The 57,671-nt window shown below is 50.4% G+C and carries 58 protein-coding genes and 1 pseudogene (1 of these 59 cut by a window edge); 43 read left to right on the top strand and 16 right to left on the bottom strand.

Annotation, left to right across the window (positions count from 1 at the left end; all coding sequences use genetic code 11):
- The first annotated feature begins 32 nt into the window (after positions 1-32).
- The 26 genes from rplB to H6859_07115 all read left to right on the top strand — a co-directional run bounded on the left by rplB (position 33) and on the right by H6859_07115 (position 14,735).
- Positions 33-857 carry a 50S ribosomal protein L2 gene (gene rplB, locus H6859_07240; GenBank protein ID USO04948.1) on the top strand — a complete coding sequence of 275 codons (825 nt, stop codon included), beginning with the start codon at positions 33-35 and terminating at the stop codon, positions 855-857.
- 13 nt (positions 858-870) lie between these two features.
- Positions 871-1,149 carry a 30S ribosomal protein S19 gene (gene rpsS, locus H6859_07235; GenBank protein ID USO04947.1) on the top strand — a complete coding sequence of 93 codons (279 nt, stop codon included), beginning with the start codon at positions 871-873 and terminating at the stop codon, positions 1,147-1,149.
- Positions 1,150-1,154: 5 nt separating this feature from the next.
- Positions 1,155-1,532 carry a 50S ribosomal protein L22 gene (rplV, locus tag H6859_07230; protein ID USO04946.1) on the top strand — a complete coding sequence of 126 codons (378 nt, stop codon included), beginning with the start codon at positions 1,155-1,157 and terminating at the stop codon, positions 1,530-1,532.
- A 38-nt stretch (positions 1,533-1,570) separates the two neighbouring features.
- Positions 1,571-1,867: a hypothetical protein gene (locus H6859_07225; GenBank protein ID USO04945.1), complete on the top strand. Its 297-nt coding sequence runs from the start codon at positions 1,571-1,573 to the stop codon at positions 1,865-1,867.
- A 19-nt stretch (positions 1,868-1,886) separates the two neighbouring features.
- Positions 1,887-2,570 (top strand): 30S ribosomal protein S3, encoded by a 684-nt coding sequence (rpsC, locus tag H6859_07220; GenBank protein ID USO04944.1) that lies wholly within the window; start codon positions 1,887-1,889, stop codon positions 2,568-2,570.
- Positions 2,571-2,757: 187 nt separating this feature from the next.
- The gene (rplP, locus tag H6859_07215) at positions 2,758-3,186 is read left to right on the top strand and encodes a 50S ribosomal protein L16 (GenBank protein ID USO04943.1); all 429 of its coding nucleotides are present in this window, start codon (positions 2,758-2,760) and stop codon (positions 3,184-3,186) included.
- 1 nt (position 3,187) lies between these two features.
- Complete coding sequence (gene rpmC, locus H6859_07210) at positions 3,188-3,442, top strand: 50S ribosomal protein L29 (protein USO04942.1); 255 nt, start codon at positions 3,188-3,190, stop codon at positions 3,440-3,442.
- Between the two features lie 14 nt (positions 3,443-3,456).
- Positions 3,457-3,849 (top strand): 30S ribosomal protein S17, encoded by a 393-nt coding sequence (gene rpsQ, locus H6859_07205; GenBank protein ID USO04941.1) that lies wholly within the window; start codon positions 3,457-3,459, stop codon positions 3,847-3,849.
- 2 nt (positions 3,850-3,851) lie between these two features.
- Complete coding sequence (gene rplN, locus H6859_07200) at positions 3,852-4,220, top strand: 50S ribosomal protein L14 (GenBank protein USO04940.1); 369 nt, start codon at positions 3,852-3,854, stop codon at positions 4,218-4,220.
- Position 4,221: 1 nt separating this feature from the next.
- Positions 4,222-4,545, top strand: coding sequence for a 50S ribosomal protein L24 (rplX, locus tag H6859_07195; GenBank protein USO04939.1), 324 nt, complete (start codon positions 4,222-4,224; stop codon positions 4,543-4,545).
- Between the two features lie 5 nt (positions 4,546-4,550).
- Entirely contained in the window at positions 4,551-5,108 is a 558-nt protein-coding gene (gene rplE, locus H6859_07190; GenBank protein ID USO04938.1) for a 50S ribosomal protein L5, read from the top strand.
- Positions 5,109-5,126: 18 nt separating this feature from the next.
- Positions 5,127-5,432 carry a 30S ribosomal protein S14 gene (rpsN, locus tag H6859_07185; GenBank protein USO04937.1) on the top strand — a complete coding sequence of 102 codons (306 nt, stop codon included), beginning with the start codon at positions 5,127-5,129 and terminating at the stop codon, positions 5,430-5,432.
- A gap of 15 nt (positions 5,433-5,447) precedes the next feature.
- Positions 5,448-5,846: a 30S ribosomal protein S8 gene (gene rpsH / locus H6859_07180; protein ID USO04936.1), complete on the top strand. Its 399-nt coding sequence runs from the start codon at positions 5,448-5,450 to the stop codon at positions 5,844-5,846.
- Between the two features lie 18 nt (positions 5,847-5,864).
- Positions 5,865-6,443: a 50S ribosomal protein L6 gene (gene rplF, locus H6859_07175; GenBank protein ID USO04935.1), complete on the top strand. Its 579-nt coding sequence runs from the start codon at positions 5,865-5,867 to the stop codon at positions 6,441-6,443.
- Positions 6,444-6,467: 24 nt separating this feature from the next.
- Entirely contained in the window at positions 6,468-6,854 is a 387-nt protein-coding gene (rplR, locus tag H6859_07170; GenBank protein ID USO04934.1) for a 50S ribosomal protein L18, read from the top strand.
- A 30-nt stretch (positions 6,855-6,884) separates the two neighbouring features.
- The gene (gene rpsE, locus H6859_07165; protein USO04933.1) at positions 6,885-7,436 is read left to right on the top strand and encodes a 30S ribosomal protein S5; all 552 of its coding nucleotides are present in this window, start codon (positions 6,885-6,887) and stop codon (positions 7,434-7,436) included.
- Positions 7,437-7,475: 39 nt separating this feature from the next.
- Entirely contained in the window at positions 7,476-7,883 is a 408-nt protein-coding gene (gene rpmD / locus H6859_07160; protein USO04932.1) for a 50S ribosomal protein L30, read from the top strand.
- 22 nt (positions 7,884-7,905) lie between these two features.
- Complete coding sequence (locus H6859_07155) at positions 7,906-8,403, top strand: 50S ribosomal protein L15 (protein ID USO04931.1); 498 nt, start codon at positions 7,906-7,908, stop codon at positions 8,401-8,403.
- A gap of 134 nt (positions 8,404-8,537) precedes the next feature.
- On the top strand, positions 8,538-9,278 hold the full coding sequence (locus tag H6859_07150; GenBank protein USO04930.1) for a hypothetical protein: 741 nt from the start codon (positions 8,538-8,540) through the stop codon (positions 9,276-9,278).
- Between the two features lie 128 nt (positions 9,279-9,406).
- Positions 9,407-10,768 carry a preprotein translocase subunit SecY gene (gene secY, locus H6859_07145; GenBank protein ID USO04929.1) on the top strand — a complete coding sequence of 454 codons (1,362 nt, stop codon included), beginning with the start codon at positions 9,407-9,409 and terminating at the stop codon, positions 10,766-10,768.
- A 21-nt stretch (positions 10,769-10,789) separates the two neighbouring features.
- Positions 10,790-11,356 carry an adenylate kinase gene (locus tag H6859_07140; GenBank protein USO04928.1) on the top strand — a complete coding sequence of 189 codons (567 nt, stop codon included), beginning with the start codon at positions 10,790-10,792 and terminating at the stop codon, positions 11,354-11,356.
- Between the two features lie 178 nt (positions 11,357-11,534).
- Positions 11,535-11,906 (top strand): 30S ribosomal protein S13, encoded by a 372-nt coding sequence (gene rpsM, locus H6859_07135; GenBank protein USO04927.1) that lies wholly within the window; start codon positions 11,535-11,537, stop codon positions 11,904-11,906.
- 14 nt (positions 11,907-11,920) lie between these two features.
- Positions 11,921-12,310, top strand: a complete 390-nt coding sequence (gene rpsK, locus H6859_07130; protein USO04926.1) for a 30S ribosomal protein S11 — start codon at positions 11,921-11,923, stop codon at positions 12,308-12,310.
- Positions 12,311-12,427: 117 nt separating this feature from the next.
- Complete coding sequence (locus tag H6859_07125; GenBank protein ID USO04925.1) at positions 12,428-13,444, top strand: DNA-directed RNA polymerase subunit alpha; 1,017 nt, start codon at positions 12,428-12,430, stop codon at positions 13,442-13,444.
- Between the two features lie 189 nt (positions 13,445-13,633).
- A complete protein-coding gene (gene rplQ, locus H6859_07120; protein USO04924.1) occupies positions 13,634-14,266 on the top strand; it encodes a 50S ribosomal protein L17 in 633 nt (210 codons plus the stop codon).
- A gap of 241 nt (positions 14,267-14,507) precedes the next feature.
- Positions 14,508-14,735 (top strand): hypothetical protein, encoded by a 228-nt coding sequence (locus tag H6859_07115; GenBank protein ID USO04923.1) that lies wholly within the window; start codon positions 14,508-14,510, stop codon positions 14,733-14,735.
- 54 nt (positions 14,736-14,789) lie between these two features.
- On the opposite strand, the gene H6859_07110 is transcribed toward H6859_07115, so the two are convergent.
- Positions 14,790-16,211 carry a Do family serine endopeptidase gene (locus tag H6859_07110; GenBank protein ID USO04922.1) on the bottom strand — a complete coding sequence of 474 codons (1,422 nt, stop codon included), beginning with the start codon at positions 16,209-16,211 and terminating at the stop codon, positions 14,790-14,792.
- Positions 16,212-16,255: 44 nt separating this feature from the next.
- On the opposite strand from H6859_07110, the gene panB reads away from it, so the two are divergent.
- The gene (gene panB / locus H6859_07105; protein USO04921.1) at positions 16,256-17,083 is read left to right on the top strand and encodes a 3-methyl-2-oxobutanoate hydroxymethyltransferase; all 828 of its coding nucleotides are present in this window, start codon (positions 16,256-16,258) and stop codon (positions 17,081-17,083) included.
- Positions 17,080-17,874: a pantoate--beta-alanine ligase gene (locus H6859_07100; GenBank protein USO04920.1), complete on the top strand. Its 795-nt coding sequence runs from the start codon at positions 17,080-17,082 to the stop codon at positions 17,872-17,874. The genes panB and H6859_07100 overlap by 4 nt, the downstream gene beginning before the upstream one ends.
- A 141-nt stretch (positions 17,875-18,015) precedes the next feature.
- Here the strand turns inward: H6859_07100 and H6859_07095 are convergent, their stop codons facing one another.
- Positions 18,016-18,321, bottom strand: a complete 306-nt coding sequence (locus tag H6859_07095) for a hypothetical protein (protein USO04919.1) — start codon at positions 18,319-18,321, stop codon at positions 18,016-18,018.
- A 418-nt stretch (positions 18,322-18,739) separates the two neighbouring features.
- On the opposite strand from H6859_07095, the gene H6859_07090 reads away from it, so the two are divergent.
- The gene (locus H6859_07090) at positions 18,740-20,230 is read left to right on the top strand and encodes a glycine--tRNA ligase (GenBank protein ID USO06729.1); all 1,491 of its coding nucleotides are present in this window, start codon (positions 18,740-18,742) and stop codon (positions 20,228-20,230) included.
- 35 nt (positions 20,231-20,265) lie between these two features.
- Positions 20,266-20,727 (top strand): hypothetical protein, encoded by a 462-nt coding sequence (locus tag H6859_07085; protein USO04918.1) that lies wholly within the window; start codon positions 20,266-20,268, stop codon positions 20,725-20,727.
- A 61-nt stretch (positions 20,728-20,788) separates the two neighbouring features.
- On the opposite strand, the gene H6859_07080 is transcribed toward H6859_07085, so the two are convergent.
- The 3 genes from H6859_07080 to H6859_07070 all read right to left on the bottom strand — a co-directional run bounded on the left by H6859_07080 (position 20,789) and on the right by H6859_07070 (position 23,440).
- Positions 20,789-21,658: a S49 family peptidase gene (locus H6859_07080; protein USO04917.1), complete on the bottom strand. Its 870-nt coding sequence runs from the start codon at positions 21,656-21,658 to the stop codon at positions 20,789-20,791.
- 28 nt (positions 21,659-21,686) lie between these two features.
- A complete protein-coding gene (locus H6859_07075; protein USO04916.1) occupies positions 21,687-22,409 on the bottom strand; it encodes a methyltransferase in 723 nt (240 codons plus the stop codon).
- 104 nt (positions 22,410-22,513) lie between these two features.
- Positions 22,514-23,440 carry a transglycosylase SLT domain-containing protein gene (locus tag H6859_07070; GenBank protein ID USO04915.1) on the bottom strand — a complete coding sequence of 309 codons (927 nt, stop codon included), beginning with the start codon at positions 23,438-23,440 and terminating at the stop codon, positions 22,514-22,516.
- Between the two features lie 100 nt (positions 23,441-23,540).
- On the opposite strand from H6859_07070, the gene H6859_07065 reads away from it, so the two are divergent.
- Entirely contained in the window at positions 23,541-25,175 is a 1,635-nt protein-coding gene (locus tag H6859_07065) for an acyl-CoA dehydrogenase (protein ID USO04914.1), read from the top strand.
- A gap of 3 nt (positions 25,176-25,178) precedes the next feature.
- Here the strand turns inward: H6859_07065 and H6859_07060 are convergent, their stop codons facing one another.
- The 3 genes from H6859_07060 to H6859_07050 all read right to left on the bottom strand — a co-directional run bounded on the left by H6859_07060 (position 25,179) and on the right by H6859_07050 (position 27,235).
- Positions 25,179-25,694, bottom strand: a complete 516-nt coding sequence (locus H6859_07060; protein USO04913.1) for a hypothetical protein — start codon at positions 25,692-25,694, stop codon at positions 25,179-25,181.
- Positions 25,695-25,785: 91 nt separating this feature from the next.
- Positions 25,786-26,355, bottom strand: coding sequence for an entry exclusion 1 domain-containing protein (locus H6859_07055; GenBank protein USO04912.1), 570 nt, complete (start codon positions 26,353-26,355; stop codon positions 25,786-25,788).
- Between the two features lie 151 nt (positions 26,356-26,506).
- Complete coding sequence (locus H6859_07050) at positions 26,507-27,235, bottom strand: SapC family protein (protein USO06728.1); 729 nt, start codon at positions 27,233-27,235, stop codon at positions 26,507-26,509.
- A 364-nt stretch (positions 27,236-27,599) separates the two neighbouring features.
- Between H6859_07050 and H6859_07045 the strand changes: the two genes are divergently transcribed.
- The 5 genes from H6859_07045 to H6859_07025 all read left to right on the top strand — a co-directional run bounded on the left by H6859_07045 (position 27,600) and on the right by H6859_07025 (position 36,095).
- Entirely contained in the window at positions 27,600-28,961 is a 1,362-nt protein-coding gene (locus tag H6859_07045) for a UDP-glucose/GDP-mannose dehydrogenase family protein (GenBank protein ID USO04911.1), read from the top strand.
- A 225-nt stretch (positions 28,962-29,186) separates the two neighbouring features.
- Positions 29,187-30,044, top strand: coding sequence for a 3'(2'),5'-bisphosphate nucleotidase CysQ (cysQ, locus tag H6859_07040; GenBank protein ID USO06727.1), 858 nt, complete (start codon positions 29,187-29,189; stop codon positions 30,042-30,044).
- Positions 30,045-30,413: 369 nt separating this feature from the next.
- Positions 30,414-31,508 carry an efflux RND transporter periplasmic adaptor subunit gene (locus H6859_07035; GenBank protein ID USO06726.1) on the top strand — a complete coding sequence of 365 codons (1,095 nt, stop codon included), beginning with the start codon at positions 30,414-30,416 and terminating at the stop codon, positions 31,506-31,508.
- Between the two features lie 4 nt (positions 31,509-31,512).
- Entirely contained in the window at positions 31,513-34,731 is a 3,219-nt protein-coding gene (locus H6859_07030; protein USO04910.1) for an efflux RND transporter permease subunit, read from the top strand.
- A complete protein-coding gene (locus H6859_07025; protein USO04909.1) occupies positions 34,728-36,095 on the top strand; it encodes an efflux transporter outer membrane subunit in 1,368 nt (455 codons plus the stop codon). Before H6859_07030 ends, H6859_07025 begins: the two co-directional genes overlap by 4 nt.
- A 16-nt stretch (positions 36,096-36,111) precedes the next feature.
- Here H6859_07025 and H6859_07020 read toward each other — a convergent pair whose 3' ends face one another.
- Positions 36,112-37,074, bottom strand: a complete 963-nt coding sequence (locus H6859_07020) for a hypothetical protein (GenBank protein ID USO04908.1) — start codon at positions 37,072-37,074, stop codon at positions 36,112-36,114.
- 264 nt (positions 37,075-37,338) lie between these two features.
- Here H6859_07020 and H6859_07015 point away from each other — a divergent pair, with 264 nt between their 5' ends.
- Positions 37,339-37,803 (top strand): DUF4402 domain-containing protein, encoded by a 465-nt coding sequence (locus tag H6859_07015; protein USO04907.1) that lies wholly within the window; start codon positions 37,339-37,341, stop codon positions 37,801-37,803.
- 160 nt (positions 37,804-37,963) lie between these two features.
- On the top strand, positions 37,964-38,653 hold the full coding sequence (locus H6859_07010; protein USO04906.1) for a hypothetical protein: 690 nt from the start codon (positions 37,964-37,966) through the stop codon (positions 38,651-38,653).
- A gap of 81 nt (positions 38,654-38,734) precedes the next feature.
- On the opposite strand, the gene H6859_07005 is transcribed toward H6859_07010, so the two are convergent.
- Complete coding sequence (locus H6859_07005) at positions 38,735-39,310, bottom strand: hypothetical protein (protein USO04905.1); 576 nt, start codon at positions 39,308-39,310, stop codon at positions 38,735-38,737.
- 302 nt (positions 39,311-39,612) lie between these two features.
- Here H6859_07005 and H6859_07000 point away from each other — a divergent pair, with 302 nt between their 5' ends.
- Positions 39,613-42,753 carry a hypothetical protein gene (locus H6859_07000; GenBank protein USO04904.1) on the top strand — a complete coding sequence of 1,047 codons (3,141 nt, stop codon included), beginning with the start codon at positions 39,613-39,615 and terminating at the stop codon, positions 42,751-42,753.
- 182 nt (positions 42,754-42,935) lie between these two features.
- Here H6859_07000 and H6859_06995 read toward each other — a convergent pair.
- Positions 42,936-44,041 (bottom strand): annotated as a pseudogene (locus H6859_06995) (IS3 family transposase).
- Positions 44,042-44,232: 191 nt separating this feature from the next.
- Between H6859_06995 and H6859_06990 the strand changes: the two are divergent.
- Positions 44,233-46,566: an SEL1-like repeat protein gene (locus H6859_06990; protein ID USO04903.1), complete on the top strand. Its 2,334-nt coding sequence runs from the start codon at positions 44,233-44,235 to the stop codon at positions 46,564-46,566.
- A gap of 3 nt (positions 46,567-46,569) precedes the next feature.
- Here the strand turns inward: H6859_06990 and H6859_06985 are convergent, their stop codons facing one another.
- Genes H6859_06985 through H6859_06975 form a run of 3 tightly spaced genes read right to left on the bottom strand, consistent with a single transcriptional unit; the run spans position 46,570 to position 50,921 of the window.
- A complete protein-coding gene (locus H6859_06985; protein USO04902.1) occupies positions 46,570-47,478 on the bottom strand; it encodes a 4-(cytidine 5'-diphospho)-2-C-methyl-D-erythritol kinase in 909 nt (302 codons plus the stop codon).
- Positions 47,475-49,304 carry a tetratricopeptide repeat protein gene (locus H6859_06980; protein USO04901.1) on the bottom strand — a complete coding sequence of 610 codons (1,830 nt, stop codon included), beginning with the start codon at positions 49,302-49,304 and terminating at the stop codon, positions 47,475-47,477. Before H6859_06980 ends, H6859_06985 begins: the two co-directional genes overlap by 4 nt.
- A gap of 12 nt (positions 49,305-49,316) precedes the next feature.
- Positions 49,317-50,921, bottom strand: coding sequence for an electron transfer flavoprotein-ubiquinone oxidoreductase (locus H6859_06975; protein ID USO06725.1), 1,605 nt, complete (start codon positions 50,919-50,921; stop codon positions 49,317-49,319).
- A 120-nt stretch (positions 50,922-51,041) separates the two neighbouring features.
- Here H6859_06975 and H6859_06970 point away from each other — a divergent pair, with 120 nt between their 5' ends.
- Positions 51,042-51,914 carry a uracil-DNA glycosylase gene (locus H6859_06970; GenBank protein ID USO04900.1) on the top strand — a complete coding sequence of 291 codons (873 nt, stop codon included), beginning with the start codon at positions 51,042-51,044 and terminating at the stop codon, positions 51,912-51,914.
- A gap of 103 nt (positions 51,915-52,017) precedes the next feature.
- Positions 52,018-54,072 (top strand): lytic transglycosylase domain-containing protein, encoded by a 2,055-nt coding sequence (locus H6859_06965; protein ID USO04899.1) that lies wholly within the window; start codon positions 52,018-52,020, stop codon positions 54,070-54,072.
- 89 nt (positions 54,073-54,161) lie between these two features.
- Here H6859_06965 and H6859_06960 read toward each other — a convergent pair whose 3' ends face one another.
- Positions 54,162-54,914, bottom strand: coding sequence for a histidinol phosphate phosphatase (locus H6859_06960; GenBank protein ID USO04898.1), 753 nt, complete (start codon positions 54,912-54,914; stop codon positions 54,162-54,164).
- A gap of 39 nt (positions 54,915-54,953) precedes the next feature.
- Between H6859_06960 and alaS the strand changes: the two genes are divergently transcribed.
- Entirely contained in the window at positions 54,954-57,629 is a 2,676-nt protein-coding gene (gene alaS / locus H6859_06955) for an alanine--tRNA ligase (GenBank protein ID USO04897.1), read from the top strand.
- Between the two features lie 6 nt (positions 57,630-57,635).
- Here alaS and H6859_06950 read toward each other — a convergent pair whose 3' ends face one another.
- Positions 57,636-57,671 carry the end of a hypothetical protein gene (locus tag H6859_06950; protein USO04896.1) on the bottom strand. The gene runs 951 nt beyond the window's last position, so the window shows 36 of its 987 coding nt (coding positions 952-987); its start codon lies off the right edge, out of view; the stop codon is at positions 57,636-57,638.

The following is a 57,671-nucleotide window of genomic DNA, read 5'->3' as shown; positions in this document are numbered from 1 at the left end:
CGCCGAGAACGGGTGAATAAAGGAAGAAGAAAATGGCATTAAAGAAGTATAACCCCACATCGCCAGGTCAGCGCCAGTTGGTGCAAATTGACCGCAAGGATCTGTATAAGGGCAAGCCGGAAAAGACCCTCACCGAAGGTTTGACCAAGACCGGCGGGCGCAACAATGCAGGCCGCATTACCTCCCGCCACATCGGCGGAGGCCACAAGCGCCGCTACCGCATGATCGACTGGAAGCGCGACAAATGGGACATCGAAGGTACAGTCGAGCGCCTCGAATATGACCCGAACCGCACAGCCTTTATCGCTCTGATCACATATGCAGATGGGGAAAAACGCTACATCGTTGCTCCACAGCGTCTCAATGTCGGTGATAAAATCATCGCCGGTGAAAAAGTGGATGTAAAACCCGGCAATGCGATGCCCTTGCGCCGCATGCCTGTGGGAACCATCATTCACAACATCGAAATGAAGCCCGGCAAAGGTGCACAGATGATCCGCTCTGCCGGAACATTCGCCCAGCTCGTCGGGCGTGATCAGGGCTATGCGCAGGTAAAACTTTCCTCCGGCGAACTGCGCGTGGTTCGTGGCGACTGTATCGCCGTTGTTGGCGCTGTATCCAACCCCGATCATATGAACACCAACGACGGTAAAGCCGGTCGTCAGCGCTGGAAAGGCAAACGCCCGCATGTTCGCGGCGTTGTGATGAACCCGGTTGATCACCCGCATGGTGGTGGTGAAGGCCGCACATCCGGTGGTCGTCACCCTGTGACGCCGTGGGGCGTACCGACCAAAGGGTATAAAACACGCAAGAACAAAGCGACGGATAAATACATTATCCGCCGACGTAAGAAATAAGGAGAACTAGGACATGGCACGCAGTGTATGGAAAGGCCCGTTTGTTGAAAAAAGCATCCTCAAAAAAGTCGAGGAAGCTCGCAATGCCGGCAAAAACACGGTGATCAAAACTTGGTCACGCCGCAGCACAATTTTGCCGAACTTTGTCGGCCTGACATTCGGCGTTCACAACGGCAAAAAGTTCATTCCGGTTGTGATCAGCGACCAGATGATCGGTCATAAATTGGGTGAATTCGCACCGACCCGTACATATCACGGTCACGGCGCAGACAAGAAAGCCAAGAAAGGTTAAGGACAATGGGACAGGATAAAAACGCACGCCGCGTTAAAGATAATGAAGCGATGGCTTACGGGAAGTATTTTCAGACTTCGCCGCAAAAGCTCAACCTGATTGCACAAACCATCCGTGGCAAGAATGCCGGTCGCGCTTTGATCGATCTGGAATTTTCCAATCGCCGCATGGCTGGCGACGTGCGCAAGCTGTTGCAATCGGCAATCGCCAATGCGGAAAACAACCACGGTCTGGATGTTGATCGTCTGGTCGTAGCCGAAGCCAGCGTCGGTAAAACACTGAAAATGAAGCGTTTCCGCGCCCGCGCCCGTGGCCGCGCCGCACGCATTGAGAAAAAATTCTCAAACATGATGATTGTCGTGCGCGAAACAGAAGAGGCATAGACTTAAAAGGGGTTAAACTGCGTAACAAGGAGTAAAGAATGTCTGAGTTAAAAATTTCATTTCGAAAACATGGAAAATCGGACGAATTCTTCGTAGACATCCCTGTTGCGGGAATTGACGAACTTATAAGGTTAGGAGAGGCTGAAACAAAAGAGAGGGTGTACGGTGATGTCTGGAAACTTGTTGCAAGCTCCGCTCCCGTTTCTCTCATAGACGGAAGCGAAGTTTTGGCAACCAGCGAAGAAATTTTAAATGGCGTGAACGGTCATATGATACAGAACAAAGACGGTAATTTTATAAGAGTAGAACAACAGCCTGCGGGCACGGAATTATAATAGCGATATAGGAGAAAACATGGGACAGAAAGTTAATCCAATTGGACTGCGCGTAGGGATAAACCGCACATGGGACAGCCGCTGGTATGCGAACCGCGACTATGCCGAAAAGCTGGTTGAGGATCTTAAACTCCGCGAATACATCCTTGAGCATCTCAAGGCCGCCGGGATCTCGAAAGTGATTGTCGAGCGCGCGGCAAAAAACACCAAAGTAACCGTTCACACGGCGCGCCCCGGCGTGATTATCGGCAAAAAAGGTGCGGACATTGAAAAACTGCGCAGCCAACTCGCTGCTCGCGCAGGCGGCGACGTGTCCTTGAACATCGTTGAAGTACGCAAGCCCGAGCTCGATGCACAACTGGCCGCCGAAGGCGTTGCCCAGCAGCTTGAGCGCCGCGTATCCTTCCGCCGCGCCATGAAGCGCGCTGTCCAAAGCGCCATGCGTTTGGGCGCAGGCGGTATCCGCATTAACGTATCCGGTCGCCTCGGCGGCGCTGACATTGCCCGGACCGAATGGTATCGCGAAGGCCGTGTGCCGCTGCACACACTGCGCGCTGATCTGGATTATGGAACAGCCGAGGCGCTGACAACCTATGGAATTATCGGCGTAAAAATCTGGCTCTATAAAGGCGATATCATGGAACACGATCCAATGGGCCGCGACAAGCGTCTTGAAGCTCAGGGCGGTGCGCCGAGAAACTAACTTTGTTTTGGCAAGTTTTTTCTTGCAACTTGATGGTAGGCAGGATATAAAGCGCCAGAATCTAATTGAACGCTGCGAAAACGCCGAAAGATAAAGCGTCCATATGGGAACTCTCTTACGAAGTAAGAAAAGTCCATGTGATTGATCTTTTTGCGTGTTTTGCCTAAGAAAATAAGGAACCAGAGCGATGCTCTCACCTAAAAAGTTTAAACACCGCAAGCAGCACAAAGGCCGCATTCATGGAGATGCTAAAGGTGGATATTCATTGGCATTCGGCGCCTACGGTTTGAAGGCCCTGTCACCCGATCGCATAACGGCCCGCCAGATCGAAGCAGCGCGCCGTGCAATTACCCGTCATATGAAACGTCAGGGAAAAGTATGGATTCGTATCTTCCCCGATGTGCCCGTAACAGCAAAACCTCTCGAGGTTCGTCAGGGTAAAGGTAAAGGCTCTCCTGAATACTGGGCTGCGCGTGTTAAGCCTGGGCGCATTATGTTTGAACTTGACGGTGTGACGCAAGATGTTGCGCGTGAGGCTCTGGCTTTGGCCGCAATGAAGCTGCCTGTGAAAACAAAATTCATCACCCGCGTGGGTGTAAACCAGGAGGCCGCATAAGATGAAAGCTGAAGACCTGAAAACAAAAACGCCAGATGAGCTGAAAAAGCTCTTGCTGGAAAATAAGAAAGCGCAGTTCAACCAGCGCTTTCAAAAAGCCAACGGCGCTTTTGAAAACACATCCGAGATCCGTAAGACCCGCCGCACAATTGCGCGGATCAAAACATTTATGAACGCAAAGCCCGAAGAAAAGGCCGCCGCCCAAAAGGCATCCGCCAAAAAGAAGGCAAAAGCGTCTAAAGAAAAAGCCGCATAAAGGAAACGAAGAAAATGCCAAAACGTATTCTGGAAGGTGAAGTAGTAAGCGACAAAATGGACAAGACCATTACGGTTTTGGTCGAACGCCGTTTCATGCACCCGCTCTACAAAAAATACATTAAAAAAACCGACAAATATGCCGCGCATGATGAAAGCAACGCTGTAAAAGTTGGCGATCGTGTTCAGATCATCGAATGTGCCCCGATTTCCAAGCGCAAGACCTGGACACTTTTCACCGGCGATGCCGCTGCTGCGCCGAAGAAAGAAGAAAAGAAGCCTGCTTCTAAAAAAGCCGATCCTAAGAAGGAAGAGACTAAAAAAGCAGAAAAGAAGCCCGCCGCTAAGAAGCCAGCTGCTAAAAAGACAACCGCAAAGAAGAAGGGCCCAAAAGAGGGAGATAAGTAGTCATGATTCAGATGCAATCCAGAATGGAAGTAGCCGATAACTCTGGTGCCCGCCAGGTGCAGTGCATTAAAGTCCTCGGTGGTTCCAAGCGCCGCACGGCAAGTGTTGGCGACATTGTGATCGTTTCCGTTAAGGAAGCCATTCCTCGTGGACGTGTGCAAAAAGGTAATGTGCAGCGCGCTGTCATTGTGCGTACCAAAAAAGGTCTTAACCGCGCCTATGGCGAAACAATCAGTTTCGACACCAATGCCTGCGTGCTCATCAATAATAACAATGAGCCGGTCGGTACACGGATTTTTGGCCCCGTAACGCGTGAACTGCGCGCCAAGGGCTTCATGAAAATTATCTCTCTGGCTGGCGAGGTGCTTTAAAATGGCAAGTGCGAAACTCAAAATCAAAAAAGGCGATTCTGTCATTGTCCTCACCGGCAAAGACAAAGGCGCCAAAGGTGAAGTTCTGAAGGTCATGCCGACAGAGCGCCGCGTGATTGTTCAGGGCGTCAATGTTGTCAAAAAACATGCAAAGCCCACGCAGTTTTCTGCTGGCGGCATTCAGTCGAAAGAACTGTCTATTCACGTATCAAACGTGGCCCTTGCCGATCCAAAATCCGGTAAAGCCACCCGCGTTGGTTACAAAACATTGAAAGATGGCAAAAAAGTCCGCGTCGCGAAAAAATCCGGCGAGACTGTGGAGTAGGAATAATGGCAAAAGCAGCATATAAACCTCGTTTGCAAGAATTTTATGAGACCGAAGTGGTCCCTGCGATGCAGAAAAAATTCGAGTACAAAAACAAACACGAAATTCCTCAGCTTGTAAAAGTTGTCATGAATATGGGTGTCGGTGAAGCGACCCAGGACCGCAAGCACATCGAAAATGCGGCTAATGACATGAGCCTGATCGCCGGTCAAAAGCCTGTAATCACGAAAGCCAAGCAATCCAATGCATCTTTCAAAATTCGCGACGGTCAGGCAATCGGCTGTAAAGTCACTTTGCGCCGTCAGAAGATGTTTGAATTCCTTGACCGTTTTGTCACCATCGCGTTGCCACGCGTCCGTGACTTCCGCGGGATCAGCGATAAAAGCTTTGACGGACGTGGCAACTACGCCGTTGGAATTAAAGAACACATCATCTTTCCCGAGATCGACTACGACAAGGTCGATAAAATCCGCGGGATGGATATTGTAATTTGTACGACAGCCAAAACAGACGAAGAAGCTCGCGAGTTGCTGCGTTTGTTTAAACTCCCATTCAAGAAATAAGAAAAGGACGACGTTGAAATGGCAAAAGTTTGCATGATAGAGCGCGATAAAAAGCGTAGCCGTTTGGTCAAGAAATACGCAGGCCAACGCGCCAAGCTTAAGGCAATCATCAAAGATCAGAATGCTCCTGCAGATGAACGTTTTCAGGCAACTCTGGCTTTGGCGGAATTGCCGCGCAACTCTGCGAAGATCCGTCAGCGTAACCGCTGTGCCCTGACTGGTCGTCCGCGTGGTTACTACCGCAAGTTAAATCTTTCCCGTATTGCATTACGGGACCTGGCCTCTCGTGGTGAGCTGCCAGGCATAACGAAATCCAGTTGGTAAGAGGAGAAAAGACCTATGTCCATGAGCGATCCTCTCGGTGATATGCTGGCCCGCATCCGTAACGGGCAAATGGCAAGCAAATCCGTAATTGAATGCCCGCATTCAAAACTGCGCGAAAATGTTTGTAAGGTACTGGCGGATGAAGGCTTTATTCGTGCGTTCAAGAAAGAAGAGCGTGAGAACAACAAGGCCGTTTTGGTCATTGAACTGAAATATGCAGAAGGGCGCGGCGTCATTCGCCAGATCACTCGCGTGTCTAAGCCTGGCCGCCGTATTTACAAAGGTGCAAAAGATATGCCGCGTTACTACAACGGTCTGGGTGTTTTGATTGTTTCAACCCCCAAAGGGCTTATGACAGACCACGGTGCCCGCGCAGCCAATGTCGGCGGCGAAGTGCTCTGTCAGGTATTTTAGGAATAAGGACGAAAAGCAATGTCACGTATTGGAAAACAACCGATTACACTGCCTGAAGGCGTTGAACTCAGCGTCAACGGTCAGGATGTGAAAGCCAAGGGTAAACTTGGCCAGCTGGAACTGCGTGTACACGACGAAGTGTCCATCAAGATCGAAGATGTCGCCAATGATGATGGTAAGACTGACAAAGTTGTGACCTTGGCACCCAAGTCAAACAGCCGTTTTGCACGGCAGATTTGGCCGACCATGCGCACACTGGTCAACAATATCGTTGTCGGAGTCAGTGAAGGCTACACCAAAAAGCTGGAAATCAAAGGCGTTGGTTACCGTGGAAATCTGCAAGGCAAGACTCTGGTTCTGTCTTTGGGGTTCTCACACGAAGTGCGTTATGATATTCCTGAATATGTGACCGTAAAAATGGAAGACGCAGCTGGCAAAGGCAGCCAGACCGACATTCAAATTAGCGGGATCGATAAACAACAGGTCGGTCAGGTTGCAGCCAAAATCCGTGGTTTTAAACCTCCTGAGCCATACAAAGGCAAAGGAATTCGCTATGCGGATGAATATGTCATCCGCAAAGAAGGTAAAAAGAAATAAGGCATAGATGTAAGGATTAAAACAATGTCAAAAGCATTAACATCAGCTCAGCGCAGAACGTATCGCACACGCAACAAAATTCGCCGTGTGAATATCGACCGTGTTGGTGTGCGGGAAACGCGCCCTCGCCTGTCCATATTTCGTTCAGGAAAGCAGATCTACGCTCAAGTGATTGACGACATCAAAGGTGTAACATTGGCTGCGGCCTCTACGCTTGAACTGGAAATGAAAGAAAAGCTCAAAAAAGGCGGCGCAAATACGCAGGCTGCTGCTGAAGTTGGTAAATTGGTTGCCCGGCGCGCGAAAAAAGCCGGTGTTGAAAAGGTGGTCTTCGACCGCGGACGTTTTCTCTATCATGGCCGCGTGAAGGCCTTGGCTGATGGCGCCCGTGAAGGTGGACTGTTATTTTAGGAATAAGTTAAAAAAAGGACGAATAAAAAAATGGCTCGTGGACAAGGACAAGAAGCAGAACGCGAAGAACCGGAATTTACCGAACGTTTGGTCGGCATTAACCGTGTTGCTAAAACCGTGAAAGGTGGCCGCCGTATGGGCTTTGCTGCTTTAATGGTTGTAGGCGACGGCAAAGGCCGTGTCGGCCACGGTCACGCAAAGGCGCGCGAAGTACCCGAAGCGATTAAAAAAGCAACCGAACAAGCCAAGCGCAATATGATCCGCGTACCGTTGCGTGAAGGTCGTACACTTCACCACGATGTAAAAGGCCGTCATGGTGCCGGTAAAGTCTTTATGCGCTCCGCTCCGCAAGGGACAGGAATTATCGCTGGTGGTCCAATGCGCGCTGTGTTTGAAGCTGTAGGTATTCAGGACGTTGTTGCCAAGGCAATTGGCTCAAACAATCCGTATTCCATGGTCAACGCGACATTTGCAGGGCTTAAGGCGATGCAAAGCCCACGTCACGTAGCCTCTCGCCGCAATAAAAAAGTTGGCGATGTCGTTTCAGGTCGCGGTGACAAAGAAGCCCATGGTGAAGAATAAGGGCGAAGAATAAAGAATTGAATTTAAAGGAGTTGGATGATGGCCGACGAAAAAGAAATAAAAACGAAGAAGTCTGCAGCTAAGAAAGCGCCTGCCCAAAAAGAGGCAGCCCAAAAGCCTGCCGCTAAGAAACCTGCCAAGGCTAAAAAGGCAGATCCGAAGAAGGAAACAGCAGCAAAAGCAGCTCCCCAAAAAGAGACGGCTAAAAAGGACGTTCCTAAAAAAGCTCCCGCCCAAAAGCCTGCCGCTAAGAAAACATCGTCTGGTAAGACAGTGACCGTAACGCAAATAGGTTCACCCATCGGCCGCAAAGCCTACCAGCGTGCAACATTGGTCGGTCTGGGTCTCAACAAGATGCACCGTACCCGCACACTCGAAGACACGCCTTCCGTGCGCGGCATGATCAACAAAGTCAAGCATCTGGTTAAAGTCGAAGACGCGGCATAAAGGATTTAAAAGGACCAAGCTCATGAAACTCAATGAACTCAAGAACAATGACGGCGCAAAAAAGGCCCGCATTCGCGTTGGCCGCGGTATCGGCTCTGGCAAAGGCAAGACCTCTGGCTCCGGCCAAAAAGGTCAGAAATCTCGCTCCGGCGTTGCCATTAATGGCTACGAAGGCGGCCAAATGCCGCTCCATATGCGCATGCCCAAAAGCGGTTTCAACAACAAGAAATTCTGCGTCCATTACGTCGAATTGACAACAGGAAAACTTCAGGCTGCCATTGACGCTAAGAAAATCGATTCCAAGAAAACTATCGATGAAGACACACTGGTAGCCGCTAAAATCATCAGCCGCAAAAAAGCAGGCGTCAAGCTGCTGACCAAAGGCGAGTTGAAAGCCAAAGTTGAACTGAAAATCTCAAAAGCGACAAAAACGGCCCGCGCCGCTGTCGAAAAAGCAGGCGGTAAGATCGAAATCATCGAAAAAACGGTCGCGCCGGTTGAAAATAAGAAGAAAAAATAATGTAACCCCAATGTTGCTGGATAGATCAAACCCCGCCAAGTGTGCGGGGTTTTTTGTTCATCAATTTAACAAATCCTTAAATCTCTTGACTATACAATGGGGAAGCAAAATATGCGCAAAGGGCAGAAATACACATGACGGGCAGGGCAAGAAACAAAATCAACATACTGATATTATATGCGTTTTTGAGCATTTTGGTCTATGCTGCGCAGGCATCTGCACATAGTTCTTCTAAATCACACAACCATAAATCATCGCAAAGCGCACCTGAACAACTTTCATGCAAAGCCTCAAAGCCGTCCTTATCCGTAAAAACGGCGACCACACGCACGAAATATATTCGGACCAAATCCTCCAAAGACCTCACACAACTTCACGGAGGAGGAGGTTCATCTGTTGGCGGTCTCGGCGGCGGCGAAATAGGATTCAAAACGGAAGGCAAATTCGAAATCACGGAAGCTGGGGGGAAGGCTTGCGTAAAGCTCAAACAGCTTGAAGTTACATTTTACGCCAAACCAGAAATTCATATTGCCAGCAATTTTAACCGCTCGACATGCGAACATAATGCCGTAATGGCGCACGAAAAAGGCCATATCCGAATCTTGCGTAAATTTGTCCGTGAATTTTCACCGAAGGTTAAAGTTTTCTTGTCGAAATACGTGTACAAAATCGATCCGGCGATAGGCCCAATTCCGAAATCACAAGTTAATGAAGCACAAAAGAAAATTCAAGAACAATACATGTCCAAGCTTGAAGCTTATCAAAACAAGATAATGCCCATACTTGGCAAACGCCAAAAAGCCCATGATAGCCCACAGGAATATGCTCGCGTCGCTTCAAAATGCAGCAAGTGGGACAAGAAACTGGCGCAATAGCTGTTTCGTTTTTCTTTCAAAACCATCTGTGATCAAGCATAATTTCAGCGTCTAAGGGACTTGTGTGTTCCCCGACTTTTCTTTATGACTGTGTCTTTAAACATTCTTAAGTCAAAAAAGGACTGTCCATGGCTTCAGCCGTCGAACAACTGGCCAAAAACGCGAATTGGGGCGCTCTGGCCAAAGCTACAGATTTAAAACGCCGTTTGCTCTTTGTTATGGGGGCCTTGCTCGTCTACCGTTTGGGAACATACATCCCTGTGCCCGGTATTGACCCGCATGTGTGGAACGAAATCTTCACGCAAAAAGGCGGCGGTATTCTGGACATGTTTAACATGTTCTCTGGTGGTGCGCTTTCGCGGATGACTATTTTTGCACTGAACATCATGCCATACATCTCGGCCTCAATTATCATGCAACTTGCGACCGCTATGTCGCCGCAGCTCGAAGCGATGAAAAAGGAGGGTGGCACCGGCCGCATGAAAATTAACCAATATACCCGCTACCTCACTGTTTTGTTAGCCACTGTACAGGCTTACGGGCTGGCCGTTGGTCTGGAAAGCATGCAAGGCTCCACCGGTTCCGCCGTGATTGATCCGGGCCTGTTTTTCCGTATCTCCACCGTCATCACCATTGTCGGTGGCACCGTCTTTCTGATGTGGCTGGGTGAACAGATAACCGCGCGCGGCATAGGTAACGGGATTTCGCTGATTATCTTTGCCGGGATTGTTGCTGAATTGCCGCGCGCTATCGCTTCAACGCTCGAGTTGGGCCGTCAGGGAACATTCAGCGGTTTAGAACTTTTGGCTCTATTTTTGATGATCGCGGGTGTGATTGTTTTCATCGTCTTTATGGAGCGTGCCCAGCGCCGCGTTATCGTGCAATATCCTAAACGCCAGCAAGGTAATCAAATGATGGGAGGTGAAACCAACCACATTCCGCTTAAGCTGAATACAGCTGGTGTGATTCCACCGATTTTTGCATCGTCTTTGCTGCTCCTGCCCCTGACAATTGTAGGTTTCAGCGGTGCAGAAGGTGGCGATTTCACCGCTACAATTTCGCAATATCTTGCCCATGGTCAACCAATCTATATGGCGCTCTATGGAGCACTGATTATGTTCTTCTGCTTTTTCTACACTGCGATTGTATTCAACCCCGAAGAAAATGCAGACACTTTGCGCAAATATGGCGGTTTTATTCCCGGCATTCGCCCGGGAAAACATACCGCCGATCATCTGGATTATATCCTGACGCGCATTACGGTCTTGGGTGCAGCCTATCTGGTGTTTATTTGTCTGTTGCCGGAATTTCTGATTTCCCAATACAATATGCCGTTTTATTTCGGTGGAACATCGCTCTTGATTGTGGTGAGTGTGACCATGGATACGGTCGCACAAATTCATTCGCACTTGATCGCGCACCAATATGAAGGCCTAATGAAGAAAGCCAAGCTGGGTAAACGTCGCGGCATGATGCGCGGCACGCGTTAGAAAAAATAAAAGGAACAACAAATGAACTTGATTATGTTCGGCCCCCCCGGTGCCGGTAAAGGCACACAAGCCAAACTCATTCAGGACAAATACCGTATCAAACAGCTTTCGACCGGCGATATGCTGCGCGGGGAGGTAGCTTCTGGCTCCAATATGGGCAAACGCCTCAAGTCTATTATGGATTCCGGCGAACTCGTCTCCGACGAAATTATCATCGAAATCATCGCCAACTGCATTTCCGAACCTGAATGCGAAAAAGGCTTCATCCTTGACGGTTTCCCGCGCACAGTCGACCAAGCCGAAGTCTTGGATAATATGTTGTCCCATATGGGCCGCAAGCTCGATCACGTCATTGTGCTGGAAGTCGATGAAGAGGCCCTGATCGACCGCATCCAGACCCGTGCGGCTGAAACCGGGGGCCAACGCAGCGATGACAATGCCGAAACCCTCAAAAACCGGTTGAAAGTCTATAATGATCAGACCGCGCCCGTGCTGCCATATTACAAAAATCACGGCATTTTGCGCCATATTGATGGTATGCAATCAATCACGGACGTAACGGCCCAGATCGACGCCGTTTTAAAATAAGCTTTCGTTGCGCAAGGTCAGGCTTTACCGTGCGAATTATTTAGTTGACGCGAGGACCAAAATCCCTATATTGCACCCACAATCCCATTATTGTGGGTGTTTTGGTTTATGAACCGGCTGGTGAAAGCTTAACGCGCGGAGCCATTTACGGTTCAGTTGAAATTGAAAGGAAAATGAAATGGCACGTATTGCCGGGGTTAACGTACCCGACAAAAAACGTACGCCGATTGCCCTGACCTATATTCATGGCATTGGCCGTACCACCGCTTTTAAAATCTGTGACAAATTGGGAATCGATGTACAAAAGCGCATGGGTGAACTGGACGAAGATACACTCAATCGCATCCGCGCCGAAATCGACACCGACGCCTATATGATCGAAGGGGATCTGCGCCGCGAGACATCCATGAACATCAAGCGGTTGTTGGACATGAAATGCTATCGTGGCCTGCGCCACCGTAATGGCTTGTCTGTTCGCGGTCAGCGTACAAAAACAAATTGCCGTACGCGCAAAGGCCCTGCAAAACCGATTGCCGGTAAGAAGAAGTAAGGAGGGCGTAAAAAATGGCTAAACCAAAGACAAAAGCAAAAAGAAAAGAGAAAAAGAACATCGTCTCTGGCGATGTGATTGTAAACTCAACATTCAACAATACGTTGATCTCCTTTACCGATAAGCAAGGCAATGTTGTGTCATGGTCTTCTGCCGGGATGATGGGGTTCAAAGGCTCTCGTAAATCGACGCCTTACGCTGCCCAGATGGCGGCTGAAGATGCTGGCCGCAAGGCGCAGGAACACGGTATGAAAGAAGTTGACGTTCGCGTCAAAGGCCCTGGCTCAGGCCGCGAAAGCGCACTGCGGGCTTTGCAAAACATCGGCTTTACGATCAAGCAGATCAATGACGTGACGCCTATTCCGCACAACGGATGCCGTCCGCCGAAACGCCGCCGCGTGTAATTGCCGAAGACGTCCCCCCGATTACCAAAAGGAGTTGGTGGGGCCTCTTCAAAGAAGATTTTTTAACCCAACTAAGAGGCCGGCTAAGAACCGGATGAAGTGAGAAGGAAAAACCAAATGATACAGAAAAACTGGCAAGAACTGATTAAGCCAAGCAAACTCGATATTTCACACTCAGAAGTTCCCAACACCGGGAAAGTCGTCGCAGAACCTTTGGAGCGTGGCTTTGGCTTAACGCTGGGCAACGCCCTGCGCCGGATCCTGCTCTCATCTTTGCAAGGCGCTGCCGTTACAGCTGTGCAAATCGATGGTGTATTGCACGAATTTTCGTCCATAGAAGGCGTTCGCGAAGATGTCACAGACATCATCCTGAACATCAAAGCTTTGGCTGTGCGCATGCATGCCGAGGGACCGAAGAAAATGCGCCTTTCCGCAGAAGGCCCTTGCGAAGTCACCGCCGCACAAATCGAAGCGGGTGCTGACATTGAAATTATGAACCCTGATCTGGTGATTTGCACACTGGACAAAGGTGCCAAGCTCTCCATGGAAATGACCGTGGATACAGGCAAAGGCTACCGTCCGGCTGCACAAAACCGCCCGGAAGAAGCCCCTGTGGGCCTCATTCCGGTCGACAGCGTGTTCTCACCGATCCGCAAAGTCACCTACGAAGTCGAAGATACTCGCGTTGGCCAAATCACCGACTATGATAAGCTGACTTTGACATTGCAAACAAACGGCGTTATCACGCCGGAAGATGCTGTGGCCTTCGCGGCGCGCATCTTGCAGGATCAATTGCAAGTCTTTGTGAACTTCGATGAGCCGGAAGTGGCCACCGAGAAAGAAGAAGAGCATGAATTGCCGTTCAACAAAAACCTGCTGAAAAAGGTTGAAGAGCTTGAACTTTCTGTTCGCTCTGCCAATTGCCTGAAAAACGACAACATCGTTTACATTGGGGATCTGGTTCAGAAAAGCGAAAGCGACATGCTTCGTACACCGAACTTCGGCCGGAAATCTCTGAACGAGATCAAGGAAGTGCTGACCATCATGGGCTTGCATCTGGGCATGCAGGTTGAAGGCTGGCCGCCGGAAAATATTGAAGATCTGGCCAAAAAGGCGGATGATCAACAATTCTAGGGTTTGATGTGGGGCTGCGGCATTGCGGGGCCCCATTTAAAAATAGGGGTGAGTACCCCACATGCGAACAAGGCCGGGAAAACAACATACTCTCAGCTAATCTCTCCCCAGAGGGTTTGCATTATGTAAAATGGCTTTACCCGTTTAAAGTCGCAGCCGCGCCAAAGGTGGTGCAGAAAGGACGATTCGATGAAACATCGTATCAAACAACGTAAACTAAACCGTGACTCCAGCCACCGTAAGGCAATGCTGGCAAATATGGCGGCAAGCTTGGTTAAACATGAGCAGATCACTACGACCTTGCCCAAAGCCAAGGAACTCAAGCCCTATATCGAAAAACTCATCACATTGGGTAAACAAGCCAGTGCCAACCCGGCCACTGCACTTGGAAAACGCCGTCAGGCCATCTCCAAAATGCGTGACGAAGCTATGGTTAGCAAAATCTTTGATGTCCTGGCTGAGCGCTACGAAGGACGCTCTGGTGGTTATACCCGCGTTCTGAAAGCCGGTTTCCGCTATGGCGATGCCGCGCCGATGGCGGTAATCGAGCTGGTCGATCGTGACGTCGAAGCCAAAGGCAAAGATTCTGGTCCTGTTTTCGAGGACATGCCGGTGGGAGCGTCCGAAGAATTGAAAGAAACCGTAGCAAAGAATAAAGAAAAAGCCGAAAAAGCTAAAGCCGAGAAAAAACCAGCCGAGAAAAAACCAGCCGAGAAAAAGAAAGTCACTCCTAAGGCTGAAAAAGGCGAAAAAGCCGGAGCAAAAAAAGCCGCGCCTAAAAAAGCGCCTAACAAATCAACAAGCTCTAAGCGCGGCGCCTAAACCTAAACGTCAAAGCGTTATAAATTCAAAGAAAAGCGGGCCGTTACGGGCCCGTTTTTTATGTGGTCGAAGACAGAACACCACGGCTTTAGCCGTGGATGAATGAGCCCGGAGGCGGTATGTTGTACAGGAGGTAGTCCCTCTTGCCTTAAGCGCTTCCCAATTCTGGCGTCTCTTTTTCATATAAACTTGCAATTTTTTGCGTTTTCTGGTACCATGCGCGTAAATCAAGGAGAAGATTATGAGTGCTTCACTTATACCGATGAATGATCCCTCTCAGGTCAAGGGGCCGGATGGTAAGGTTGATCAGAATTCCATCTACCTGTTCCAACGCGGTATTACAAATGCCACTGTTGATGCTAGAAGACAAGGAGATGAAAGATTTTGGTCTTGTTACCTTACTTTGAGCCTTGCACAAGAACCTTTCTTTTCACCAGGGCTAGACAAGCCTGAACATGACCTGCATTGAATTAAATAGACATCAAGGTTGAAAGGCGCTTAAATAAGCGCCTTTTTTAATGCCTTAGCGAATCACGATGCGTTGCAGGCGCCCGCCGCTTTGAATGACCAGCGAGAGTCCCTGCCCGCTTCCACGGTTAAGCGCTTTTTCGATGTCCTTCACATCGTTAATCTTGCGGCCATTGATCTCAACCAGCAGATCACCGGGTGAGAGCACCCGCGCGGCGCGGCTGGCGCGCGCAACTTTCAGCACAACAATCCCTTGTGCATCGCTGCTCAGACCCAGCTCCAGCGCAACGGCCGGATTGACGTTACCAACCACCGCGCCATTCAGCGCGTGCTCGCCGCTTAAAGATGTTTCATCGCGCGGCGGATCCTCAGGCGGAGCCATCGCCTCGACATAGACATTCAGCTTCTGGTCCTGACGCATTAGCGTGACCTTAGCCTTATCGCCCAGGGGCACGGTGGCCATGCGGAATTTCATTTCTGAGGCGTCACGAATTTCCTTATCATTGAGCGAAAGAATAACATCACCGACTTTCACCCCGGCTTTTTTGAGCGGGCTGGCCGGGTGCAGTGCATTGATCAATGTGCCGTGCGGCGTTTTGAGGCCCAGTGAGGCAGCAATGTCAGCGCTGAGATTTTGCGAGGTAACACCAAGCCATGGGCGAATTACACCGCGCGCGCCGCTTTGACCGGCTTTTTCCGCAGCGATTACGCTGGCGACCATTTCGGATGGAATCGCAAAGCCGATGCCCAGCGAGCCGCCATCACGGGAATAAATCGCAGAGTTGATTCCGACCACGCCGCCATCCAGTGCGACCAGTGCGCCGCCGGAATTGCCAGGGTTAATCGCTGCGTCGGTCTGGATGAAGAAGTTAAAGTCGTTAATGTCGAGCGAAGAGCGCCCTTGTGCAGAGACAATGCCGCTGGTGACCGTCTGGCCGACACCGAACGGGTTGCCGATGGCCAGCACTATATCACCAACTTCCAGCGTTTCGCTGGGCTTGAGAGATACATAAGGTAAGGATTCGCCGCGAAGATCATCAATGCGCAACAACGCCAAATCAGATGGCTCATCGGCCAGTGCAAGGCGGGCCTCAAACTCCCGGCCATCACTGAGCACGACCGTAATCTCATCGGCATCTCGGATAACATGGGCGTTGGTGACCACCAAACCGTCGGATGCAAGAATCACACCGGAGCCGAGCGCACTTTCGATTTGTTTGCGCATGCGTCCACCGAAAAAGTCATCGCGGAAGAAGGGTGCAAAGAAGGGATCGCGAGCGAAGGGATGCACGCTTCTTTGTGATACGGTACGTTTTGTATATATATTAACAACGGCAGGGGCGGTTTGTTTAACCAGCGGTGCGAAGGAGAGCTGGATTTGCTGCTGGCTTTGCGGCAACAGCTTTGTTTGCGCCGCCGCAGGGTTTACGTTTACGGCGCAAAGAGCTAGCAACAGTACGAAAACTTTGGTAAGCATAATTTGGAATTTAGGGCGCATTGTCCAAAATCTCAAGAGGCCAGATGAGAAAAACGATCGAAGAAATCAAATCCCATAAAAACCAGCCCGAGCCGCTGGTGTGCCTGACCGCCTATACGGCGCGGATTGCGCAGATCCTTGATCCGCATTGCGACTTGCTTCTGGTCGGCGATTCTATGGGCATGGTGTTGTATGGTATGGACTCTACGCAGGGCGTATCGCTGGAGATGATGATCAATCATGGCCGGGCTGTGACCTGTGGCTCCACACGATCCTGCGTGATTGTTGATATGCCGTTTGGGAGTTATGAAGAGTCCCCTGCGCAGGCCTTAAACAATGCAAGGCGGGTCATGGATGAAACCGGAGCGCAGGGCGTAAAGCTGGAGGGTGGGGTAGAGATGGCCGCGACGATTAAAACGCTCGTCAAGGCAGGCATTCCGGTGATCGGGCATATTGGCCTGATGCCGCAATCGGTGACTAAAGAGACAGGTTTTAGGGTTAAGGGGCGTTCGGCTGACAGCGAGGCGCAGCTTTTGGCTGATGCAAAAGCGATTGAAGCAGCCGGCGTGAGCGCGTTTGTGATTGAGGCGACGATTGAGTCTGTGGCAGCGGAAATTACGCTGGCTGCGGGCGTTCCAACAATCGGGATTGGTGCCTCGGCTGTGTGCGACGGGCAAATTCTGGTGAGCGAGGATATGGTCGGGATTACCAGCGGGCATGTCCCGAAATTCGTCAAACAATATGCGCAGGTTGGCGAGATAATTGGAGATGCCGCGGCGCGCTATGCCGCCGATGTGCGGGCACGGGCGTTTCCTGCTGAAGCGCAGCTTTATGGCATGAGCGCAGCCGGAAAGGTTAAAAAGGCCTCATGAGCTTAAGCGTTCACCATACCCAGAAAGATTTACAGGTCCTTGTACAAGACTGGAAAGCGCAAGGCCTACGCATAGCGTTTGTGCCGACGATGGGGGCGTTGCACGAAGGGCATTTGAGCCTGATGCGGCTAGCGCGCGGGAAAGCCGATAAGGTCGTTGTAAGCATTTTCGTTAATCCAACACAATTTGCCCCGCATGAAGATTTTGATACCTATCCCCGTGATCTGGAAAGCGATGTGGAATTGCTGAAGTCTGCAGGCGTGGATGCGGTTTATGCGCCCACAGAAGGCGATCTTTATCCTGAGGGCGCGGTGAGCGATCAAAAAGCAGGTGCGGCGGCAGCGGGTTTAGAGAGTGATTTCCGCCCGCATTTCTTTGACGGGGTGGTGAGCGTAGTTTACCGGCTTTTTAAAGCCGTGGAGCCTGATGTGGCGGTGTTTGGCGAAAAAGATTTTCAGCAATTACAGGTGATCCACGAGATGGTAGTGGATAAGGACATGGGTATCGAGATCCTTGGCGGACCGATTGCGCGGGATAAATTCGGCCTGGCGCTCTCCTCGCGCAATGCGTATTTGGGCGCAGGCGAGCTGGAGATTGCCAGAATGCTTAATCAGGTGGTTTACAAGGCAGCAGAGAACCCAAGTAATGAAGCTCTGGAAGAAGCGGCGGCGATGCTTGTTGAGGCAGGGTTTGATAAGGTCGATTATGTAGCCTATAGGCCGGAATGGAAGCGCGTACTTACCGCCGCATGGCTAGGCAAAACGCGGCTGATTGATAATTGCGGGGTTTAACTTGGGCTCAGGACCTATAAACATTAACGATTCACAGCAGGTCAGGAATATGATTTACTGATGATACCCCCCTCATCACAAGTGAATCGCATACCAACTATCTTGTGAATTCATAATCAATAAGTTCTGAGCCTGGAATTTTTATGCGGCTTCAGGCTCCAGACTCTCTTCTTCCCCTTCCTCCTCTTCTTCCTCATAAGACCAAAAGAGCGAATTATTGCTAGCTGCCATATTGAACACGCCCACATCAAAGTCAAAAGCGCTTACCCACTCAGCGTCTTCAAAAGCCTCGATCATTGGATCGCCTGTATGAACATGCTCGCCGGTCATATCGCTTGTGTTGCCACTGGTGATCTCCTTTTTGACGGTATCACGCATGTCGGGAGTCACCTCTTTGTACCCTGCAACAGAAGAGGGCGCATGCGTGTGTTGCATAATACTAGACATAGCCTCCTCCTTTCTCAGTTATTGTAAATAAATACAGTAAAAACATAAAAAGTCAAGAAAAATAAGGGATAAATATGTATATACAGAGGATTTATATAATACAAAAACAAACAATATTTATACATATACAAAAACAAAATAGAATTATTAAGAAATAATACTTTAAATTAATACTATTTAACTTATAAAACTAAATTTATTAAGTTATTTTTTCTTCGCTCTGTTTAATAAAATCAGTTATTCTTCCGCCGTGCTTGCCAAGCGGGGCGGGTTGAAAAACGCTTGTTTTTGATGTGCAATCAGGCCATTGTGGGGCATTATTCACACAGGATTGCTGCTCTGCGCACCTCCATGGTGAATAAAACCAAAGTAATAAAATTTATATGGGTATTTGAGGAGATTTTTCGTGCCTGTTGATATGAAAGACATCGTCGCGCTGTGTAAACGCCGTGGATTTATTTTTCCAGCCAGTGATATTTATGGCGGCCTGAATGGTTTTTGGGATTTCGGCCCGCTGGGCGTGGAGCTGAAAAACAACCTGCGTGACCGCTGGTGGAAGGCGATGGTTATCACCCCGCCGCTCGGCCCCGATGGTGCGCCGGTCGATATTGTCGGGATCGATTCGGCCATTATCCAAAACCCTAAAACCTGGGTGGCTTCGGGCCATGTCGGGGGCTTTTCAGACCCGATGGTCGATTGTAGGGAAACCAAGAAACGCTACCGGCAGGATCATCTCATCGTCCTGACTTCGGAAAAGGCCGACCGCTGGCCCGCATTCCACGAAGAAACCGAAGATTCCGAAATGGAGAAAAAGCTCAAAAAGCTTGGCATGCCTTCCGATCTGTCATTATTTGAAAAGATCAATTTGACCAAATTGCCGATCGAAGATTACGCGAAGATTATCGGCCCGGACACCAAAGAGCCTGGCACGCTGACCGAGCCTAAAGCCTTCAACCTGATGTTTGAAACCCATGCCGGGCCGATTCAAAGCGAAGAAAACAAGGTTTATCTGCGCCCTGAAACCGCCCAAGGCATCTTCCTGAATTACAAAAACGTGCTCGATTCAACGCGCGTGAAAATGCCCTTCGGGATTGCTCAAATCGGTAAGGCCTATCGCAACGAGGTGAACCCGCGCAATTTCATCTTCCGCTCGCGCGAATTCGAGCAAATGGAAATGGAATGGTTCTGCCACCCCGATGAGGCCAAAAAATGGCAGGAATTCTGGTTTGATGAGCGCGTTAAATTCTGGAAATCCGTTGGCCTCACCGAAGGCAATATGGAGATGCGTAAACACGATGCCGATGAATTGGCCCATTATGCCAAGGAAGGTCTCGGCACCTCGGACATTGAATATAAGTTCCCCTTCACCGATCCGGGCTTTGGCGAGCTTGAAGGCATTGCCCACCGCTGCGATTTCGACCTGAAATCCCATCAGGAACACTCCGGCGTCAAGATGGAATATCTCGATCCCGCCCGCGATAATGAGCGCTATATTCCCCACGTGATCGAACCGGCTGCCGGCCTAACGCGCGGAGTGCTGGCACTGATATGCGAGGCTTACACAGTGGATGAAAATCGCCCTTCCGGCGTCTATCTCAACTTCACCCCCGCAATGGCCCCGAAAAAGGCCGCCATTTTGCCGCTGACCGCGAAGGAAGAGCATGTACCGATTGCACAGAAACTCTATCTGGAACTGCGCGAGGAATTCCCCGTCGATCTCGATATCAAGCAAAATATTGGTAAGCGCTATGCCCGTCAGGATGAAATCGGCACGCCCTATTGCTTCACGATTGATAACGACACGCTTGAGGATCAAACCGTCACCGTGCGTGAGCGCAACACCATGGCACAAGAGCGCATCCACCTTGATAAGGTCGCCGAATATCTGCGCGAGAAGATGAAAGCGTAGAGTTTTAAGACGCAAAGTTAGAAAGGTTCTATCGAATGTTTCTGAATCTTTTCAAAAAGTGCAAATGGAATAGCTGGGCCTTTGCAGGGGCAGCGTTTTTCATAGTCATTTTGTGGTTTCTAACGACATATTTCACTAAGTCGGCACCAGGGGCGGACGGGTCTGTTATATATGGGTTTCCCTTGCCGTTTTATAGATGGGGCGGTTTTTGCGGCGATGGTGTCTGTGAATCATTCTCCTCAATATTCCTTTTAATGGATATTGTATTGCTGTTTACGATTCCTTTGATTGTGAGCATGCTTTGGGCGGGATTTTCCGGTTTGGTAAAAAAATTGCTCATTTTAACAGCGCTTGGTTTGATGGCTGCTCCGTGGTTTACATACATGGAAGCTGTATTACTGGCATCAAATATAATCTTGGTGGTGTTTATGATGTTTGCTGGGATCAAGATTCTTTGGCTTAAAAGAAGGAAAAACTCTTCCAAAACAAAAGGCTAAAAAGTCTTCAAAACGGGCCTTGTTTGTCTTTGTCTGACTTTATGTCCTTTGCATTTAAAAATTACAAACCATACCGGCTCCAAACGGCTTTGGTTTCGAGAGCCTCAATCGCATCTTCCGCCAGTGAGCTTTTCATACCGGAACCGAGCAAGGAAGACACCAGCTTTCTCTCCGGCCCCAGCTCAACGAATTTAATTTCTTCGCCAAACTTCGTTTTTGCAAATCTTTTCGCCTCGCCAAACCCGTCAACCAGCCCCAGCTCCAACGCCGTTTTCGCACTCCAGAAACTCCCGTCAAACAGCTCTTCATCCTTGCCTTTAAGCTTTTTACCGCGGCGCTCCTTGACCCACCGGATAAAAGTTTCGTGCAGCTCTCCTTGAATGGCTTTTAACCGTTTTAGATCGGCGGGTTTTTCCTCCGTAAACGGGTCCAAAAAGCTTTTATTTTTACCGGAGGTATGAACGCGGCGCTCAACACCATATTTATTGATTAAATCCTTAAAACCAAATCCGGCGGAAATGACGCCGATTGATCCGACAATCGAGGTTTCGTTCGCATAAATTTCATCCGCCGCCGCCGCCAGCCAGTATCCACCGCTCGCTGCCACATCTTCGACAAAGGCATAAACCGGAACCTCTTTTTCTTCCGACAACCTGCGGATCTGATCGCCGATCAGCGCACTTTGCGCCGGAGACCCGCCCGGTGAGTTGATCACCAGCAACACGGCCTGCAAGTCAAATTCATCAAAAGCATCGGTGATAAATTTCTCATATTTATGATGACTGATCCCGCCGCGCCCCGGCCCGGAATCAGCAATCACCCCCGATAAGCGCAAAATAGAAACGCGCGGCTTGGGCTTGAGAATTCCGCCAATAATCGGCAGATTCGAGAGTTTATCGCAGGTTTCACAGACTTTCGTTTTCACGGACATATCAAGGGTTCCTCTTTGAGCATGCAATTTAAGCTATGGGGGCGATTTCACGCAAGATGTTTTCCGCGTGCGCCGTATAATCACCGTTTTCCTGATGCAAAACGATCCCGGCGTGAATTCTCGCCGGGCTTTTGCGGTGCTTACGCGCTCGCACAATGACGCGCTTGGCCTCTTGCCCTGCTTTCGGCCATAACGGGATAATCTCAACCGCGCCAAAGCGCTTGCCCATGGCCCGTATGATTTCATCAATCTGATCGGCCCGGTGGATCAGTGTGAGCGAGCCTTGTCCGGCAATGCTGCGATGGGCGCAATCCACCCAGTCCTTCAGATCCATATCGTCCTCGCCAAATCCCATAGCCGTGGCTTTAGCCTGAGAAGGGGAGCGAACATGCTCTCCCGCATCCAGAAAAGGCGGGTTACAGATCACATGATCAAAACTTAGATCTTCAAAATCGCGAACATCAATGCACTGAAAATCCGTGCGCTCTACCATGGCGTTCAGCCTGGCATTATGCTTAGCCAATTCAACGACTTCTGGCAAAATATCAATTCCGGTCAGTGTTGTGTTCTCAATACGTTTTAACGCGGCCAAAGAGGCGCTGCCCACGCCGCAGCCTAAATCCAGAAGGCGTTCCCCCGCATGCGCCGGGCAAGCAGCAGCCAGCAGCACCGCATCAATTGAGGTCTGAAAACCGCCCACATGTTGAGTCAGTGCAATGCGCTTATTTAAAATATGGATAATATTGCTCATGAAGACTAGCTATAGCCGTCATTGCGAACGAAGTGAAGCAATCCAGACAAAAAAATAGATTGCCGCGCCCATCCTTCGGGTTGTCTCACAATGACGATAAACGATTATAAATACGATTTATGCCGCGTAATATCAGGGTTGGTTGGTAAATCCAGCTCGGCCAGCAGCATAATCTCAATCGGCGCGTGGAGAAGAGCCTGATAAGGAGAGGAGGCGGTGTGCTGCCCGTAGATATTCTCAAGCTCTTGGTGTCCGCGGGAAAACAACCGGTTGATCAGGTGATCCTGAGAGCGTCTGCTATATTCAAACCCTGAATTTTCAACGCCAAAGGCCAGCAACGCCTCGCTGGCAATATCCTGATACACCACAGAGTGCGGCGTACTCTTAGCCGATGGCTGGGCTTGCGGAGCAGGGGCGCCTTCAATTTGAAACTTTTTATCAAAGAAGGCGTAAATCTCATCCATCGTACGCGGGCGCGAAGTGCCAGCTTCATAAAACACATTGCGGTTGGCCTTGGCCGCTTCCGGGAAAATATAGGCTGCTTTTTGTAGCGGATTTTCATCACGCGCATTCAGGAAGCCCGCCGCGCCTCCCGCTCCCAGAAAGTGCGCCAGATACAGCTCTGTTGCGCCGATGTCTTTCTCGCCTTTCGCCCAGTGATCTTCAAGAAACTTTTGGTTCTCACTGGCAAATTCTGCCGCCATATTGGCCGCAATTTCCGGGTCGTTGCGCATATTCAGGATTTGCCGACGAGACTTGCCCTCAAGGCTGATTCCATGCTTATAGCCATGTTTTTCAATCGTATTCAGCCATGTGCTCTCAATAAACTGATACAGCCCCGTAGCGCTGCTGGTCCTGGCCTTGGCATGTGGGTCAAAGCTGCTCTCAGCCTTGGCTTGCTGCATCAGATAGGCAAAATCAACCCCGGTTTTGGCGCTGGCGCTTTGAATCGCATTCATAACGCTTTTGGAGGCTTGGCCGCTAAAAGCCGCTAACACATTGTTTGCAATTGTATTTGTTAGTTCGTGCATGAGGTCTGTATTTCTCGTTAAATTCTTCTACAATGTCTCTTCAAAAGTCTTTTCAAAAGTAGTCTGCAACCACCGTGCCAAAATTAAAAGAGAGCCAAAAATGAGTGATTATATGCCCCCGATCGAAGATATGCAGTTCCTGCTTCATGATGTTTTAGGGTTTGAAAATGAAGATCTGGACCGGGAAATGACAGAATCTATCTTTGGCGAGGCCGCCAAACTGGCCAGTGAAGTGCTGGCCCCGCTAAATTTGAGCGGCGATCAAAACGGCGCAAAGCTTGGCGGCACCGAAGTCACCACCGCACCGGGCTGGAAAGAGGCTTATGCCGGGTATCGTGATGGCGGCTGGAATGCCGTGCCGTTTGATCCTGAATTTGGCGGGCAGGGGCTGCCTTACGCGCTGGCTTTTCCTGTTCAGGAAATGTGGCAGGGTGCAAATACGAGCTTCAGCCTGTGTCCGCTGCTCAATCAGGGCGCGGTCGAGGCGATTAATCATCATGGCTCGGATGAACAAAAGGCGGCCTATCTACCCAAACTCATCAGCGGTGAGTGGACCGGCACGATGAACCTTACGGAGGCCGCCGCCGGATCTGATCTCGGTTTGATCCGTACCAAAGCGGAGCCTGACGGCAACGCCTATAAAATCACGGGTCAGAAAATCTTTATTACCTATGGTGAGCATGATCTGGCTGAAAATATCATTCATCTCGTTCTTGCGCGCTTGCCGGGCGCTCCGGATGATATCAAAGGCATTTCATTGTTTATTGTTCCTAAATTTCTGGAAGATGGCACACGTAACGCTGTGAAATGTATCGGACTGGAGCACAAGCTCGGTATCCACGCCTCGCCCACCTGCACTATGGATTTTGATGGTGCGACCGGGTACTTGGTCGGGCAGGAGCATCAAGGCCTCAAATACATGTTCACAATGATGAATAATGCGCGCCTGTCTGTGGGCTTGCAGGGCGTCGCGATTGCGGAAAGAAGCTATCAACAGGCCAAAAGCTTTGCCGCCCAGCGCGTGCAGGGCAAGTCATTCACCACCGGCGAGCGCGTTACCATCGACCAGCATACGGATGTGCAGCGCATGCTGCTGAGCATGAAATCACAAATTGAGGCAGGCCGGGCGTTGACCTATGCCGCAGCTCTGGCTCTTGATAATGGTGAGACCATGCGCGTCGATATTCTTACGCCTCTGGTTAAAAGCTGGTGCACGGATATGGCTTGTGAAGTCACGTCGATCGGTGTTCAAATCCATGGCGGCATGGGCTTTATTGAAGAAACCGGCGCAGCGCAATATTACCGCGATGCGCGCATTTTACCGATTTACGAAGGCACAAACGGCATTCAGGCGCTTGATTTGACCTTTCGCAAAACCCTGCGTGATAATGGGGAAAGTATCAGCGCCTTTATTGACGATCTGCGCGCCGATGCAGGTGATGCGCTAAGCCCATACTTCGACATGCTCGAAGATGCCACCAAAGCGCTTCTGGATACAGGCAAGCAAAAAGACCTTGATCAAGTCGCCGCCATGGCCACGCCGTATCTTAATGGCTTTGCGCTTATTGCCGCCGGGGTGCTATTGGAAAAATCAAACGCGGCGCTGGCCGAACGTTCAGATGACTTCGCTGCTGAAAAGCGCCGTACCATTGCTTTTTATAAAGGTAACATCCTGCCCATGGCTAAGGCGCATTTACACGCTGCCGTGCATGGCGCGCAATGCATAACAAATTAAAGACTATCGACTATCTTCAAATCTAACCTCTGGTCGCCCGGTTTGTGAATTGGTGCAGGCGGTATAAGAATAGGTTTGAAGCCGGACAATGCTGCGGGAACTCACTCGCGGCGCAGCCGTGTTCATCATATCCACATAAGTATTGGCAACGCATTCGCAGTATTCTTCCGGGTCTGTGCCCGGTTTGAACATATTGGCTTTGCTTAAGCATTCCATATAAGCTCTTCCGGCAGCGCCAACTGCGTCGCGGCATTCATTTTCTATTTCACTTAAAATAGAGGTTCTGACGACCGTAGGGCCCATTTCAATACGCTTATCGAGATAGGCCAGAGAATAACATTCGCAATTGTAATATTGGCTCATCAAATCACTGGCAGAACATTCATCATAAAATGCGTTGGCTTCTTCAATATATGCGTCAGGAACATCATCCATGTGATCGCGCGGCGAACTGAGCGGCACATCATCAGCGGGCGGGAGTGGTGCATGCTCCTGTGCCTGCGCGGGGCCGCATAGCACTAATATGCCTAAAACAAGCAATATGTAAGAAAAAAACCTCATATAGCCAGTATAGCACTGTAAAAGGTAAAAATCACATGAAGATATAGGCTTAACGTCCGCCTTTAACGCGTTTCCACAGGCCGCCAAAAGCACCTTCGGATTCATTATCATCCTCGTCTTGTGCGTTTTGATTATCAGCCTGCATCTTCTTCATCCGCTCTTCGAGCTTTTGTTGCTCCATTTTTTCGCGGCGTTCACGAGCGCGGCGTTCACGCTCTTTAAGCTGCTCGGCCAGATCTTCGGCCTGCTTTTGTGAATATTGGCTGGTGATAAGCATCTGAGAGGCTTGCTTCTGCCACTGGTCACGCTGGGCTTTAAGGTCCTCAATTTGGCTTTCTGCTGCTTCCAGTTGGTTCTCAAGCATTTTTACGCGCATTTTGATACGCTCCATCTCAATCAGCACGGAAGCTTTTTCCAGCTCTTCCTCCACTGTCGGTGCAGCAGGTGCGCTGCTATTTTGATTAAGGCCAAACGCGCGGTCCAGTTCGGAAACATCAATCACACGCCGTCCGTTGGGGTCCAACTCATAGGAGAGCTTGCCGCTATTCATAGCGCGCTGGATAGTGGATTTTGACTTACCTGTTAAATCTGCCGCGCGCTGCGCACCGACCTTAGCCATGACTGGTACCTCTCTCTAATTCTGAAGACGAAGCAATACGGTTAGCATGAGTCTGCCGTGCGATCAAGAATCTATTCCATAAAAGTCAACAAACTTCTTTCACATATGCGAATAAGGGTTTGTTATAATTTAAATTTGCTATCTTGAAAAATTATGCTGCTTCTTTCTTAAGACGCATATTCAATAGATACGTCAGGCGCTGCCATTGTGCACCGGAGAACAGATGCGCATACAAGAACGGCAACCAGCCTTTCTTACGCCATTCCATGAACGCTTTGTCGTCCATTTCAGCCATTTTTTTCTCATCAATGATTTTGAAGCCGGAGAAATTAATCCGCTTGTTGCCCGCAACATTGATTTGGGCCTCGCGATCAACCAGCAGACCGCTTTCGGCCAGGGCCTTGCTGAACTCAACAGTCTGCTGAGCCGCCGCGTGATAGGACTTGCAAAACTCAAGAGCGTTATTGGCCAGTTCGCTCGGCTTGCCCTCGGCGTCAAAAAACTTTTGATCTCCTTTTTTATCAGTCACTTTGTCATTGATATCTAGGCAAAGTGTTAACTGATCGCCACCAGGCAGTTCAGAGAAAATAAACGGATAGCGGCGAATATAGGCCGGGATATAGGTATTGGCTTCCCAGGTGTTATCCGCATTCAAAAACAGATTTTCATTATCGCGCAGACCTAAAATAGCCACAGGCGTTGCGTTGCCGTCGGGCGAAAATGCAATCGGGTAATAATGACAAACTTGCGGCATTTCGATCAGGTTAAGCGGCACAGCATTCACACCTTCTGTAAAGCCGAAACCAAAATTCTGTTTCAAAGCCAAGTCCGCATGCGCCTTGGCATCAAGCGGCACAGGGTTGGAATAAAACAAGGGCATATTGGCTGCTGGCTTTTGCTCTGACGCTTTTGGCTCTGCCTTGGCTGGTGCGTCTTTTTTTGTCTCTTTCTTGGCCATTATTGATCCTTATCGTTTGAAATGCCTTTAAAATTCTATGGAATTAAATTTCAGAAGTTGAATTTAAACAAAATATGAAAGATTATGCAATGTTTTAGGTCCTGACCCTAGATAAAAAATATGTGAAGTTGAAAGGTAAACCTGATCACTCTAATAAGCTTAGCCGTATTATCTTAACAACTGGTTACTTCTTTCTGGGTATGGAATAAAGCTTGTCAAAAGGTCTGAGCAGTGCGAAAAAGGCGCAAAAGATTTACATTTAACGCTCTGATTGAAAGGGATAATCATGCGTATAGGAATGGTAGGGACAGGCTATGTCGGGCTGGTTTCGGGCACATGCTTTGCTGAATTCGGGATCGACGTTGTGTGTCTGGACAAGGACGAAGGCAAGATTAAGCGCCTTAAGCAAGGCGAAATCCCTATCTATGAACCGGGTCTAGAGGACCTTGTCGCCAAGCAGGTAAAGGCCGGGCGTCTATCCTTTACGACAGATCTTGAAGAAGCGCTCAAAGACTCGATAGCCGTTTTTATCGCTGTGGGTACGCCAGCGCGCAGTGATAACGGTCATGCCGATATGACATATGTGTATGAGGCGGCGCGCGAAATTGCCCGTGTGATGGAAGGCTATACGCTGATCGTGACCAAATCGACCGTTCCCGTCGGCACCGCGCGCGAAGTTAAGCGCATCATGAATGAGGAATTGGGAAAACAGGGTCGCACAGATGTGGAGTTTGATGTCTGCTCAAACCCTGAATTTCTGCGTGAAGGCGCGGCGGTGAATGATTTCTTACGTCCTGACCGTGTCGTGATCGGTGCCGATAGCGAACGCGCCGTTGAAATTATGCGCGATCTGTACCGCCCGCTTTATATTAACGAAACGCCGATGGTGATAACATCGCCGGAAACCTCGGAAACCATAAAATATGCGGCCAACGCCTTTTTGGCCACAAAAATTACCTTTATCAATGAAATCGCCAATTTGTGCGAAAAAACCGGTGCTAATGTACAGGATGTCGCGCGTGGAATAGGCCTTGACGGGCGTATAGGTGCGAAGTTCCTGCACGCAGGGCCGGGCTATGGCGGCTCCTGTTTCCCGAAAGATACGCTCGCCCTCACACAAATCGGCCAGAAATACAACGCGCCGCAAAATATTGTAGAAACCGTGGTGTGGGTCAATACTGCCCGCCAGCGCTCAATGGCCCAGCGCGTCATCGAAGCTTGTGGAGGCAACGTTCAAGGCAAGCGCATTGCTATTTTGGGTGTGTCTTTTAAACCCAACACCGACGATATGCGTGACGCGCCATCCTTGCAGATCATCCCCTATCTGCAGGACGAAGGCGCCCATGTGGCCGCGTTTGATCCTGTCGCTATGGACGAAGCGAAAAAGCATCTGAGCAAGGTTGAATGGTGTAAAGACGCCTACGTTGCGGCCACCAATGCGGATGCACTGGTGATCGTTACGGAATGGAACGAGTTCCGCGCACTTGGGCTGGGGCGTTTGGGCGAAATCATGAAAGAAAAACGCATGATCGACCTGCGCAATATCTACAAACCCGAAGATATGCGCGAGCGCGGCTTCCACTATGTCTCGATTGGCCGCCCGGAAGTGCCGCCCGGCAATGAAGCAAAACTCAAGAAGGTATCATAGGTCTGTGTACCAATATCGCAACAAACTCAAGGCACAAAGCATCTATATTATTTATGAAGTTTATAGCGCTCCAATTCGCTGAGCGTGATATAATTAACATGCAAGGCTAATTTAATGCCTGCATTCAGAAAGTTTTGAAGTATATTAACCAGCAGGTTTATCCCGAAGATAAAATCAACAAGTCTCAAAATAAGGAAAAATTCATTGTCTTTTAATCCCAACTCAATGTTCGACGCTGAATTTCATAAAAGAGCCCGTGAGCGCACCAGAAAGCTTTTGGCCAATCCTGAGGCTCTATGCAATATGGTTCGCCGCATCGCACTTGGTGCGGGTGATATTATAATGAAATATTATGAGGATTTAGACGGATTAGAGGTTGATTCCAAGCACGATGATTCTCCCGTCACATTGGCCGATCGAGAGGCTGAAACCTTTATCCAGATGTCACTGGAACAGCTTACGCTCGATATTCCTGTGATTGGCGAAGAGGCCGTTGCTCTTGGTAAAAAGACCTCGGTAGAAGGTCACGAATATTTCTGGATTGTTGATCCGCTCGACGGAACAAAAGAATTTATGAATGGAGGTGAGGAATTCACTGTAAATATAGCGCTTGTTAAAAATGCCAAGCCAGTTCTGGGTGTAGTATATGCTCCGGCCTTAGGTGAGCTTTATGCGGGCCATGGCGAAGGTACTGCTATCCGCTGGTCACAAGACACAGACACGGAAAAGCCCATCTCTGTGCGTCCGCCGCCCAAAGGCGGATTGAACGTAGTTGCCAGCAAATCGCATGGTGATGCGCAGCGACTGGAAAAATTCCTTGAGCAATTTAGAATCAAAAAACTGATCAAGCGCGGAAGTTCATTGAAAATTTGTGTTATCGCGGCGGGCAAGGCCGACATCTACCCGCGCCTCGGCCCGACATGTGAATGGGATACGGCTGCAGCTGATGCGGTCTTGCAAGCCGCAGGCGGTGTGATCACAGACGTAAATGGCGAAGTGCTCAAATATGGCGGTGCGAATCCAAAATGGCTCAATCCTGAATTCGTCGCCTGTTCTTTCGAATGGTTCAATGTCAAAGAATGAGATCTTGTAGGTTTTAAGCCTCTTCATTTTTGGACGATTATAGAGTAAAGTTAATAGTCTTTACAAAGTCTTGTTCTCAGCCAAACATAAAAACCCCCTAAGTCTCTGATAACCATTGCAAGGTTTTGTAAAGTGAGCATTTATTTTAACTCCTGAGTTTTCCACAGGCCCAAGAAAGACAAACCAATGCCAAAGTCACTTCTTGAAAAATTAATCCTTTCAAAATTGCTTATAAAACTGACCGTCTTTTGCGTAATCATGTTGTTTGTGGCGGGCCTGTTTATCGCACTCAATCCGTTTAACCATGCCGATGCACAAGGGCCGGGCGAAGGTATGCCACAGGGCCCGATGCCTGTCAGTGTCGAAATTATCGGCACACAGGATGTTCGCATCTGGAAAGATTTCCCTGGCCGCTTGAGCGCAGTGGATTATGCCGCCATTCGCCCGCAGGTCAGTGGCCGCATCACCGAGATTTTATTTCAGGACGGCCAACATGTTAAGAAAGGTGATGTCCTTTTCGTTATTGATTCTCGCCCCTATAAAGCGGCGGTTGAGCAGGCCAAAGCCGCTCTTCAGGCTGCGCAAAGCAATTACAATCTGGCCGATAAAGAATATAAGCGTGCGCAGGAACTCATCAAAACCAACGCCATTTCCCAGCGCATCGTCGATGAGCGCCGTTCCCGCTTTAATTTTGTTCTGGCTGAAATCAGCGGTGCAAAGGCCGCCTTGCAAAAGGCCGAAATTGATCTGGACTATGCCCGTGTGAAAGCCCCCATTTCAGGCCGGGTCAGTCGCGCTGAAATCACGCTCGGCAATGTCGTCGAAAGCGGGCCGGGTGCGCCCATTGTCACGACGATTGTAGATGATGAATCGATCTATGTTGATTTCGAAGTTGACGAACAAACCTATCTTTCAAATATTCGTGAACAGGTGCGCAGCAAAGAAGACGAAGGTAAAATCCCTGTGCAGGTCATTTTGCGTGGTGACGCTGAGCAGCCAATCGATGGCGTAATCCATGCTTTTGATAACCGCATCAATCCGGCTTCCGGCACTATTCGCGCCCGTGCGGTGCTGGAAAATAGTGATGGCGCCCTTTTATCCGGCATGTTCGCCAAAGTGCGGTTGGGTAGCGCCGATCGCGCGCGTCGGATGCTCGTCGGCGAAAAAGCGATCGGCATCGATCAGGATCGCCGCTTTGTCTATGTCGTAAATAAGGACAATGTTATTGAATACCGTCAGGTTCAACTCGGTGATCGTAGCGGTCACAGCCGCGTTGTCCTTTCCGGCCTGTCCGAGGGCGAGAAAGTCGTGGCTCAGGGCATTATAATGATCCGTCCCGGAATGCCGGTTGCGCCGATGATGGCAGGGGAGCAGGATAAAGCTGAAAGCGTGCCTGCTGCGGCGCCAAGCGAAGAACCACCTCAGGATGAAACGTCGTCGTCCTCTTCCATAAAAGGCCCGTAAAGACATGACCCTGTCAGGCTATTTCATCGATCGTCCAATTTTTGCCAGCGTCCTTTCGCTGCTGATCTTTATCGCCGGGTTCATCGCGATGTTTAACCTGCCGATTTCCGAATATCCAGAAGTGTCCCCGCCTTCGGTCAATGTCAGCGCCGCTTTTCCTGGCGCTAACCCGATGACGATTGCAGAAACCGTGGCCACGCCGCTGGAAGAGCAAATCAACGGCGTTGAAAATATGCTCTATATGAGTTCGCTGGCTTCTGCCGATGGCCGTATGTCACTGACCATCACGTTCGAGATCGGCACTGATGTCGATCTGGCCCAGCAGCTTGTGCAAAATCGAGTCTCACAGGCGCTCCCGCGCCTGCCCGATGTCACGCGCCAGCTTGGCGTGACCGTAACCAAAAGCTCGCCGGATTTAACGATGGTCGTACACTTGCGCTCCCCGTCCGAGCGCTATGACATGCTGTATTTGCGCAATTACGCCACGATTAACGTCAAGGACCGGCTGGCCAAAATCTCTGGCGTGGGCCGCGTGATGGTCTTTGGCTCCGGTGATTATGCCATGCGTGTCTGGCTCAACCCCGAAGCCATTGCTGAACTGGGCATGACTCCTGGGGAAGTGATCGCATCCATCCGCGGCCAGAATTTACAGGTCGCCGCCGGAACGATCGGTGGTGCGCCTTATGAAGAAGGCCTGCAGGTCGAATTACCGGTCAACACGCAAGGCCGTCTGCAAAGCGTTGAGGAATTTGAAAATATTATTATCAAAGCCGATGAAAACGGCGCGTTGACGCGGCTCAAAGACGTCGCGCGTCTTGAACTTGGCGCGGAAAGCTATGCCCTGCGATCATTTTTGAATAATGAGCCGGCAGTTGCCATCCCGATTTTTGCCGCGCCCGACGCCAATGCGCTGGAAATTTCCGATAATGTTCGCGCCGCCATGGCCGATCTCAAAAAGAATTTCCCTGACGAAATTGATTATTCTATCGTCTATGACCCTACAGTATTCGTAAAAGACTCTATTCAATCGGTAATCCATACATTGTTTGAAGCCGTGCTGCTCGTAGTCTTGGTGGTGATTGTCTTCCTGCAGACCTGGCGCGCTTCGGTCATTCCGTTTTTGGCTGTGCCGGTTTCGATTGTCGGCACCTTCGCCATTATGCTTTTTCTGGGATTTTCCATCAATGTGCTCTCACTCTTCGGTCTTATTCTGGCCATCGGAATTGTTGTCGACGATGCCATCGTAGTAGTTGAAAATGTTGAGCGCAATATCAGCGAAGGTCTGAAACCCCGCGATGCCACAATCCAGGCTATGAAGGAAGTCACCGGGCCGGTCATTGCTACTTCGCTGGTGCTGGTCAGTGTGTTCGTACCCATTGCTTTCCTCAGCGGTCTGACCGGTCAGTTCTATCGCCAGTTCGCCGTGACGATCGCCATCGCCACCATCATCTCGACAATCGTTGCGCTGACACTCTCACCGGCATATTCTGCGATGTTGTTAAAAACCAAAGACGCGCCCAAAGATCTCCTGACGCGTTTAATTAATGTGCTTTTTGGCTGGTTTTTTGTAATCTTCAATAAAATTTTCACAGCCAGCGCGCATGGCTACAGCAAAGCTGTTGGCTTCTTCACTCGCCATCGCGTGATCATGCTGATCCTCTACGCTGGCTTTATTGCCGCAACCGTATTCAGCTTTAACCTCGTGCCCAAAGGTTTTATTCCAATGCAGGATAAACAATATCTGGTGGCATTTGCGAAGCTGCCTCCCGGCGCCAACCTTGAACGCACCGAAAGCGTTATCCGCCAAATGGCCGATATAGCCACTGCTCATCCGGGCGTGAGCAATGCGGTACAATTCCCCGGCCTGTCAATCAACGGCTTTATCAGCTCGGCTAGCTCCGGCATCGTCTTCATCACGCTTGATGATTTTGAAGACCGCATGAGCCCGGAGCAATACGGCCCCGCAATCGCCGGGCAGCTCCAGCAAAAATTCATGGCCATCCCCGATGCGTTTGTGGCAATTTTCCCGCCGCCTGCTGTGCGCGGTATGGGCACAGTCGGAGGCTTTGCCTTGCACATTCAAGACCGCGCTGATCTGGGAATCGAAGCGCTGAACAAGGCCGTTCAGCAAGTCACTATGCGCGCCAACCAAGACCCGGCCCTCAGCTACGTTTTTAGTAACTATGATGTGAATTACCCGCAGCTTTTTGCAAATCTTGACCGTGAGCGCGCCCAGCAACTCGGCATTCCTATCCAGGATGTTTTCGCCGCGATGCAAGTCTATCTCGGTTCTCTCTATGTGAACGATTTCAATATGTTTGGCCGCACCTATCAGGTCATCGCACAAGGCGATAAAGAATATCGCTCGGATCCTTCCGACATCCTGCGCCTGAAAACACGCAACAAAAATGGTGATATGGTGCCGTTAGGCTCAGTCATCAAAGTCGAGCAATCCTTCGGTCCCGAAGCCGCCCAGCGTTACAACGCATTCCGCTCCGCCGATTTGAATGGCAATATTGCGCCGGGCTATTCCACAGGGCAGGGGCAGGACGCGATTGCCAAAATCCTTGCCGAAACCCTGCCACCAGGCATGAGCTTTGAATGGACCGGCCTGACCTATCAGCAAATTCTGGCGGGTAACACTGCGATGCTGATTTTCCCTTTATGCCTGTTATTGGCCTATTTAGTACTGGCCGCGCAGTATGAAAATCTTTTCTTGCCCGTGGCAGTGATTTTAATCGTGCCGATGAGCACACTCTCGGCCATGGTCGGGGTGTATTTATTTGGCCAGTTTCAAATGTCCATGGGCGCGCCTACGGGTATGGCTAACAATATCTTTACGCAGATCAGCCTGTTCGTGCTTGCCGGGCTGGCGTGTAAAAACGCCATTCTGATCGTTGAATTTGCCCGTGATTTGGAACTGCAGGGTCGCAAGATTGTTGAAGCCGCCATTGAGGCCGCGCGCATGCGCCTTCGTCCGATCCTGATGACCTCTTTTTCTTTTATCATGGGCGTGTTGCCATTGGTCACCAGCCACGGCGCAGGCGCGGAAATGCGCCAGGCCATCGGGATCGCGGTTTTTTCCGGCATGCTCGGCGTAACATTTTTTGGAATTGTTTTTACGCCGCTTTTCTACGTTGTTATACGTAAAGTCGAAGTCTTGCTCACAGGTCATAACATTCATAAGGCCTCGCTTGAATCTGCAGGAGACAATAAAATATGAGAATATCATTTTTGTTGACATGCTCCGCCTTAACGCTGTCCGGTTGTATCGTCAGTTCTCTGGATTTGCCTGACTTTAAAGGCCCGGGTAGCTGGGTCAGTGCAAGCGGACAAGAACAGCGTATTGCCGGTGCAAATGCCGTATCACTGCAAAACTGGTGGTATCGTTTTAACGACCCGCTCTTAAGTGTGTTGATCGATAAAGCTCTGGCCGACAGTCCTGATCGAAAAATTGCTGAGGCTCGCATTCTTGAAGCCCGCGGCCTGCGCAAGGCAACCCGCGCATCACTCTTTCCGCAAATTGGAGCATCCGCAACCAAGGGCAGGGAAGACACCGTTCAGAGCGATGCGGATGATTATTACGATGCGCGCTTTGATGTATCATACGAGCTTGATATTTTTGGAAAAAACCGCAAACGTTTTGCTGCTTCCAATGCGACACTTGAAAATCTGGAGGCAAAATATCAGGATGTAACGCTCAGCCTGGTAGCAGAAGTTGCGCGCACCTATACCGAAATGTGCGCCGCAGAAAAACAAGTGCGCATTGCACAAGACAATCTTAAAACGCAGGAACAAACGCTCAGCCTTGTTGACCAGCTCTACGCCGCCGGTGAATCGCCACAGCTTGACGTCGAACGTACAAAGAACCTCGTCAACACGACCAGGGCCTCTATTCCCGAATTTCAACGCCAGAGTGAAAACGCGCGTTTGCGCTTGAGCGTCCTGACTGGTGCACTTCCAAATGATCTTGCAGGGATAGAATTTGTAAGCAAAAAAATCCCGGATAGCGATGTCGCGCCTGTGCTGATGGCCCCGGCGCGGGTTCTGGCGCTGCGTCCTGATATTCGCGCGGCGGCGGCGAATTTGCGTGCAAAAACAAATCTGAGCGCGGCAACGCTCACAGCTATTTTTCCAAGTTTTACCTTAAGCGGCTTTTATGGCGTCGCTGAAAATGCCTTCGCCAGTTCCACCGGCATCTGGAATGTCGCCGTCGGTGCTGCCGTAACCGTGCTGAGCTTTGGCCGTCTGGAAGGCGAAATTGATGCTGCCCGCGCCCGCGAAATGGAGGCTTATGAATCATATCGCAAGGTTGTTCTCGAAGCAGTTGTCGAAGTCGAAACCGCGCTCAGCGATTATGCGCACATTAATGAACAGGCCTTCTCGCTTTTTAAAGCATACGAAAATGCACAAGAAGCATTTTTTCTCTCCCAACAGCTTTTCAAGGAAGGCGAAATTTCATTCCTGGATGTTTTAGACGCTCAGCGTACCGTGAACGACGCACAAAGCGCACTGACCAATGCGCAAGCCGCTAAGGCTTTGGCCCTTATTCGTCTTTACAAATCTTTGGGCGTCGGGCCAACGTAAAGCCCTTTTAAAAAAACTATAAGCTCAAATCCAGAAATATTCTGTGATCTGCATTTCCATTTCCAGGCGGCAGGGCTTGCTGTTTTATAAGCTGCGTTGGGCGTTTAAGTGTCATAACAACGCGGCTTCCCGCGCCATCATTAATCGGTTCAACGCTATAGGACTGCAACAGCTCAGAGCGGGCAAAACTCTGCTGGCGGGCTGCATTCCATTGTGCTTCGGGCAGTTCGATAATCAGTAATTTTTCTTCAGTATCCAAATCCGCGCTATACGGAGTTTTCTTCGAAACATCCAAAACTAGGCGGATTTTATCGCTATGCTGTCCAACGCGCAGTGCTTTTACAACTGGCTTGCCACTCACCGCTTTGGGGGCAGGGGGCGCTGCGGGCGACTGTGGAGGAGCGGGGCTAATGGCTCCGGCATTGGGCGGCGGCGCCTGATCTGCCGCTGTAAGCGGCATAGGGCCGGTTTCAGGTTTTAGTGGCATGGGCGGCGCCACCGGTTCATTACGCAGTAAGATGTCGAGTTGTTTGATCAAATCCTGAATATCGGATTCAACCGCAACCAGACGGGTGATAGCGGGTTTGAAGGTTTCAAACTCACGCCGCAGATCCAGCACGGCATTTTCAAGCCGCGCAAAGCGCTGATCAGAATCACTGATCTTGGTTGCAAACAGGCTCTCAACGTTGATTCCCTTGGGCTGAAGGGCAGGCAAGCCGTTTGGCATAGTGCTGGATTGCATTTGCCCCGGTTCAGGCGGGCGATCACCATAACTTGGTGGCATCGCAATAGGGGCGGGAACTTCCAGGGCTGAAGTGGAAGAGGCCTGTGACGGGGCGTTTGGGCTGATAAGGTTTTCTGAAGAAGGGGCTGAATTCAGGGTCTGTTCGGGCTTGGGAGTATCGGTAAGAGGACCACAGCTTGCGGTCAAACCCGCAAACAGCATCCAAAATACCCATAAACCAAATCTCTTATTCATATGGTAATGAACCAAAATGCCCCGAGGAAAAAGTGGAGCGATGCCCGAAATGTAAAAAGTCAGCCCAAAGAAAACACAAAAGTATCAGAACGATACACGTTTAAGGGTATGTGAGCCATGACTCACGGTCAAGCAACTATTCAGTTTTTATGCACATATTTATGCACAAACCCGCGGTTTTTTGCTTTTTTTGATGAAAAATCTACCTTGTGATATAAGGGGATTTTCAGTACTCTGATCTCAAATTTCAACAAAAGGCGTGAGATGATTCGGCATATTCAATATGTTTTAGCGGGTTTAATATTGCTTGGTTTATCACCTCGCGCATTCGCTGGCGTTACGGAAATTCAAGCGTTGCAGTTCGGCGAATACATTGTAACGCATAATGATGCGGTATATTCGATAACAGTGAATGTTGGTGGTGTGGTCACTTACGACCCGGCAGGCTTTATAGAGATTGCGGCAACCGGGCAAGACGGGATTTATGATATTGATGGATTGCCTGCCAGTACGGCTATTACCAGCGTGGTTATAAGTCAAACCACCCCCCTCACATCCGGCGGTTTAAGCTTTCAAATGAATACATTTACGGAGAGCCATCCTGCATCAACAGACGGAGCAGGCGTGGCACAGATACGGGTGGGGGCAACTGCAGATACCAGCGGCAACGGGGTTCCTTATCTTGATCGGACATATAATGGCATGCTGGAAATTCAGATTAATTTTTAAAAAGAATCAGGAGAGAATAATGAAAATACTTAAGGTTTTGTTCGTGTGCAGTATAATGTTCGCATCGCTGTTTGCACATAAAACCTCCTTGGCGGATATCACGATCACTCCCACAAGAATTGTATTTGAAGAAGGGGACCGCTTTAAAGAGGTAACTCTTGTGAACACTTCAAACGAGGCAAAAACCTACGATATAGGCTGGCAGCATTACAGGATGAATGAGGACGACGGCACCGGAGCCGGGGCGGCAACAACCATTACGGAAAGCCCAGCCACGGAGTTTGATTTATCGCAATACGTTGTTTTTACTCCTCGCCGTGTCACGTTGCCACCGAGTGCAAAGCAGAAAATCAGGCTGGCGCTTCGGCGCCCTGCCGGGGTTGCTGATGGTGAATATAGAGCGCATTTGCAGTTCAAAGCACTGCGTGATGATATTAATGAGCAAAATGAGAGCCAGGAAAAAGGGGCATCCTCGGCGGCTGTGAAGATTAATATCTCCTATAGTATTCCGGTGATGTTCCGCGCGGGGAGCCCAACGCTTGCCGGTAAAATTCAAAATGTAAAGCTTCAGCGCAATCCAGAGAACGGCATGCTTGAAGCACTCGTAACGATTGCGCGCGGGAACGATCCATATGGTGTGATCGGGCATATGTATATTTATGATCCGACAGGAAAGGTTATCGGGGAGAACGGTAATGCGCATGTCTATCCGGAAGTTCCAAGCCGCACATTTCGCGTGCCGTTGATTGATGAGAGCAATCTCTCAGGCCGCAATATACGCATCGTGCTCAGGCACTATGACAACGATAAAGGCCTGATATATGATGAGCGGTTAGTCCCTGTGCAGTAGACTGTATAAGCGGAAGAACAAAGACTGTAAAAAAGGCGCCTCAAAGGGCGCCTTTTTCAAACTTTATATACCGTTACCCGCTTATGGATACGTAAACGTCACATCAAATGTAGCTGTGTGCGTGTTATCAAGCGGCGTACCTGAGATGTCAATTGTACCACCAAAAGCGATGGCTTCATCCGTGGCACCGGCAAGAACCGTTACAGGAACAGCCACACCGGTTACCCCGCCTGTTGTGATGACTTGCCCGTTTTCTGAGGCTGTACGATAAGTAACAATATCCAAAGCCAAAGAAGCGGAAGCAAAGTCAATAAGGTTTGACGATGTCATATCCAGTGATCCTGGGGCTGGGATTTGCACCGTAACACCACCTTCTGAAATAGTCGGCGTGATCTCTACGACTTGAGAGTCGACAACACCGCCAGATGTTACAGCAATAGAGCCATCGTTAGATAATGTCAGTGTTGGTGTATCTGTTCCATGCTGGATCAAGAATTCACCAAAATCCATATCAGTGACGAGAGCTGATGTAATCGCGCTGGAAGTAATCAAAGTGGCGGTTACGTTTTCAGTTTGTGCTTGGGCTGTGCCGGACATAGCAAGACCAATCGTGAGTGCGCCCGCAAATGCAAGCGCTTTCATGGAAGTAAATTTCATAAGGCTTCTCCTTTAAAGTCCCTGGTTACATCTTCTTTGAACGCAGTGCTTTTAATTTTAGAAAAATTAAGACTACCTCTTTAATATCACACGAAACCGGTTAAATCATTATTAAATTTTAAACAAAAAACCTATTCACAGATTATTTAAAAAAGCCGTTCAATTGTGTCCACAGACTTTATGTGCTTAAATGGCTGTAGTTCTTTGCGTCTTACACCATATACCCATAACAGCTTTAGAGTTTTATGACAATTTTTCGCTTGAGATTGGCGCTATACATTTGTTTTATCAGTTGTTTTTTTATGGCTGAAAATGCTGCGCTTGCAAAGGTAGCAGGGGGGGCTGATTCGCAAGAGGAATCTTTCACGCAAACTGAGCGTTTATCATTTGCCAAAGAATTCTTAACACGCATGCGCCGCGGTTTTGCCACTGCCGATAAATTTTTGCAAAATGCCAGCCCCGCAACAAAAAGCGGCGCGTCATCGGCGCAAAATATTTTGCCGGAAGGCGAACAGCTCCTTTTTGAGGTATATCTGCCGAGGCGCTTGAAACTGGACAATTTGATTTTTGGTCGTGTAAAAGGGCAACGAATTGCTTTGTCATTAAAAGACTTTGTTGCCGCACTCGATTTGCCAATTACCGTGAATACGCAAACTCAAACGGCACAAGGCTGGTATATCCGTGAAAATAAATTTTTTGATTTCAATCTAAACACAAAAATTGCGCGCTCTGATCTGGGCGAATTTACTATTTCTGAGTCCGTGTTTTCTGAGGACGAAGATATCTTTGTTCCCGTCGATGAACTCGCGCGCTGGTTTGATTTTAAAATTGAAGTTTTGGCGTCTAGCTTACAAATAGTAATCAAGCCTTCTCAGAACTTACCGCTTCAGGAACGTCTGGAGCGTGAGAAAAAATTGGCAGGCAAGGGAAATAGTCGCGAGCCGCAATTACCGCTAAGGCCGGAGCCCAGACAATTGATCGATGTACCTTTCGTCAATGTCGCAACCAGCTCGCGCTATAATCGTGAAGGGGATTCAAATCAATCAAACACCCGTCACACGGCCAGCGTAAGCACCGCCGGTGATTTTGCCTATGGGACATTGAGTACGCAAACACAGTTGAATGATAAAGATCAGATAAGCAATATCTGGATGAACTATAAGCAGGAATCTCCGGACCCGAATTTATTGGGTCCGTTAAAGGCAAAGCGCTTTGAGATCGGAGATGTAATTCAACCACGCTTGCCGATTGATGCACAAGTGCGCCGCGAATTGGGCGCGCGAATCAGCAATGTTGACCCCTTGCGCAACTATACGAATCCGTCAACCGCAATTACGGGCAGGGCTTTTCCCGGTTGGGATGTCGAGCTTTATCGCGGCAATCAGTTCTTGGGCTATCAGCGCATCGGTGATGATGGCTTTTACGCGTTCAACGATGTGATTCTTTTCGGCACCGAGAACATTTTTCGTGTTGTTTTTTACGGCCCGCAAGGCGAGATTCGCGAGGAAGAGGTATCAATCCCCGTTGATATTTCGCGTATCGCCGAAGGCGGGAGTGTATATGATGTGTCTTTAACGTTTGATAATAAACAAACATATCGCAAATTGGATTTCAACGATGAGGACGAAGGCAGCCCGGCCTTGCTGGCTTTATATGAAAAACCTATTGCGCCAGGTACGGTCGGCTCCTTGGGGCTGCGTAGTAGCGAACAAAACGGTGAGCGCAACAATGTCGCCTATGGAGGTGTATCGACCTTGTTGGGCGAAACGCTGGTGAATGCAAACTTATCACTGGATGATGAAGCGGATTTTGCTTCGGAGCTGGTTGCACGTCGCAATATCGGCTCCCACGATCTGTATACAACTGTGCGGTATTTTTCTGATAACTACGACACCATCAATGGCGGGAATGACACGGCCGGATTTTTGAATGCGCGAATCAATGCAAACGGCGCCCTGCCGATTGGTCTTGGGCATCGCCCGAACTATACGGCTTCTGCAAGCTACAACCTGACAAACGAAGGTAATTCAACAACCGATACATCTCTCGGTTTCAATACGGCCTACAAAAACTTTACCTTTAATGAGCAGCTCAATTATACTACGACCAACACAGGTGCTGACGACAGGCTAAATAATACAACCAGTATTACCGGAGCCTTCGCCGGCGATCGCGTGCGTCTGCTATCGGATTATCAGATTAAGCCTGACAATAAGCTCAGCCGTATCGTGGCAAGCTATAACCATGGTTTCACCCGCGATCTTGAGATGGACATTGAGCTTGAACGTCGGATTGACCCCTCAATTACTGAAGCTTCGGCGCAACTCAACTGGCAGGCGGGATGGGCGCGCATTTCCCCCAGCATTCGCTACAATACTGAAAATGATTTTTTTGCAGGCCTTAACACCAATTTTGGTTTTGCCCGCGATCCACAAGGGCCGGGCATAAAGATGTTTGATCGCAACATCACCGGCAACGGTGCGATGAGCGTTTTTGTTTTTCTTGATATGAATGGAGATGGTCAGTTTAACCAGGGTGACGTGCCGCTAAAGGATGTATCCGTACGCGCATTGCAAAATGGTGGACGCGAGGTTACGGACGAAAACGGTTTGGCTTTCTTTTACCAGGTACAGGAGCTCAGGCGCACGGACATCGTTCTGGAAGAAGAAAGTCTGAAAGATCCCTACTGGATTTCTGGCTTTGACGGTGTTTCAATTTTACCGCGCGAAGGATACGTTGCAGAACTTCAATATCCCGTTCATATCGCCGGTGAAATGGACGGCACATTATTTGTGCGTAAAAATTCTGGGAAGCCTGTTGCGCTGAGAAATATTCCCATCCACCTCTATAATGGCGATGGAGCAATTGAAAAAACAGCTATCACCGACATTGGCGGATTTTACCTTTTTGATCGCGTAGCGCCCGGACGTTATTTGCTGGTGGTTGATCAAAAGGCGGCGCAATCGAACAATTTTGCCCGCCCAAAACCGGAAGCCATTGAAATCGGTTATGAAGGCACCATCATCTATGGGCATGACGTATACGTTGATGCCGGTGAAAAAGATATTCCAAGTACAGTTTTGGCAGGCTTGCAAGATTATAAATCCCGTCATCCGCATATTGATTTCGAACAAGCTAACTACAACATCGCGCTCAATCTTGGGGAATATAATTCCCAGTTGCTTATGTCAACCGTTTGGTATCGTCTGCATACCCGCTATCGTCAAATCCTTTCCGGCGGACAGCTTATGGTCCTGCCGGAACATAGCTACGCCGATATAAAAACCGGTAAACATACGTTGCGCGTCGGCTTTCATAACGGCGATATAGATGATGCCTATAATCGTTGCCGCGCCCTTATCGCCCGCGAAATTGCCTGCACGGTTGAAGTCCTGCCTGCCGCCGCCAAAAAACTGGCTATGGGCGAAAAACCGCGCGGATAATTCCACGAAAAAGAGAGGTGGTCTCGGTTCTTCGGCCAGCTTTGCGGCGAAGTTAAGCTACGATCGGTTGGTTATTGTCATGCCGCCTGCCTGTGGTTTTGTTTCTCCGGGTGAAGGGCGCGGCCGCCGGAGCCGTTAGGCGGAGGCGGCAAGCCCGAGGCCGGAGAAACAAAATTTCGTTCATCATAAACGTCGTCCGGGGGTTGTCCATCAAATACCGAATGCGGCCTCTGCGCGTTGTAAAACGCCAGCCAGCGCCCGATATCCCGCCTGGCTTGCAGGCCGCTCTCGAACGCGTTCAGATACACGCATTCATATTTCAGACTCCGCCACAGCCGCTCGATGAACACATTGTCCATCCAGCGGCCCTTGCCGTCCATCGAGATCGCGATCCCGTTTTCTTTCAGGACGCCCGTCCACGCGTCCGCCGTGAACTGGCTGCCCTGATCGGTATTGAAGATCTCCGGCGGCCCGTAGCGGGCGATGGCTTCCTCCAGCGCCTCCACGCAAAAGCGCGTTTCCATCGTGTTCGACAGCCGCCAGGCCAGCACCTTCCGGCTGGCCCAGTCCATGATCGCTACCAGATACAAAAACCCGCGTTTGACAGGGATGTACGTGATATCCGCGCACCATACATGGTTCGGGCGGGTGATCGTGAGCCCCTTGAGCCGGTAGGGATAAATCCGGTGGCCGGGATGCGGCATCGAAGTGCGCGGCCTTTGATAGACCGCCTCGATTCCCATCAGGCGCATCAGACGCCGCACGCGGGTGCGGCCTACCTCGTACCCCTGACGGCGCAGATGCCGGGCCATCTGACGGGACCCGTAAAACGGGGTTTGCAGGAATTGCGCGTCAATCAGCCGCATCAGCGCCAAATTGTCCGCGCTCTCCCCGCGCCGCTCGTAATACCAGCCAGAGCGGCTGATCCCCAGCAACCGGCACTGCGCCGCGATGCCGATATTGTCATTGGACGGGTCTACCATTTCCTGCCGCCCCCGGACCGCAACCGGGCGGAGGCATCGGCTAAAAAATCACGTTCCACTGTCAGCTGTCCGATCTTGGCGTGCAAGTCCCTGACCTCGGCGTTATGCGCGTCCGCTCGCGATTCCAGCTTGCCCGCAAAACCCGCCTCCAGCGCAGCCAGAGCCTCCTTCTTCCAACGGTGAATGACCGTCGCATGCACCCCGTAACGGGATGACAGCTCCGTGATCGGCGCGTCCTCCCGCAACGCCGCCAGCGCAACCTGCGCTTTAAACTTCGCCGGGTAGTTCTTCCTTGTCTTGCTCATAATCCATGACCCTCCTTCGGTCATAGATCGTAGCTTAACTCACTGTCCGAATTCTTGGGGCCACCTCTAAGCCCCCTCTTAATCTGTGGATGAGCAGACATCGGCATTGAATTTATTTGCCTGTATTTTACAAAATTCGCTATAGTTCGATTCATATACAAAAAACACTTGAGTAACGGAGCGATTCCACCATGGGATTCAAAAGAACATCGGAAGGGCGGATTTTTTTTCAGACCTCCGAAGACGAGCCGGGGAAATCTGCACAGCAAGACAACCAATCCCCAAACGCTCCAAAGATCAATGCGGGTAATTCGCAGAACTTTGAAACACCTTTTAATTTGCAGCGCAAAACCGCGACACGTCCTTCTCCACAGCAGCCTGCTCAAGCCAGCCAGCCTACGCAAATGCAAATCATCGCTTTGCTCAAAACTCTGAATGAGCGATTAAAAATCACCCAGGGTGAACGCGAAAAAATGGCGCGTGAGTTGAAAATCTACCGCCAGACGATCGAAGAGTTGCAAACAAAAGCCGATCACAGCGACCGTGCCTATCAAGAACTTTCCGAAAAGATCAGCGCTGGTGGTAACAGCGCTCATGCTGAAAGTCTCGCCCGCGATGCCCTGCAAGAACTTGAAGAAACGCGGCGTTTATTGTTGGATTTAGAAACCAAAGCCACGCGCGCAGATCACGGTGTCTCTGCGCTGAAAAAACTGCAGGCTGATCAGGCCGAAAAAATGGTCGTGAGCATCAATCATGCTGCCGCGCTGACCAAACGTGTTAAAGACACAGAAGAGCGTCAGGAACAAGTCAGCGCCCGTGTTGATGACGCACTCAGCCAGCAAGCACGGCTCTCTCGCAGGATTGACAAAGCTGTAGAAGAGCGTACGCGTTTCTTGCGCAAACTTGAACGCATCGAAGAAACAGTTCTGCAAACTCGAGATTCCCTGAACGCCAAGGCGATGGTGCTGTTGACCGACCAGGGTATCGCCGCGCAAAACGAGTTGAATGAACACGGCGCCGCAGCCCGGTTTGCTCCTGGTGAATATGCCGCGCAGGCCCATGCCGCACAGAAAACAGCCGTGCAAGACCGTCAGAACCAGACGCTGCAAGTTATCGGCGTCGGCCTGCTTGTTACTGCAGCCGTGCTGGGCGGATGGTTGGTCAGTGAGTTACAAAAAGCAGAAGATACAGAGTTTACACAGGCGAAAATTTCCAGCGTACCTGCACAAACCGTTACCAATCAGGTTGGCAAGCCAACAAATGTGGCAAACATGGATTGGCGCATTGAGGAAGATACCTCGGCCTTTGATCAGCAAAGCGCACCGATGGATAATATGCCTGCTGTCAATCCGGAGCAAAATGACATTGGGACTCTGAATTTAAATGATCAGGCCCAGGTCGAAGCGCTGCTGGAAGGCAGCCCCGATGCGGTCGCTGCGGCGTTGAACAACATTGCGCCGGGCGACGATGTCATGCCGGATAATATCATTGCTCCCAAAATCGCTGTCGAAACGCAGTCAGTAGAAGAACCGCTGCAAAAAAGCACCGGTCTCGCGCTCGAAGCTGAGGCGAACGCACCGAGCGCGACGGCGGTGGAAAAGGCTTTTGAGCCGTTGAAAGCCCAGGACCCGCGCGGAATGATCAAGCCTGATTCTGCGCTGCCCGATGTTGTAAAAAACATTGAAGCCCAGGCTTTTGAAGGTATTTCCGAGGCGCAGCATGATCTGGCTGCCATCTACACAGCGGGCCATGGCGGCGTCAAACAGGATTACAAACGCGCAGCTTTCTGGTTCGAACAAGCCGCTAGACGCGGCGTTGCCAATGCTGCCTACAATCTCGGTGTGCTCAACCATCAAGGTCTTGGCGGTACAAAAAACCTGAAAAAAGCCATCGAATGGTATAATCGCGCCGCCGCTCTCGGTCATCCGGAAGCGCAATATAATCTCGGCATCGCTTATATCGAAGGCATAGGTGTGCCTTATGATGCGGAAAAAGCCGCGCGCTATTTCCAAAATGCGGCCGAAAACAACATCATGGAAGCTGCTTACAATCTGGGCCTGATCTATGAAAATGGCCTTTTAGGGCAGGCCGAACCTGACCGTGCATTGGTCTGGTATAAAACCGCTGCCGATCACGGAAGCCCTGAGGCCAAACAAGCGTTGGAACAACTCGCCAAAACCCTGAATGTGACGCTCGATGATGTTAATGATCTGGCTGATCGGATGAAAGTGATGGAAAAATCTTCTGTATCAACCGAAGAGCAGGCAGCGACCCAAAACGCATCTGCAGACGTTTCAAATACGCAAATTACCACCGCACAGGTACAGGAATATCTCATGCGCGCAGGCCTGTATCCCGGTCCCGCCGATGGAATCAGCGGCCCGCTTACGCAAGATGCTATCCGGTCTTACCAACGTATGCATAATTTGAATCCCGATGGCACGGCCAGTGAAAACCTGCTCAGCCATATGCTGGCCAATGTCATTGGCGAAAACAAGGTTGAGCAAGGCTCTCGCGCGCAATAGATATTAATACCGTGCGGGCATTCCAAGCCAGCCGGATTTCACCCACCAGTCTGGATTTTCGTAAGCAAGCGCCGCTGCCGCATTTTTTGCCGCATTCTCATCGTCAAACAATCCAAAACATGTCGAACCTGATCCGCTCATCCGTGCGAGCAGGCAATCTCTTTGCACATCGAAAGCGTTTAAAACATTTTGTATCTCTGGCACACATTGAATAGCCGCGCGGGTGAGTGCATTTTCCGTTCTGCTCAGAAAAGCACACAGGGTTTCTGCGTCTGAAATATTGCGGGGCAGGTAGAGCAATTCGGCAAAGCCACCGGCAAAACGTCTAAAAACGTCCTGCGTATTACAAGCCTTACCCGGATGTGCAAGCACAATAGGTATTTCCGGCAAAACGGGTGCAGGATCGAGAATGTCGCCAATGCCACGCACACGCGTGGTTTGACAGGCAAAACAGACCGGCACATCTGCCCCCAGAGATAACATGAGCGCATCCAGCCCGTCCAGATCATGCGGCAAATTCCAATGCTCCAGCATCGCCCAGATCGCCGCCGCGCAATCACTTGAGCCGCCGCCAATTCCTCCGCCCAAAGGCAGATTTTTCTCCAAAGTAATTTTGAAAACCGGACTTTTCCCAGCCAATCGTGCCAACGCCCACGCAGCCTTGATCACTAAATTGGTAGAGTCCGGCGCCGCGCTAATGTCTTTGCCTTTAAAGACGCGTGTAAACGCTCCTGTGATTTCAAGTGACAAGCTCTCGGCAGGCTCAAGGCTAATCTTGTCGCCAATATCCGCAAAAGAAATAAGTGAATCCAGCGTATGATAACCATCGCCCTGCCGACCAGTGACATGCAGGTAAAGATTTATTTTTGCAGGCGCAAAAACCTCAAAAAGGTGCTGCAACTGCGCGCTCATTGCATTTCTGTAGCGCTTTTATTGCGCTCTGAACGGGCTTGCTTCACAGTTTTAAGATCGTTTAAGCCTTCTAAAAGTTTTTGCTCAATTGCTAAAATAAGCTCTTCATTTTCGGAATGGTTTTTCGCGCGAATCCATTGAAACTCAGCTTCGATCGTACGCCCGACTTTCCAATAGGCATCGCCCAGATGATCGTTAATGGTCGGATCATAAGGCATCAGCTCAACGGCACGCTCCAGATGCGGTACGGCATCTTTATAGCGTCCCATCCGGTAATACACCCAGCCCAATGAGTCGGTGATATAGCCATCATTGGGACGCAAAGTTACGGCGCTCTCAATCATTTTCAGCGCCTTGTCCAGATTGTTGCCCTGATCCGCCCACGCATAGCCGAGATAATTCAGAACATAAGGATGATCGGGCTGAAAATTAAGTGCGGCTTTTAAATCCGCTTCCGCCTTGTCCCACTGCCCGTCCTGCTCAAGGGCCATGCCGCGCACGTAATAAAGATACCAGTAATCTTCACTCACTTCGCCCAGGGTATTGATGAGCGTATTAATGGCCATATTATAATTTTTGATCGCGTCTTTAAAATTTTCATTGATGCGATGGATGTTGCCAATTTGAATAAGAGATTCAAGATCATTAAAATCATTCACCAGAAGTTGTAGCTCTGCAATTGCATCGTCGCTCCGCCCTTGTTCATAAAGCAAGTCGGCAGCGCTGCGCCTTGCTTTAAGAAAATCGCTATCCTTAGGCTCTATACCTTTATAAAGAGCAATCGCATCAGCGTATCGTTCGTTGCGCGCGGCTATATCAGCAAGCAATAAACGCGAGTGAGTGTCTTCGGGATTTAAAAAGAGGGCCAAACGAGCAAAAACACGTGCGCTTTCATCACTGAAATCATGAGAAAGCAGGCGTGCCATATCATAAAATGCTTCTCCCAAACCTTGCGCCGGGGTTTCCACGCGCACAAACATTTCGGGACTCTCGCCTTTTTCCGCAGCCTCTTTCTTTTTAAGAAGCGTCTCATTTTCCGACTCAATTCTCATCGCCTGCTCATAAAGTGCAGCGGCGCTCTTGGTCTCACCAATATGGGCATAAATATCGGCAATGCGTTCAACATCCTCAGGACTAAGCTCGCCAAGGGTCAAAGCCTGTTTTAGCATGCTTTTGATGTTATCTTTTTTGTCCATAAAGTCGGATACTAAAATGGCATGATACAGATGAATGCTATTATCCTGCAGATCGTCAACGTCATAATGGCCAAGCGATGCGCTGGACCAGCTATAGAGCATCGGCATGATAAAGGCGGACAGGCCACCTTCAGGCATCGTCTGGATATAAGTTGCCGCCGCATTATAATCTTGCTTGCGGAACGCTTCGGCTGTCAGAAACATCAGCGACAACGCATTGGTGCTTTCGTAATTCTCGATGATATTATGGGCAAACGTCATTGCCCGGTCATAATCTCCGGCCCCGATCGCCAGCACCATTGCGCGTTTGAGCAGCGCGGGATTGTCCGGCTCTTTCTTCAGAATGTAGTCCATGTAGCGCCCGGCAGTTTTCCAGTCATGGTAGTGCTGGGCAAATTGACCGGAAAGATAGCTACCCGCAATGCTGGAGCCTTCATAAGAGGGCGCAGGTTGATGAATAGCGCGCACCATCTCATCAAAACTGACTTCCATACCGGCTTGTGGCTGTTCATCAGCAATCACTGTCTTCCCGCCGCGTAAAGTTTGCAGTTGATACACACCGTAACCCGCGCCCCCGCCAATCAGAATGAGGCCCGCCACAATACTCAAATGTTTCAAAAGATCATTCATAGTTTTTACGCCTTACATATTTGGGTAATTGGGGCCATCGCCCCCTTGCGGTGTCACCCAGTCAATATTTTGTGACGGGTCTTTAATATCACAGGTTTTGCAATGAACACAATTTTGCGAATTGATCTGGAATTTTGTTTTGCCGTCCTCTCCAGTAATAAATTCATACACGCCAGCCGGACAATAGCGCTGTGACGGTCCGGCGTATTCTGTATAATTGATGTCCACCGGTACCGACGGATCACGTAGACGCAAATGACAAGGTTGGTCCTCGGCGTGATTGGTGTTTGAAAACGAAATCGAGGTCAGCCGGTCAAACGTCAAAACCCCGTCAGGCTTGGGATATTCAATCGGTGTGCACTCGGTGGCCTTCTTGAGTTGTGCATAATCGGCGTGATTTTTTAACGTCCAGGGTGAGAGGCCCATCGTCACGGTTTCATAAACTGCATTCAATAAGCCTAGCCACAATCCCTTATGAAAGCCGGGGCGGATATTGCGCACTTTTTTAAGCTCGCTCCACACCCATGATTTCTTCATCGCTTGGGGGTAGGCATCGCATTCGCTGCCAAAACCTTCCGTATTTTTCAAATGTGCTGCAAGACTCTCCGCCGCAACCATGCCTGATTTCATCGCCGTGTGATTGCCTTTGATTTTCGGCACATTGAGAAAACCCGCACTATCGCCAACCAGCACCCCGCCGGGAAAGCTCAGCTTCGGAATTGATTGAAATCCGCCTTCAACCAAAGCCCGAGCGCCATAGGAAACCCGCCGCCCGCCTTCAAAGAGTGGCGCAATGGCCGGATGCGTTTTAAAACGCTGCATTTCTTCATAAGGGCTAAGATAAGGGTTTTGGTAATCAAGCCCGACCACAAAACCCACGGAAACCAGATTATCCTCCAGATGATAAATCCATGACCCGCCATAGGTCTTGCGGTCCATCGGCCAGCCTAAAGTATGCAGACAAGATCCCGGCTTATGCTTGGCCGGATCAATTTCCCACAGCTCCTTAATACCAAGCCCGTAGGTTTGCGGATCACTTGCCGCGCGCAAATCATATTTGCCGATTAGCGTCTTTGTCAGTGAGCCGTGGCAGCCTTCTGCAAACACCGTTTGGCGCGCATGCAACTCCATCCCCGGCTCAAACGCATCGGTTTTGTTTCCGTCTTTATCAAGCCCCAAATCGCCTGTGGCCACGCCGATCACAGCGCCCGCGTCATTATAAAGTACTTCGGCTGCGGCAAAACCGGGAAAAATCTCTACACCAAGTCCTTCCGCTTGCTCACCTAACCAGCGCGCCAGATTGCCGAGTGAAATAATATAATGGCCCTTGTTATGCATCTGCGGTGGCGTCGGGAAGGGGTAAGCCTTATCCGGCGTAAGAAACAGGAAGGCATCGTTGGTCGCCGGCGTATGCAGCGGCGCATTTTTCTCAGCCCAATCAGGAATAAGCTCATCTAGCGCCCGCGTTTCAAAGACCGCGCCCGAAAGCAGATGTGCTCCGACCTCTGACCCTTTTTCAAGAATACAAACACTCAAATCCGTATCCAATTGTTTCAATCGAATAGCGCAAGCCAGCCCCGCCGGACCCGCACCTACTATCACAACGTCATATTCCATATTTTCGCGATCAGAGCGCAGAGAATCGAGCATAAATGAGATGAACCTCTTTCATATATTGAACTTATATTTTAACCTAAAACCTCAAGCATAAATATAGACTTTTAAGGGCAAAAGCCAATGAATACCACTCAAATGCAAACTGGCGCCAAAGCGGCACTCCAATTCTACCTCGATCACGGGGTAGATATATGTTTATCTGACGAGCCGATAAACAGAATGTTGGAATTAAAGAATACCGGAATATTGGAATCACCAGCATCGAGCGATCAGCCTGTCCGGCAGCCCGATTTCCAACACTCCGGCATTCCAGCATCCAATATTCCGCTTGGCAAATCTGCTGCGCGCAACGAAGCAGCCAGGCGTGCGCTGGCTTGCGTGAAGCGCGAAGAGTTGCGTGAAGCGATTACCGAATTCGACGGAATTGGTATCAAGAAGACCGCTACCAATATGGTGTTTTCCGATGGCAACCCCGATGCGCCTGTCATGCTGATCGGCGAAGCCCCCGGCGCCGATGAGGATCGTCAGGGCAAACCTTTTGTTGGCGTCAGCGGGCAATTGCTTGACCGCATTCTGGCGTGCATCGATTTGGACCGCCGCGCCGAAGATGCCGCGCGGGCCGTCTATATCTCCAACATCCTCAATTGGCGCCCGCCGGGCAACCGCACGCCTGCCCCGGCAGAAATTGAGGTTAGCCTGCCTTTTATCGAACGTCACATCCAGCTTATACAACCTAAATTGCTCATTCTGTGTGGCAGCGTTTCAGCCAAAGCGCTCCTGGGCCGCGATGAAAGCATTTCACGCCTGCGAAAGATCTGGCATGACTATTTGCCTCAAACTCCCGAATTGCAAGAAGGCGCGGCCCCCATCCCCGCCATTGCAACTTATCATCCGGCCTATTTGCTGCGCACACCCGCACAAAAAAAAGCTGTTTGGGCTGATATGCTCTTACTGCAAGCACGGCGCCGTGAATTAGGCCTCATAGAAGCCTGATTTATCACATTAGCTTTTGTAATTATAGACACTCCTCAGCCATTGTTGTAATTTCACATCCATGCTGTTTTTGCTCGGAAATTGGAGTTTGCGTTTGGTGCGCATGCGCAGTTTTACTGTGCTGGCGGTTGTATGCCTGCTTGTATGCGCTATGCCTCAAAGTACACGGGCGCAAGACACACCTGTTCCGGATAAAAAACCTGAGAAAACAGAAAGTTTTCTGTTCTTTGAAGTGTTCAACCTGTTTTCTTCAGACAAGGAAGAAGGGCCGCCAACTCCAGAATCCAAAATCGAATCAACACCGCAAACGATGCCGGAACCCAAGGAGCTAACTCTGGAAACGCAGCTGCAAGAATCAAAACCGGAACCACAAGAACAATCAGACTCTGGGCCTGGTTTCAATGTTCTGGAGTTTACGGCGTCTTTGCTGAATTTTTCAACAACGCCGATCCCGCCGCAAAAACCTGAAAGGATTCCGGTCAAACTTGGCGTAATAGAAGTGCTGATGCAAAAAACCCGTGAAGGTATATCGAAAAAACCCATAAGCAGAGTACAGGCCGAATTATACAAAGAAATTTTTGAATATCAGCGTAAAGGCGACATCAGGGCAGCTGATAACATGATGAAAGAAATAGACGATCCAAGGTTGCTTGGTCATGTTCTATTTCAACGCTACATGCACCCTACAGCCTATAACTCTACTTTTACAGAGCTGAGCGGTTGGCTGGATCTGTTCGCCGATTATCCCGGCGCAGATCAGGTTTACAAATTGGCGCAAGCGCGCAGGCCTGACGGCGTAAATGCAAGGATTCAAGTTCCCGGCAAGGCATACGGTATTACGCGTACAAGCGAGCCGACCATGCGCCTGGGGAAAAGATATGTTTCATCGCGCGCGCGCAGTGATGAAGATATTCGCATGCTTAACGATCTGAACCGCAATATTTTCTCATTGGTCAGAAAAGGAGAGCTATCACAGGCCCATGAAGCCTTGCAAGCCAATGCCGCTATTTTGGATAATGTCGAATATGATTTATTGCGCGGTGAAATTGCTGCTGGCTATCTCTATAGTGGTAACGCCGATGAGGCGGAAAAATTAGCAGATCAAAGCGTAAAGCGTTCTGGTCTGCATGTGCCGAAGGCAGGCTGGATTGCCGGATTGGTGGCTTGGCGCGCTAAGCGATATAGCGCTGCTTCGCGCCATTTTGAAGTGGTTGCGCGTTCGCCCTATGCCTCAAGCTGGACAGCTGCTGCTGGCGCGTATTGGGCCGCCCGCGCTCATATGCGTACGGGCAATATCAAGGCCGTAAGCATTTGGCTGCGCCGCGGGCTAAACCAGCCGCGTACATTCTACGGCCTGATTTCTACGCGCGCTCTGGGACAGGATTTTGATTTCAACTGGAAAGTTCCGGCTTTTACCAAGGAATACATGGATATTTTAAGCGAAATTCCGGCGGCCAACCGCGCAATGGCGCTGGTGCTGGCAGGACGCTCCGATCTGGCCCAGGCCGAGCTTATCCGCATCCGTCCGGAAAATGATGATCAGCACAAAGCGCTGCTGTCTTACGCGTCTTACGCAAATCTTCCTGGCCTTGCGTTGCGCGCTGCCAGTTCTGCGGCCAATGAGCAGGGCAGTTTTTATGACGCCGCACTTTATCCGACCGGGCCCTGGCAGCCTCAGGAAGGCTACAAGATCGATCCGGCGTTGGTCCATGCAATTATGCGCCAGGAATCACGCTTTGATCCGCGCGCAAAAAGCCCCAGCGGCGCAAAAGGCTTGATGCAGCTTATGCCCGCCACGGCCAAATCCGTTTCCGATCAGAAAGGCGCAAGGCTCGATCATCCCGAAACCAATCTGGAACTGGGACAGCGTTATTTGGAAGAGTTGCTGGAATCGAGCGTTGTTGAAGATGACCTGATTTATCTCTTGATCGCCTATAATGCCGGTCCGGGCAATCTGGCAAAATGGAAGAGCCGCTGGTCAGACGTCAAAGACCCGCTGCTGTTTATTGAACTAATTCCTTCTGGTGAAACACGCGCCTATGTCGAACGAGTGCTGTCCAACTACTGGATCTACCGCCTGCGCGAAGGACAAAACACCCCAACACTGGACGCCATCGCCGCCAGCCAGCCTGCGAAATATAACGCGCATGCATTGTAAAACATATTGTCATTGCGAGGAGGGCGTTGAGCCCGACGCGGCAATCTATTTTGGATTGTTTCGCTGGCGCTCGCAATGACGCTCTTAATTTACGCTGACAGGCGTTTATGCATCTCGGGCCATAGGCCGGGATCGCCGCAGGCCACAACGCTGCCATCACTCTCTAATATCAATGCCGCACCGCTAAAATCAGAGATATGCCCGCCTGCACCCTGTACTATGGGCACCAGCGCCGCATAATCATACGGCTTCATATCGGCTTCCAGAATAATATCAACAAAACCGCAGGCCATCAGTCCGTATTGATAGCAATCTCCGCCCCAGAAAAACCGCCCTTCATTGAAATTTTTATAAACCGGGCCGGTTGCTTCAAACATCGCCGGGGTCGTGCTGCCGATCCGGGCAGTCTCGATGGAGGCACAAGGCGCACATTGAACGGGCCTTCCATTAAAAAAAGTCTGTTCACCATCACCAATCCATCGTTCACCAAGGATCGGTTGGTCAATCACCCCTAGCTTGGGTATGCTATCCTCGCACAAAGCAATCAAAGTCCCGAAAGTCGGGCGCCCAATCACAAAACTCTTTGTCCCGTCAATCGGGTCCAGAACCCACGTAAGCCCGCTCTCACCAGTCTTAACGCCGTGCTCTTCGCCATAAATCCCATCCTGCGGACGCGCATCTTCAAGGATCTCGCGCATCCGCTCCTCAATCTTGCGATCGGCAATCGTCACCGGACTTTCGTCTTCTTTGCTGATCACATCAAACGGTTGGCGGTAATAGCGCTTAACAATTTTGCCAGCCTCATCAGCCAACCTCTTGGCAAGCGTTACAAATTCGTTCATAAATACTCCTTCACTCAATAAGGAAATAGAGCGCAGGCTATGAAAACTGTCAATGACATCCGCAGCGAATTTTTAAGTTTCTTCAAAGGGAAGGGCCACACGGTCGTCGAATCCTCGCCTCTGGTCCCGCAAAACGACCCCACATTGATGTTCGTGAATTCCGGGATGGTCCAGTTTAAGGACGTGTTCACCGGCAAGGACAAGCGCCCCTACACCCGCGCGACGACCAGCCAAAAATGCGTCCGCGCCGGCGGAAAGCACAACGACCTCGATAATGTTGGCTATACCGCGCGCCACCATACTTTTTTCGAAATGCTCGGCAATTTTTCCTTCGGCGATTATTTCAAAGACGACGCCATTGCTTTTGCCTGGGAACTGGTCACCAAAAACTTCGCCCTTCCCGCCGAAAAACTCTGTGTCACCGTCCACTCTTCCGATGAAGAAGCCGCCGCCATCTGGAAAAAGGTTTCAGGGCTGGCTGATGAAAAAATCATCCGCATCCCCACCGACGATAACTTCTGGCGCATGGGTGATACCGGCCCGTGCGGCCCGTGCACTGAAATTTTCTATGATCACGGTGATCATATCTGGGGCGGTCCGCCGGGCTCCCCGGAAGAAGATGGCGACCGCTTTATCGAGATCTGGAACAATGTCTTCATGCAATACGAGCAAGTCGATGCCGATACGCGCATCGATCTGCCCGCCCAAAGCGTCGATACCGGCATGGGCCTTGAGCGCATTGCCGCAACCTTGATGGGCTCTCACGATAACTATGCCATCGACATTATGCGCGGCCTTATTGAACACTCCGCCGACTTGACGGGCGTTGATCCCGATGGCGATATGAGCGCATCTCACCGCGTCATCGCCGATCACATCCGCTGCTCGGCCTTCCTGATGGCCGATGGCGTCATGCCCTCGAACGAAGGACGCGGTTATGTTCTGCGCCGGATTATGCGCCGCGGTATGCGCCATGCGCACTTGCTGGGCGCACAAGATCCTTTGATGTGCAAACTCTTCCCCACGCTGCTGGAGAAAATGGGCGAGGCCTATCCGGAGCTTGGCCGCGCCGAAAGCCTGATCGTCGAAACCCTCAAATCCGAGGAAGAGCGCTTTAAACTCACTCTCGATCGCGGCCTTAAAATGCTTGAGGAAGAGACCGAAAAAGTCTCCAGCGGTAAAAAATTCCCAGGCGATGTCGCCTTCAAGCTCTACGACACTTACGGTTTTCCGCTCGACCTTACCCAGGACGCACTCAAAAGCCAGAATATCGAAGTCGATGAAGACGGCTTTAACACCTGCATGGAAGAGCAAAAAGCCAAAGCCCGCGCCGCGTGGTCCGGCTCCGGCGATGCCGCCACCGAAAAAATCTGGTATGATATTCTCGACGATTTCGGTCCGACCGAATTCCTCGGCTATGAGGTTGAAGCCGCCGAAGGCCAGATTTTAGCCATCGTCAAAGACGGCCACCGCGCCGAAATGCTCAAATCCGGTGAAGAAGGCTACATCATCACCAACCAGACTCCGTTCTACGCCGAAAGCGGCGGGCAGGTCGGCGACAAGGGTAACCTAACCCATACGAATGGCGATATTGAAGTCATCGATACCAAAAAATTTGTTGGCAGCATTTTCGCGCATAGGGCGCAAACCGCCAATGATGTGAAGGTCGGTGAAAATGTGCAGATGGAAGTCAACCATATGCGCCGCTCTGCCATCCGCGCCAACCATTCGGCCACCCACCTGATGCACGAGGCTCTGCGCCGCGTGCTCGGCGATCACGTCGCACAGAAAGGCTCGCTGCAGGATGCGCAGCGCACCCGTTTCGACATTTCCCACCCTAAAGCGATCAAGCCCGAAGAAATCGCTCGCGTCGAAGAAATCGTCGCCGCCGAGATCAAAGCCGATACGCCTGTTACGACCCGCCTGATGGGCCTTGATGAAGCTCGTGAAACCGGCGCGATGGCGCTGTTCGGTGAGAAATATGACAGCGAGGTTCGCGTTGTTGCCATGGGCACAAAAGACAAAAACCGCGAATTCTCCATCGAACTCTGCGGCGGCACCCACGTCAAAAAAACCGGCGAGATCGGCCCGTTCAAAATCATTTCCGAAAGCGCCCTGTCCGCAGGCGTGCGCCGCCTCGAGGCCATCACCGGCGAAGCGGTCGAGAAATATAAACAGGACAAACAAGCCGCCGCGCAAGCTGTGCTGGATAAACTGGCCGCTGATTATGCCGCGCTGTGCAAAGACCTTGAGGCCCTCGGCGGCCAACCTGAAAAGGTCGATCTTGGCGATGAGGAGGCCTTACGCGTCGCCAATAAAAAGCTGCAAAAACAAATCTCCGATCAGCGCCGCAAGCAAGGCGCCTCGGCTTCCGATAACGATATCAAGGACATTGGCGGCGTGAAATTCATTGGCAAGGTGCTCGAAGATTTCCCGCCCAAGGACCTTAAACCCATGGCCGACGATCTGAAGAAAAAACTCGGCTCCGGCGTGATTGCATTGGTGGCCACCAATGACGGCAAAGCCTCCATCGTTGTCGCCGTCACCGAAGACCTGACCGCCAAAATCAACGCGGTCGATCTGGTCAAACTCGGCGCGGAAAAACTCGGCGGCAAAGGCGGCGGCGGCCGTCCCGATATGGCTCAGGCCGGCGGTCCCGATGCCAGCGCGGCCAATGACGCGGTGACGGGGATTGAAAAGGCGATGGCGGGTTAAAGCCCGTCAGTTTTCAGGTGTTTCATAGAAATCCTGATGCGC

Source organism: Rhodospirillales bacterium, from assembly GCA_023898785.1.
Lineage (GTDB): Bacteria > Pseudomonadota > Alphaproteobacteria > Micavibrionales > Micavibrionaceae > TMED27.
The sequence above is the reverse complement of the archived record's forward strand: the minus strand, read 5'-3'. Positions and strand labels throughout refer to the sequence as shown.

Bases quoted from the DNA above. Each gene is read 5' to 3' on its own strand.
- rplB (USO04948.1), top strand. From the start codon at position 33: ATGGCATTAAAGAAGTATAACCCCACATCGCCAGGTCAGCGCCAGTTG.
- rpsS (USO04947.1), top strand. From the start codon at position 871: ATGGCACGCAGTGTATGGAAAGGCCCGTTTGTTGAAAAAAGCATCCTC.
- rplV (USO04946.1), top strand. From the start codon at position 1,155: ATGGGACAGGATAAAAACGCACGCCGCGTTAAAGATAATGAAGCGATG.
- H6859_07225 (USO04945.1), top strand. From the start codon at position 1,571: ATGTCTGAGTTAAAAATTTCATTTCGAAAACATGGAAAATCGGACGAA.
- rpsC (USO04944.1), top strand. From the start codon at position 1,887: ATGGGACAGAAAGTTAATCCAATTGGACTGCGCGTAGGGATAAACCGC.
- rplP (USO04943.1), top strand. From the start codon at position 2,758: ATGCTCTCACCTAAAAAGTTTAAACACCGCAAGCAGCACAAAGGCCGC.
- rpmC (USO04942.1), top strand. From the start codon at position 3,188: ATGAAAGCTGAAGACCTGAAAACAAAAACGCCAGATGAGCTGAAAAAG.
- rpsQ (USO04941.1), top strand. From the start codon at position 3,457: ATGCCAAAACGTATTCTGGAAGGTGAAGTAGTAAGCGACAAAATGGAC.
- rplN (USO04940.1), top strand. From the start codon at position 3,852: ATGATTCAGATGCAATCCAGAATGGAAGTAGCCGATAACTCTGGTGCC.
- rplX (USO04939.1), top strand. From the start codon at position 4,222: ATGGCAAGTGCGAAACTCAAAATCAAAAAAGGCGATTCTGTCATTGTC.
- rplE (USO04938.1), top strand. From the start codon at position 4,551: ATGGCAAAAGCAGCATATAAACCTCGTTTGCAAGAATTTTATGAGACC.
- rpsN (USO04937.1), top strand. From the start codon at position 5,127: ATGGCAAAAGTTTGCATGATAGAGCGCGATAAAAAGCGTAGCCGTTTG.
- rpsH (USO04936.1), top strand. From the start codon at position 5,448: ATGTCCATGAGCGATCCTCTCGGTGATATGCTGGCCCGCATCCGTAAC.
- rplF (USO04935.1), top strand. From the start codon at position 5,865: ATGTCACGTATTGGAAAACAACCGATTACACTGCCTGAAGGCGTTGAA.
- rplR (USO04934.1), top strand. From the start codon at position 6,468: ATGTCAAAAGCATTAACATCAGCTCAGCGCAGAACGTATCGCACACGC.
- rpsE (USO04933.1), top strand. From the start codon at position 6,885: ATGGCTCGTGGACAAGGACAAGAAGCAGAACGCGAAGAACCGGAATTT.
- rpmD (USO04932.1), top strand. From the start codon at position 7,476: ATGGCCGACGAAAAAGAAATAAAAACGAAGAAGTCTGCAGCTAAGAAA.
- H6859_07155 (USO04931.1), top strand. From the start codon at position 7,906: ATGAAACTCAATGAACTCAAGAACAATGACGGCGCAAAAAAGGCCCGC.
- H6859_07150 (USO04930.1), top strand. From the start codon at position 8,538: ATGACGGGCAGGGCAAGAAACAAAATCAACATACTGATATTATATGCG.
- secY (USO04929.1), top strand. From the start codon at position 9,407: ATGGCTTCAGCCGTCGAACAACTGGCCAAAAACGCGAATTGGGGCGCT.
- H6859_07140 (USO04928.1), top strand. From the start codon at position 10,790: ATGAACTTGATTATGTTCGGCCCCCCCGGTGCCGGTAAAGGCACACAA.
- rpsM (USO04927.1), top strand. From the start codon at position 11,535: ATGGCACGTATTGCCGGGGTTAACGTACCCGACAAAAAACGTACGCCG.
- rpsK (USO04926.1), top strand. From the start codon at position 11,921: ATGGCTAAACCAAAGACAAAAGCAAAAAGAAAAGAGAAAAAGAACATC.
- H6859_07125 (USO04925.1), top strand. From the start codon at position 12,428: ATGATACAGAAAAACTGGCAAGAACTGATTAAGCCAAGCAAACTCGAT.
- rplQ (USO04924.1), top strand. From the start codon at position 13,634: ATGAAACATCGTATCAAACAACGTAAACTAAACCGTGACTCCAGCCAC.
- H6859_07115 (USO04923.1), top strand. From the start codon at position 14,508: ATGAGTGCTTCACTTATACCGATGAATGATCCCTCTCAGGTCAAGGGG.
- H6859_07110 (USO04922.1), bottom strand. From the start codon at position 16,211: ATGCTTACCAAAGTTTTCGTACTGTTGCTAGCTCTTTGCGCCGTAAAC.
- panB (USO04921.1), top strand. From the start codon at position 16,256: ATGAGAAAAACGATCGAAGAAATCAAATCCCATAAAAACCAGCCCGAG.
- H6859_07100 (USO04920.1), top strand. From the start codon at position 17,080: ATGAGCTTAAGCGTTCACCATACCCAGAAAGATTTACAGGTCCTTGTA.
- H6859_07095 (USO04919.1), bottom strand. From the start codon at position 18,321: ATGTCTAGTATTATGCAACACACGCATGCGCCCTCTTCTGTTGCAGGG.
- H6859_07090 (USO06729.1), top strand. From the start codon at position 18,740: ATGAAAGACATCGTCGCGCTGTGTAAACGCCGTGGATTTATTTTTCCA.
- H6859_07085 (USO04918.1), top strand. From the start codon at position 20,266: ATGTTTCTGAATCTTTTCAAAAAGTGCAAATGGAATAGCTGGGCCTTT.
- H6859_07080 (USO04917.1), bottom strand. From the start codon at position 21,658: ATGTCCGTGAAAACGAAAGTCTGTGAAACCTGCGATAAACTCTCGAAT.
- H6859_07075 (USO04916.1), bottom strand. From the start codon at position 22,409: ATGAGCAATATTATCCATATTTTAAATAAGCGCATTGCACTGACTCAA.
- H6859_07070 (USO04915.1), bottom strand. From the start codon at position 23,440: ATGCACGAACTAACAAATACAATTGCAAACAATGTGTTAGCGGCTTTT.
- H6859_07065 (USO04914.1), top strand. From the start codon at position 23,541: ATGAGTGATTATATGCCCCCGATCGAAGATATGCAGTTCCTGCTTCAT.
- H6859_07055 (USO04912.1), bottom strand. From the start codon at position 26,355: ATGGCTAAGGTCGGTGCGCAGCGCGCGGCAGATTTAACAGGTAAGTCA.
- H6859_07050 (USO06728.1), bottom strand. From the start codon at position 27,235: ATGCCCTTGTTTTATTCCAACCCTGTGCCGCTTGATGCCAAGGCGCAT.
- H6859_07045 (USO04911.1), top strand. From the start codon at position 27,600: ATGCGTATAGGAATGGTAGGGACAGGCTATGTCGGGCTGGTTTCGGGC.
- cysQ (USO06727.1), top strand. From the start codon at position 29,187: ATGTTCGACGCTGAATTTCATAAAAGAGCCCGTGAGCGCACCAGAAAG.
- H6859_07030 (USO04910.1), top strand. From the start codon at position 31,513: ATGACCCTGTCAGGCTATTTCATCGATCGTCCAATTTTTGCCAGCGTC.
- H6859_07025 (USO04909.1), top strand. From the start codon at position 34,728: ATGAGAATATCATTTTTGTTGACATGCTCCGCCTTAACGCTGTCCGGT.
- H6859_07020 (USO04908.1), bottom strand. From the start codon at position 37,074: ATGAATAAGAGATTTGGTTTATGGGTATTTTGGATGCTGTTTGCGGGT.
- H6859_07015 (USO04907.1), top strand. From the start codon at position 37,339: ATGATTCGGCATATTCAATATGTTTTAGCGGGTTTAATATTGCTTGGT.
- H6859_07005 (USO04905.1), bottom strand. From the start codon at position 39,310: ATGAAATTTACTTCCATGAAAGCGCTTGCATTTGCGGGCGCACTCACG.
- H6859_07000 (USO04904.1), top strand. From the start codon at position 39,613: ATGGCTGAAAATGCTGCGCTTGCAAAGGTAGCAGGGGGGGCTGATTCG.
- H6859_06990 (USO04903.1), top strand. From the start codon at position 44,233: ATGGGATTCAAAAGAACATCGGAAGGGCGGATTTTTTTTCAGACCTCC.
- H6859_06985 (USO04902.1), bottom strand. From the start codon at position 47,478: ATGAGCGCGCAGTTGCAGCACCTTTTTGAGGTTTTTGCGCCTGCAAAA.
- H6859_06980 (USO04901.1), bottom strand. From the start codon at position 49,304: ATGAATGATCTTTTGAAACATTTGAGTATTGTGGCGGGCCTCATTCTG.
- H6859_06975 (USO06725.1), bottom strand. From the start codon at position 50,921: ATGGAATATGACGTTGTGATAGTAGGTGCGGGTCCGGCGGGGCTGGCT.
- H6859_06970 (USO04900.1), top strand. From the start codon at position 51,042: ATGAATACCACTCAAATGCAAACTGGCGCCAAAGCGGCACTCCAATTC.
- H6859_06965 (USO04899.1), top strand. From the start codon at position 52,018: ATGCGCAGTTTTACTGTGCTGGCGGTTGTATGCCTGCTTGTATGCGCT.
- H6859_06960 (USO04898.1), bottom strand. From the start codon at position 54,914: ATGAACGAATTTGTAACGCTTGCCAAGAGGTTGGCTGATGAGGCTGGC.
- alaS (USO04897.1), top strand. From the start codon at position 54,954: ATGAAAACTGTCAATGACATCCGCAGCGAATTTTTAAGTTTCTTCAAA.